General features: G+C 66.2%; 54 protein-coding genes and 2 pseudogenes. 30 read left to right on the top strand and 26 right to left on the bottom strand.

All coding sequences use genetic code 11. The features are described 5' to 3' along the window. Positions 1-22 precede the first annotated feature (22 nt). Positions 23-664, bottom strand: a complete 642-nt coding sequence (locus tag WAX14_RS19575; RefSeq protein WP_422629714.1) for a cyclase family protein — start codon at positions 662-664, stop codon at positions 23-25. Between the two features lie 112 nt (positions 665-776). On the opposite strand from WAX14_RS19575, the gene WAX14_RS19580 reads away from it, so the two are divergent. Then, positions 777-1940 (top strand): acyl-CoA dehydrogenase family protein, encoded by a 1164-nt coding sequence (locus WAX14_RS19580; RefSeq protein WP_422629715.1) that lies wholly within the window; start codon positions 777-779, stop codon positions 1938-1940. Between the two features lie 50 nt (positions 1941-1990). Beyond that, entirely contained in the window at positions 1991-3244 is a 1254-nt protein-coding gene (locus WAX14_RS19585) for an acyl-CoA dehydrogenase family protein (protein ID WP_422629716.1), read from the top strand. Here the strand turns inward: WAX14_RS19585 and WAX14_RS19590 are convergent, their stop codons facing one another. Further along, a complete protein-coding gene (locus WAX14_RS19590) occupies positions 3245-4684 on the bottom strand; it encodes an FUSC family protein (RefSeq protein ID WP_422629717.1) in 1440 nt (479 codons plus the stop codon). Positions 4685-4755: 71 nt separating this feature from the next. On the opposite strand from WAX14_RS19590, the gene WAX14_RS19595 reads away from it, so the two are divergent. Beyond that, the gene (locus WAX14_RS19595) at positions 4756-5271 is read left to right on the top strand and encodes a MarR family winged helix-turn-helix transcriptional regulator (RefSeq protein WP_422629718.1); all 516 of its coding nucleotides are present in this window, start codon (positions 4756-4758) and stop codon (positions 5269-5271) included. A gap of 10 nt (positions 5272-5281) precedes the next feature. Here the strand turns inward: WAX14_RS19595 and WAX14_RS19600 are convergent, their stop codons facing one another. Together WAX14_RS19600 and WAX14_RS19605 are read right to left on the bottom strand one after the other, a co-directional pair. Further along, entirely contained in the window at positions 5282-5746 is a 465-nt protein-coding gene (locus WAX14_RS19600; RefSeq protein WP_422629719.1) for a hypothetical protein, read from the bottom strand. 214 nt (positions 5747-5960) lie between these two features. Further along, entirely contained in the window at positions 5961-6293 is a 333-nt protein-coding gene (locus WAX14_RS19605; protein WP_422629776.1) for a DUF72 domain-containing protein, read from the bottom strand. 85 nt (positions 6294-6378) lie between these two features. On the opposite strand from WAX14_RS19605, the gene WAX14_RS19610 reads away from it, so the two are divergent. Further along, positions 6379-6966: an HdeD family acid-resistance protein gene (locus WAX14_RS19610; protein ID WP_422629720.1), complete on the top strand. Its 588-nt coding sequence runs from the start codon at positions 6379-6381 to the stop codon at positions 6964-6966. 107 nt (positions 6967-7073) lie between these two features. Further along, entirely contained in the window at positions 7074-7394 is a 321-nt protein-coding gene (locus tag WAX14_RS19615) for a GYD domain-containing protein (protein ID WP_422629721.1), read from the top strand. A gap of 47 nt (positions 7395-7441) precedes the next feature. Here the strand turns inward: WAX14_RS19615 and WAX14_RS19620 are convergent, their stop codons facing one another. The 3 genes from WAX14_RS19620 to WAX14_RS19630 form a co-directional block, all read right to left on the bottom strand. Next, complete coding sequence (locus WAX14_RS19620; RefSeq protein ID WP_422629722.1) at positions 7442-9268, bottom strand: flavin-containing monooxygenase; 1827 nt, start codon at positions 9266-9268, stop codon at positions 7442-7444. Between the two features lie 92 nt (positions 9269-9360). Beyond that, positions 9361-10710 (bottom strand): NtaA/DmoA family FMN-dependent monooxygenase, encoded by a 1350-nt coding sequence (locus tag WAX14_RS19625; RefSeq protein ID WP_422629723.1) that lies wholly within the window; start codon positions 10708-10710, stop codon positions 9361-9363. 40 nt (positions 10711-10750) lie between these two features. Beyond that, positions 10751-12394 (bottom strand): FAD-dependent oxidoreductase, encoded by a 1644-nt coding sequence (locus WAX14_RS19630; protein WP_422629724.1) that lies wholly within the window; start codon positions 12392-12394, stop codon positions 10751-10753. Positions 12395-12549: 155 nt separating this feature from the next. On the opposite strand from WAX14_RS19630, the gene WAX14_RS19635 reads away from it, so the two are divergent. Further along, positions 12550-14238, top strand: coding sequence for an FAD-dependent oxidoreductase (locus WAX14_RS19635; protein WP_422629725.1), 1689 nt, complete (start codon positions 12550-12552; stop codon positions 14236-14238). Next, positions 14235-15818, top strand: a complete 1584-nt coding sequence (locus WAX14_RS19640; RefSeq protein WP_422629726.1) for a class I adenylate-forming enzyme family protein — start codon at positions 14235-14237, stop codon at positions 15816-15818. The genes WAX14_RS19635 and WAX14_RS19640 overlap by 4 nt, the downstream gene beginning before the upstream one ends. Positions 15819-15858: 40 nt before the next feature. Here the strand turns inward: WAX14_RS19640 and WAX14_RS19645 are convergent, their stop codons facing one another. Beyond that, positions 15859-17646: an NAD(P)-binding domain-containing protein gene (locus tag WAX14_RS19645; RefSeq protein ID WP_422629727.1), complete on the bottom strand. Its 1788-nt coding sequence runs from the start codon at positions 17644-17646 to the stop codon at positions 15859-15861. Positions 17647-17849: 203 nt separating this feature from the next. Here WAX14_RS19645 and WAX14_RS19650 point away from each other — a divergent pair, with 203 nt between their 5' ends. Continuing rightward, positions 17850-19289, top strand: a complete 1440-nt coding sequence (locus tag WAX14_RS19650; protein ID WP_422629728.1) for an alpha/beta hydrolase — start codon at positions 17850-17852, stop codon at positions 19287-19289. Positions 19290-19342: 53 nt separating this feature from the next. Here the strand turns inward: WAX14_RS19650 and WAX14_RS19655 are convergent, their stop codons facing one another. Together WAX14_RS19655 and WAX14_RS19660 are read right to left on the bottom strand one after the other, a co-directional pair. Further along, positions 19343-20302, bottom strand: coding sequence for an enoyl-CoA hydratase/isomerase family protein (locus WAX14_RS19655; protein ID WP_422629729.1), 960 nt, complete (start codon positions 20300-20302; stop codon positions 19343-19345). 157 nt (positions 20303-20459) lie between these two features. Continuing rightward, positions 20460-22058: pseudogene (locus WAX14_RS19660) on the bottom strand (bifunctional 3-(3-hydroxy-phenyl)propionate/3-hydroxycinnamic acid hydroxylase); the annotation flags it as partial. 202 nt (positions 22059-22260) lie between these two features. Between WAX14_RS19660 and WAX14_RS19665 the strand changes: the two are divergent. Next, positions 22261-22962: an IclR family transcriptional regulator gene (locus WAX14_RS19665; protein WP_422629730.1), complete on the top strand. Its 702-nt coding sequence runs from the start codon at positions 22261-22263 to the stop codon at positions 22960-22962. Positions 22963-22965: 3 nt separating this feature from the next. Here the strand turns inward: WAX14_RS19665 and WAX14_RS19670 are convergent, their stop codons facing one another. The 3 genes and pseudogenes from WAX14_RS19670 to WAX14_RS19680 all read right to left on the bottom strand — a co-directional run. Then, the gene (locus WAX14_RS19670) at positions 22966-23829 is read right to left on the bottom strand and encodes an alpha/beta fold hydrolase (protein WP_422629731.1); all 864 of its coding nucleotides are present in this window, start codon (positions 23827-23829) and stop codon (positions 22966-22968) included. Then, positions 23826-24782, bottom strand: coding sequence for a 3-carboxyethylcatechol 2,3-dioxygenase (locus WAX14_RS19675; protein ID WP_422629732.1), 957 nt, complete (start codon positions 24780-24782; stop codon positions 23826-23828). Before WAX14_RS19675 ends, WAX14_RS19670 begins: the two co-directional genes overlap by 4 nt. 288 nt (positions 24783-25070) lie before the next feature. Continuing rightward, a pseudogene (locus tag WAX14_RS19680) lies at positions 25071-25305 on the bottom strand (DUF664 domain-containing protein); the annotation flags it as partial. A gap of 130 nt (positions 25306-25435) precedes the next feature. Here WAX14_RS19680 and WAX14_RS19685 point away from each other — a divergent pair. Together WAX14_RS19685 and WAX14_RS19690 are read left to right on the top strand one after the other, a co-directional pair. Next, complete coding sequence (locus tag WAX14_RS19685) at positions 25436-25885, top strand: alpha/beta fold hydrolase (protein ID WP_422629733.1); 450 nt, start codon at positions 25436-25438, stop codon at positions 25883-25885. Between the two features lie 99 nt (positions 25886-25984). Continuing rightward, positions 25985-26212, top strand: a complete 228-nt coding sequence (locus WAX14_RS19690) for a hypothetical protein (RefSeq protein WP_422629734.1) — start codon at positions 25985-25987, stop codon at positions 26210-26212. A gap of 59 nt (positions 26213-26271) precedes the next feature. On the opposite strand, the gene WAX14_RS19695 is transcribed toward WAX14_RS19690, so the two are convergent. The 3 genes from WAX14_RS19695 to WAX14_RS19705 form a co-directional block, all read right to left on the bottom strand. Beyond that, positions 26272-26454, bottom strand: a complete 183-nt coding sequence (locus WAX14_RS19695; protein WP_422629735.1) for a hypothetical protein — start codon at positions 26452-26454, stop codon at positions 26272-26274. 49 nt (positions 26455-26503) lie between these two features. Beyond that, positions 26504-26983, bottom strand: coding sequence for a TspO/MBR family protein (locus WAX14_RS19700; RefSeq protein ID WP_422629736.1), 480 nt, complete (start codon positions 26981-26983; stop codon positions 26504-26506). Positions 26984-27060: 77 nt separating this feature from the next. After that, complete coding sequence (locus WAX14_RS19705; RefSeq protein WP_422629737.1) at positions 27061-27525, bottom strand: hypothetical protein; 465 nt, start codon at positions 27523-27525, stop codon at positions 27061-27063. 82 nt (positions 27526-27607) lie between these two features. Here WAX14_RS19705 and WAX14_RS19710 point away from each other — a divergent pair, with 82 nt between their 5' ends. Then, the gene (locus WAX14_RS19710) at positions 27608-28078 is read left to right on the top strand and encodes a hypothetical protein (protein WP_422629738.1); all 471 of its coding nucleotides are present in this window, start codon (positions 27608-27610) and stop codon (positions 28076-28078) included. A gap of 105 nt (positions 28079-28183) precedes the next feature. Here WAX14_RS19710 and WAX14_RS19715 read toward each other — a convergent pair whose 3' ends face one another. Both WAX14_RS19715 and WAX14_RS19720 read right to left on the bottom strand, forming a co-directional pair. Beyond that, the gene (locus WAX14_RS19715) at positions 28184-29275 is read right to left on the bottom strand and encodes a DUF475 domain-containing protein (RefSeq protein ID WP_422629739.1); all 1092 of its coding nucleotides are present in this window, start codon (positions 29273-29275) and stop codon (positions 28184-28186) included. 112 nt (positions 29276-29387) lie between these two features. After that, on the bottom strand, positions 29388-29963 hold the full coding sequence (locus WAX14_RS19720; RefSeq protein ID WP_422629740.1) for a TerD family protein: 576 nt from the start codon (positions 29961-29963) through the stop codon (positions 29388-29390). 227 nt (positions 29964-30190) lie between these two features. On the opposite strand from WAX14_RS19720, the gene WAX14_RS19725 reads away from it, so the two are divergent. The 7 genes from WAX14_RS19725 to WAX14_RS19755 all read left to right on the top strand — a co-directional run bounded on the left by WAX14_RS19725 (position 30191) and on the right by WAX14_RS19755 (position 38665). Further along, positions 30191-31312, top strand: coding sequence for a hypothetical protein (locus WAX14_RS19725; protein WP_422629777.1), 1122 nt, complete (start codon positions 30191-30193; stop codon positions 31310-31312). Then, positions 31309-32499, top strand: coding sequence for an HpcH/HpaI aldolase/citrate lyase family protein (locus tag WAX14_RS19730; RefSeq protein WP_422629741.1), 1191 nt, complete (start codon positions 31309-31311; stop codon positions 32497-32499). Before WAX14_RS19725 ends, WAX14_RS19730 begins: the two co-directional genes overlap by 4 nt. Continuing rightward, positions 32496-33812 (top strand): phosphoribosyltransferase family protein, encoded by a 1317-nt coding sequence (locus WAX14_RS19735; RefSeq protein ID WP_422629742.1) that lies wholly within the window; start codon positions 32496-32498, stop codon positions 33810-33812. The genes WAX14_RS19730 and WAX14_RS19735 overlap by 4 nt, the downstream gene beginning before the upstream one ends. After that, entirely contained in the window at positions 33809-34915 is a 1107-nt protein-coding gene (locus WAX14_RS19740; protein ID WP_422629743.1) for a cysteine protease StiP family protein, read from the top strand. The genes WAX14_RS19735 and WAX14_RS19740 overlap by 4 nt, the downstream gene beginning before the upstream one ends. A 56-nt stretch (positions 34916-34971) precedes the next feature. Beyond that, positions 34972-35748: an HAD family hydrolase gene (locus WAX14_RS19745; RefSeq protein ID WP_422629778.1), complete on the top strand. Its 777-nt coding sequence runs from the start codon at positions 34972-34974 to the stop codon at positions 35746-35748. A 67-nt stretch (positions 35749-35815) separates the two neighbouring features. After that, positions 35816-37150 carry a TerD family protein gene (locus tag WAX14_RS19750; RefSeq protein WP_422629744.1) on the top strand — a complete coding sequence of 445 codons (1335 nt, stop codon included), beginning with the start codon at positions 35816-35818 and terminating at the stop codon, positions 37148-37150. A gap of 3 nt (positions 37151-37153) precedes the next feature. Then, a complete protein-coding gene (locus tag WAX14_RS19755; protein ID WP_422629745.1) occupies positions 37154-38665 on the top strand; it encodes a TerD family protein in 1512 nt (503 codons plus the stop codon). A gap of 19 nt (positions 38666-38684) precedes the next feature. On the opposite strand, the gene fabG is transcribed toward WAX14_RS19755, so the two are convergent. Then, complete coding sequence (gene fabG, locus WAX14_RS19760; protein WP_422629746.1) at positions 38685-39425, bottom strand: 3-oxoacyl-ACP reductase FabG; 741 nt, start codon at positions 39423-39425, stop codon at positions 38685-38687. A gap of 200 nt (positions 39426-39625) precedes the next feature. On the opposite strand from fabG, the gene WAX14_RS19765 reads away from it, so the two are divergent. Beyond that, entirely contained in the window at positions 39626-40822 is a 1197-nt protein-coding gene (locus WAX14_RS19765) for an acyl-CoA dehydrogenase family protein (protein WP_422629747.1), read from the top strand. Between the two features lie 87 nt (positions 40823-40909). Here the strand turns inward: WAX14_RS19765 and WAX14_RS19770 are convergent, their stop codons facing one another. Next, positions 40910-41734, bottom strand: coding sequence for a methyltransferase domain-containing protein (locus WAX14_RS19770; protein WP_422629748.1), 825 nt, complete (start codon positions 41732-41734; stop codon positions 40910-40912). A gap of 206 nt (positions 41735-41940) precedes the next feature. Between WAX14_RS19770 and WAX14_RS19775 the strand changes: the two genes are divergently transcribed. The 7 genes from WAX14_RS19775 (at position 41941) to WAX14_RS19805 (ending at position 45692) form a co-directional block, all read left to right on the top strand. After that, a complete protein-coding gene (locus WAX14_RS19775; RefSeq protein ID WP_422629749.1) occupies positions 41941-42561 on the top strand; it encodes an AIM24 family protein in 621 nt (206 codons plus the stop codon). Positions 42562-42567: 6 nt separating this feature from the next. Next, positions 42568-43260 carry an AIM24 family protein gene (locus tag WAX14_RS19780; RefSeq protein WP_422629750.1) on the top strand — a complete coding sequence of 231 codons (693 nt, stop codon included), beginning with the start codon at positions 42568-42570 and terminating at the stop codon, positions 43258-43260. Beyond that, positions 43257-44015: an AIM24 family protein gene (locus tag WAX14_RS19785; protein ID WP_422629751.1), complete on the top strand. Its 759-nt coding sequence runs from the start codon at positions 43257-43259 to the stop codon at positions 44013-44015. The genes WAX14_RS19780 and WAX14_RS19785 overlap by 4 nt, the downstream gene beginning before the upstream one ends. Before the next feature lie 113 nt (positions 44016-44128). Next, entirely contained in the window at positions 44129-44323 is a 195-nt protein-coding gene (locus WAX14_RS19790; RefSeq protein ID WP_422629752.1) for a (2Fe-2S)-binding protein, read from the top strand. Positions 44324-44371: 48 nt separating this feature from the next. Next, complete coding sequence (gene bfr, locus WAX14_RS19795) at positions 44372-44848, top strand: bacterioferritin (RefSeq protein WP_422629753.1); 477 nt, start codon at positions 44372-44374, stop codon at positions 44846-44848. A gap of 83 nt (positions 44849-44931) precedes the next feature. After that, entirely contained in the window at positions 44932-45393 is a 462-nt protein-coding gene (locus WAX14_RS19800) for a MarR family winged helix-turn-helix transcriptional regulator (protein WP_422629754.1), read from the top strand. An 8-nt stretch (positions 45394-45401) separates the two neighbouring features. After that, a complete protein-coding gene (locus WAX14_RS19805; RefSeq protein WP_422629755.1) occupies positions 45402-45692 on the top strand; it encodes a GNAT family N-acetyltransferase in 291 nt (96 codons plus the stop codon). A 27-nt stretch (positions 45693-45719) separates the two neighbouring features. Here WAX14_RS19805 and WAX14_RS19810 read toward each other — a convergent pair whose 3' ends face one another. The 3 genes from WAX14_RS19810 to WAX14_RS19820 all read right to left on the bottom strand — a co-directional run bounded on the left by WAX14_RS19810 (position 45720) and on the right by WAX14_RS19820 (position 48681). Then, positions 45720-46913, bottom strand: a complete 1194-nt coding sequence (locus WAX14_RS19810; protein WP_422629756.1) for an ROK family protein — start codon at positions 46911-46913, stop codon at positions 45720-45722. Positions 46914-47197: 284 nt separating this feature from the next. Then, positions 47198-47917 carry a 3-oxoacid CoA-transferase subunit B gene (locus tag WAX14_RS19815; protein ID WP_422629757.1) on the bottom strand — a complete coding sequence of 240 codons (720 nt, stop codon included), beginning with the start codon at positions 47915-47917 and terminating at the stop codon, positions 47198-47200. Continuing rightward, positions 47914-48681: a CoA transferase subunit A gene (locus tag WAX14_RS19820; RefSeq protein WP_422629758.1), complete on the bottom strand. Its 768-nt coding sequence runs from the start codon at positions 48679-48681 to the stop codon at positions 47914-47916. The genes WAX14_RS19815 and WAX14_RS19820 overlap by 4 nt, the downstream gene beginning before the upstream one ends. A 203-nt stretch (positions 48682-48884) precedes the next feature. On the opposite strand from WAX14_RS19820, the gene WAX14_RS19825 reads away from it, so the two are divergent. Further along, positions 48885-49658 carry an IclR family transcriptional regulator gene (locus WAX14_RS19825; RefSeq protein ID WP_422629759.1) on the top strand — a complete coding sequence of 258 codons (774 nt, stop codon included), beginning with the start codon at positions 48885-48887 and terminating at the stop codon, positions 49656-49658. Positions 49659-49731: 73 nt separating this feature from the next. Here WAX14_RS19825 and ahpF read toward each other — a convergent pair whose 3' ends face one another. Both ahpF and ahpC read right to left on the bottom strand, forming a co-directional pair. After that, positions 49732-51327 carry an alkyl hydroperoxide reductase subunit F gene (gene ahpF, locus WAX14_RS19830; protein ID WP_422629760.1) on the bottom strand — a complete coding sequence of 532 codons (1596 nt, stop codon included), beginning with the start codon at positions 51325-51327 and terminating at the stop codon, positions 49732-49734. Between the two features lie 142 nt (positions 51328-51469). Further along, positions 51470-52033, bottom strand: coding sequence for an alkyl hydroperoxide reductase subunit C (ahpC, locus tag WAX14_RS19835; protein WP_422629761.1), 564 nt, complete (start codon positions 52031-52033; stop codon positions 51470-51472). Positions 52034-52273: 240 nt separating this feature from the next. Here ahpC and WAX14_RS19840 point away from each other — a divergent pair, with 240 nt between their 5' ends. After that, positions 52274-53296 (top strand): AAA family ATPase, encoded by a 1023-nt coding sequence (locus tag WAX14_RS19840; RefSeq protein WP_422629762.1) that lies wholly within the window; start codon positions 52274-52276, stop codon positions 53294-53296. A gap of 41 nt (positions 53297-53337) precedes the next feature. Here WAX14_RS19840 and WAX14_RS19845 read toward each other — a convergent pair whose 3' ends face one another. Then, positions 53338-54273, bottom strand: a complete 936-nt coding sequence (locus WAX14_RS19845; protein WP_422629763.1) for a LysR family transcriptional regulator — start codon at positions 54271-54273, stop codon at positions 53338-53340. A gap of 236 nt (positions 54274-54509) precedes the next feature. Here WAX14_RS19845 and WAX14_RS19850 point away from each other — a divergent pair, with 236 nt between their 5' ends. Then, on the top strand, positions 54510-56618 hold the full coding sequence (locus tag WAX14_RS19850; protein WP_422629764.1) for an ATP-binding protein: 2109 nt from the start codon (positions 54510-54512) through the stop codon (positions 56616-56618). Positions 56619-56824: the final 206 nt, after the last annotated feature.

Here is a 56824-nt window from a genome sequence, read left to right on the forward strand (position 1 = left end):
GGGCCCAAAACGGCACACGGGGTCACAATTGCATGGCGACCGCCCGAACCGGTGCGCCGTCACCGTCACGCAGCCGGATCGGCAGAATGCTGATCAGTGGATTCGGGAAGTCGATCCGCTCGAGGCCGCACAGGTTCTCGCAGATGACGCCACCGGCATCGGCGACGAGCCAGTGTGCGGGAAACTCGGTTGCACCGGTCGCGTCGAGGCTCGGGGCGTCGATGCCGATGGTGCGGACACCCCGATCGAGAAGCAGGCGACACACGTCGGCGTCCGGATACGGGTGCTCGAAGTACCTGTCGGTGCCGTAGTACACGTCCCAGCCGGTGTGCAGCAGCACGATGTCGCCGGGCCCGCACACCACGTCGCCGAGCAGTTCGGTGACGATCCGGGCGCGGGCGGGAAGGCCGCGTACGTCGACGACGACACCGCGTCCGACGAACAGCGCCGGGTCCAGACTGTCGACGGGCGCGCCGTGCTCGCGCATGTGGCTCGGGGCGTCGACGTGGGTGCCGGTCTGGGATCCCAGGTCGATGCGCAGCAGGTTGTAGCCGTCGTCGCGCAGGGTCGCGTGTGGTGTGAGCGACGGGGTGGGATCACCCGGATACACCTGAGTGTCCGCCGAGACGACGTGACTGAGGTCGACGATTCGGCGTACGCGCATCGAGTGATCGTATCCGCGACGTCGTGGCCTACCAGCTCGCCGACACTCCTTCAAGAGTGTCATTTTCAATCCTTGCAAGTATTGTTCTCGAAATCGAGAGCACTATGTCGACATGCGACGGCAGGGGACGACGACAATGCTGTGGGAACCGACTCCCGACCAGGAGATTTTCCGAGACACCACCGCACGGTTCATCCACGACCAGGCACCACCGGCGGAACTGCGTCGATTACGCTCCGACCCGACTGGGTTCGATGCCGGATACTGGCACCGGGGCGCCGAACTCGGCTGGACGAGCCTGCTCGTCGCCGAGGACCACGGTGGCGGATCGCTCAGCGGTACCGGACTGATCGATCTCACATTCGTCGCCCACGAATTCGGCCGCCGCGCCGCACCGGGACCACTGGGGTCGAGCAATCTGGTGGCCGCGGCACTGAGCACCCACTACACCGAGGCACACGCCGCACCACTCGCCGCACTGCTCGCCGGCACGTCGACCGCAGCATGGTGCACCGACGAACCGCGGCCCGGCAGCAGTGCCGCCGGCCCCCCGGTCGACATCCGGATCGAAGGCAACGAGGTCGTCGTACACGGAACGAAGCGTCCCGTCGAAGCCACACCAGCCACAAATCTGCTGCTGGTGACCGGACGCACCGGCGACGGCCTGTCCCAGGTCCTCGTCCCGGCCGATACCCCGGGGGTCCGGGTGAGACCGCTGCGATCGATCGACGTGACCCGCCGCTACGCGGCCGTCGACTTCGACGACGTGCGACTGCCCGTGACGGCACTGGTCGGATCGGCAGGCGACGCGAGAGCCGACATCGAGCATGCCCGCCGCGTCGCGATCGTGATCGGCTGCGCCGAGTCGGTCGGCGCACTGCAGTCGGTGTTCGACCTGACCGTCGCATGGGCCTTCGACCGATACTCGTTCGGCCGATCGCTCGCCTCGTACCAGGCACTCAAACACCGGTTCGCGGACATGAAGACGTGGCTGGAGGCATTCCACGCCCTCGCCGACGACGCTGCGGCGGCGGTCGCCGCGGGATCACCTGATGATGATGAATTATCCAGCGCTGCACAAGCCTACATCGGCGATTACGGTGGTCTCCTGATTCAGGACTGCGTGCAACTGCACGGCGGTATCGGCGTCACCTACGAGCACGATCTACATCTGTTCATGCGGCGGGCCACCGCGAACCGATCGAGCTACGGCAGTCCCGCAGAACACCGACAGCTCGTCGCCGACATCGCCCTGCAACAGGAGGCCGCGCAGTGATCTCCCACCCCGTAACGACAGCGCCCGACAGGGACACAGCGACCGAGGCAATGGAATCGCTCGACCAGTTCCGTGATCGTGCCCGCACCTGGATCCACGCGAACCTGAGCCCCGCCGACCCTACCGCCCACATCGGCGTGCTGCGCGCCGAAGGCACCGACGAGGAGGAACTCGCCGCGGTCACGCGCGAACGCGAACTGCAGCGGATGCTGTTCGACGCCGGTCTCGCCGGGATCTGCTTCCCCCGCCGGTACGGTGGCCAAGGACTGACCCGCGCGCACCAACGGGTTCTCGACGAGGAACTGGCCGGGTTCGAATATCCGGCACGCCTCCAGTCACCGACATTCGTGCCCTGCGCGGCAGTACTTCTCGAATGCGGTACCGAGGAACAGAAGCAGCGGCACATCCCCACCATCCTCAGCGGCGAGGAAATTTGGATGCAGTTCCTGTCCGAGCCGAGCGGCGGTTCGGATGTCGCGAGTGCCGTAACCTCCGCCGTGCGGGACGGCGACGACTGGATACTGAACGGATCGAAGATCTGGACGACCGGGGCGTGGTGGTCGGATTGGGCACTGTGCCTGGCCCGCACCAACTCCGACGTCCCCAAGCATCGCGGTCTCACCGTGTTCATGCTGCCGCTGAAACGCGCGGGCATCGAGGTCCACCGCATCGAAATGCTCAGTGGCTCGAAGGAATTCTGTCAGGAGTACCTGACCGACGTGCGGGTACCGGACAGCGACCGTATCGGCGAGGTCGACGACGGCTGGAGCGTCGGCACCCGCTGGATGTTCCACGAACGGATGCAGTCGAGTTCGCAGTTCGCTACCCGCCCGCCCGGAAGTGCGCGCGGCGGGTCGCGGATGGCGGAACTGCTGGCGGTCGCGCGGGACTCCGGCCGGTTCGACGATCCGATCGCCCGCGACCTCATCGGGGAGGCACGCACCCTCGAACTGGCGAAGGAGGCGCTGCAACGGCGCATCGGCCGCGGCATCGCGACCGGCGCGATCTCCGATCAGGCTGCCGGCATCGTCCGATTGATGGCCGGGACGGTCGCGACCCGGCTCACCACGATCATGTACGAGTTCACCGGCATCTCCGGTGCCGCATGGGACGATGCCGACGGTGCCGTCGCCGAGGTCGGCCACGACTATCTGATGCAGCAGGTCTGGTGCATCGCCGGCGGAACCACCGAGATGGCCCGGAACACGATCAGCGAACGCGTGCTCGGAATGCCCCGTGAGCGCAGTCACGATCCGAACATCGCGTTTCGCGACATCCCGAAAGGCCGATCGTCGGACCGCTAGTCAGGACCGAAGGTGGTGCCGGTCGCCGCGTGCGATGGTGAGCGCGGCGACGACCACCCCGACGACGACACCGATGGCGGTGTCGCCGACGCGGCTGATCGCGATATCCGGCCCAATGGGCGCACCGAGCCCGGTGAGCAGCAACGCCATCGCGGTCACCGCGATCGACGTGAGCGCATAGTTTCTGGTCGCATACAGCTCCGCCGCGATTTGCAGCACGACGACAACCACCACCAGGGGCCAGTAGCCGAGCGCGGCGGCGAGCAGGGCGGCGGCGAGCACGGCACCGGCAACGTTTCCGAGCAACCGCTGGATCGCGCGCTGCACCGTATGCCCGTAAGTGGTGCCCTGCAGTGCGGCGGTCGCGCCCATCGTCGCCCACAACGGATGTTCCAACCCGACGGCCAACGCGATCCAGCCGGCCAGCAGCGACGCGAGCACCACCCGCCCGGCACAGGCGACGATCGCCCGGTCGCGCAGGTCCCGGAAACCGGTGCACACAAACCCGTCGACCGCGGCGACGCGCATGTTGTCGTTCGGGATCACACCGTCGTTCGGGATCACACCGCCCTGCGGAATCTGGATGTCACGGCGCACCCTGCGCAGTTCCGATTCGAAACGTGCGAAGTCGGCGCGGCGCGCGCGAACCGTATCGCGGGATCCGCTGTCGACGACCGTGGTGGCCGCGTCCACCAGCGCGACCAGTTCGCGGGTGTGTGCGTCGTGGCATCGGCGAGCGTCGAGAGCGATGACCTCGCGTGCTTTCGCGAGCGCCGCGCGGGCGGGCGCGATCGCTGCCTCGCCGTCGGTCTCGAGCGCCGATACCGCGGCCAGTGCACGCGCGACCGCGACACGAGCAGGTCCGTACGGGTGGTACACCGCCGGCGCCATCACGATCACCCAGCCGACTGCCGCGCCGGCCGCGGCGGAGGCCACGAGCACACCGATATCCGCAGTGGTGTCGGCGAAGCCTGCGGCGCCTGCCGCGGCGAAGACGAAGATGACCGCTCCGGGGCCGGTGATGCGGAACGCAGCGAGCAGCCAGAATGCGGTTCCGGCGGCGACGGCAAGTATTGCGGTTTGCGCCCACATCGACATTCCGGCAGCGCCGGTGGCGGCTCCGAGCGCGACATAGCCGACGACCCCGGCCCCTGCGCACGCGACCTTGCCCGCGAGCCGCCGGTACGGTTCGTGCCGCGCGAAGGCCGAGGACAGGGCTCCGAGCGCCGCGATTCCGGCGAGGTGCGGCTGGCCGAGGAGACCGCCGACAACGAGAGTGAGGAGCACGGCCAGTCCGACGCGCAAGGACGGTGCGATCACCGCGTCGGCGCGACGCACGTCGAGCGAGTTCCGCCAAGCGTCGGCGGACAGTGAATGTGCGAGGGCGCCGCCGGTGTGTCGCAGGCGGCGGTAGGTCGGGTCGGCGGTCGAGGCAAGCACCGACCCAGTCTAATACTTCATTAGTAAAATAGTTATGAAATGTTTGTGAAATGGATCGCTAGACTGGCTCCATGCCCGACGCACCCACCCCCGCCGACGACTTCGTCGATCGCGCGCGACACGCATGGGCCGAGTCCTACCCGGAGCTGACCACCCGGCCGATCGACATCATCGGGCGGGCAATCCGGATCGGCTCTCTCGCACTGAATCAACTCGATCACGAACTCACCGGAAGCGGGGTCACCCGAACGGAATTCGAAGTGCTGTGCGCACTGGCCCGCAGCCCCCATCCGCTGCGCGCCAGCGAAGTCACCTCGATCACCGGAATGTCCGGCGCCTCCACCACCAAGCACGCCGACCGACTCGTCGGGCTCGGACTGCTCGAACGCAAGCGGCTCGAACGCGACGGCCGCGTCGTCCTGCTCGACCTCACCGACGCCGGGCGCCGTGTCGTCGAAACCGAGCACCCGCGCCGCGTCATCCGGGAGATGCACATGCTCGACGGACTCTCCGACGACGAACTCGACACCCTCACCGCACTGTTGCGTCGGGTCGTGGCCAACGTCGAGCGGCAAACCCACCGCTGACGACAACCCCTCAGGGCATTTCGATGGTCTCCGAGCGTTCGATCTCACCGACCGCGCGACGCACATACGGTCCCGGATCGGCCGCGCGAGATGCGAGGAGATCGACGAGCACCACAAGGCCCGCGGTGAGATACTGCTCGGGCCGGACCGTCGGCACCTCCGGATCAGCCACCCCGAGCGTTCCGGTCAGCACCGCCACCAACACATGGGGCGCCACCGGCACCGCCCGGCCGCGGGCACAGCGTTCGATCACCGCCCGAACGTCGTCTCCGGCCAGCCCGTCCGGATGCAGTTCCTCGAGCAGTTCACGCACCATGCCCGCGTGTACCGCCGTGACCTGCTCGTACGGCAACTCGGTGAGAGCGGCCACCGCATCCGCGAACGCCGGTGCGTCGCCCGTCCGGGCGGCACTCAACGCGGAGTCGGTGGCCTGCGCGATCTCCCGAGCTGTCGCCGGCCAATGGGTGGGCCACACGGTGTTCTCCTCGTCGGTGCTGCATTGACGGCGCTACATCAGTGCTGCTTCGCCCGCCCAGGGCGACGCGCCCACCCAGTGTGCCGTGCATGCCCGACATGTTCACAGTCGTCGCTGCGTTTCGAGCGCATCCCGGGCGTGTATCCCTTGGCGTCGTTGTCGAAATACACGTAGACGTCGAGACGTCACCGAGCCACGCGCCGATCCGCTCGGCCTATCGGTCCAGCGCCGCGTCCGTATAGCCGCTGACGTACCACTCGGTGTCGCCGTGCATGCGCCCATATACGAAATCCGAGGTGACGTCCACGAGGAAGGGATACCGACCAGCGGTTACCGCGACGACGAGGGCGACATCGTGCTCACGGAACAGCGCGGACGTCGTGCGCGGCAATTGTGAGTAGAACCCGGCCATCTGCTCCGGCCCGAACGCCAGGGTCAGCGGTAGCTGTCGCAAGAGCGGACCGAGTTTGGGACTGAGCACGGGGACACCCGACGAGAAGAAGTTCGTGAGTGCGTCGCCGACGTCGACGAGACTCGCGAAGTGCACTCCCAAGAGCGCTCATTCGGTGCGCATGAACCCGACCGCGGGCCTACGCTGTGCCGGAAGCCAAGATCAAAAACCAGGAGTGCTCATGTCCGAGACCGCTGCCACCCCGAATGATCCGTTCCGTTCCCTCGTCAAACAGATCTGGTGGATCGTGCTGATCCGCGGCATCCTCGCGGTGCTGTTCGGCATCGTCGCGCTCATCTGGCCGGACATCACCGTGTGGGCCCTCGTCGTCGTCTTCGGCATCTACGCGATCGTCGACGGAATCGTGCTCGGCATCCACGCCGTCCGAGACCGCACGAGCCTGGACGGCTGGGGCTGGTGGCTCGCGACCGCGGTCATTTCGATCCTCGCCGGCATCGTGGCGCTGGTGTGGCCCGGCGCGACCGCGCTCGTACTGCTCTACATCATCGCCTTCTATGCGATCTTCTTCGGCATCGCCGGTGCTGTCGGTGCACTGCGGTTCCGGAAGGTCCCCGAGTCCGGCTGGATGTGGTCGTTCGTCGCCGGAATCCTCGCGATCGTGTTCGGCATCGTCCTGCTGATCTTCCCCGGCAGCGGCATCACCGGCCTGATCTGGCTCCTGGGTCTCTACGCGATTCTGTTCGGCATCCTGCTCATCGCCGTCGCATTCCAGGCCCGCAAGGTCGCGAAAGAAGCCGGCATCCTCTGATGCGTGGCCCTAGTCCATGTTCACAAAGGTTGATCGCAGCGAAACTGCCCCGCGGCACTGCGTCCCGACCGACCATGTAAGGACCCTGAACCGAGGAGAATCGTCCCATGCCGAAATTTCTGTGGCAGGTCACCTACACCAGCGACGGCGCGAAAGGATTGCTCGGCGAAGGCGGCACCGCACGCCGCGACGCGATCGTCGGCATGGTCGAGAGTGTCGGCGGCAGCGTCGAATCCGTGCATTTCGCACTGGGCGGGCACGATCTGTATGTGATCGGTGAGGTGCCCGACGACATCGCCGCCGCCACCCTGGAACTACGAACCATCGGTTCCGGCGCGGCCAGGTCGACGCCGATCGTGTTGCTCACGCCCGAACAGATCGACGAGGCCGTCCGCCGGGACACCAGTTACCGGGCTCCCGGCAACTGATCCCGCTGCAGCGGACCCCGCTACAACAGACCCCGCGGCGACCATACCTACCGAAGTGTGACGCCTTCCATGTTTCCTTCTTCCCGCCAACGGGCCAGCAGGTCGAAGAACTGCACCGGACCGCCACCGTAGTTGGCTGCCGCGAGTCCGTCGGGATTACCGATGTCACCCTCGTTGTCGAGATAGCTGGGGGTGCAGTCTGCGTAGAAGGCGCGGCCGGGGACGGAGAGTTCGGTCATGGTGGCGACCCAGCCGTCCTCCGCCCCGAGATCCGCCTCGATCGTGGTGGCTCCGCGCACCACACGCTGCTCGAGCAGATAGACCAGGTGGCGGGCTCGTTCCTCGGCGGTGTGTGTGTAGTTGTTCGCGATACCGGTCTGTGTGTATCCGAGGAAGAAGCAGTTCGGGAATCCGTGGGACTGCAGGCCGTGGAACGTGCGCGGTCCGCTCTTCCACTTGTCGCTGAGGTGAACACCGTCGCGGCCGATGATGTCGAATCCTGTGCGACGGGTGTAGCTGCTACTGACGTCGTAGCCCGTCGCGAAGATCAGCGCATCGACCTTGAACTCGCGGTCCCCGACGACAACTCCGTCGCGCGTCACACGTTGAACCCCGCGCCCCTTCGTATCTACCAGTTCGACGTTGTCCCGGTTGAAGGTGGGGAGGAACTCGTCGTGGAACCCGACCCGCTTGCAGAGACGTTTGAACCACGGTTTGAGGGCTTCTGCGGTGGCCGTGTCGGTCACGATGGAGTCGATCCGGGCGCGCACCCGTTCCATCGAGTTGAAATCGGCCTCGAACAGGTACTCAGTGATCTCCTCCGGGGTCATCGGCGCACCCCGACGCTCGAGCTCCTGCTGGACCGCCGTCCTGGTGACCTCGGCCGACACACGGGTCCAGCCGTCGTCCACGAGGTCGGTGTGATGCTCCACCCCAGCTGTGTAGCGGGTGAAGTTCTCCATCCGCTCACGCTGCCATCCGGGCTCGAGGCCGGCTGCCCAGTGCGGGTCCGTCGGCTTGTTGCCTCGTTCGTCGACGGCGTTCGGCGTCCGCTGGAAGACATAGAGTTTCTCGGCCCACCGACCGAGATGCGGCACCACCTGCAGACCGGTCGCGCCCGTGCCGATGATGCCGACGGACTTGTCCTGCAACCTCGTCAGCTCGCCGGTCTCGTCTCCCCCGGTGTAGCCGTAGTCCCACCGGCTGGTGTGGAAGGTGTGACCTTCGAATTCGTTGATGCCGGCGATGCCCGGCAGTTTGGGCCGCACGAGCGAACCCGGTGACACCACCACGATCCGTGCGCGGAGGCGGTCACCACGATCGGTTGTCACGATCCAACGCTCGGCCTCCTCGTCCCAGATCATCTCCTTGACGGTGGTGTGGAAGAGCGCGTCGCGCACCAGGTCGTACTTGTGCGCGATCGCCGACAGGTGTTCGCGGATCTCGGATCCGTAGGCGTACTTCTGGGTGGGAACGTAGTTCAGTTCCTCCAGGAGTGGCATGTAGATATACGACTCGATATCGCACTGCACCCCCGGATAGCGGTTCCAGTACCAGGTTCCGCCGACACCACCGGCCCGGTCGATCAGCCGGATGCCGTCGAGGCCGGCCTCACGCATCCGCGCTGCGGCGATCAGGCTGCCGAGGCCCGCGCCGATCATCAGGATTTCGACGTCGTCGTTCACCGGGTCGCGCTCGGCCCGCTCGATGTAGGGGTCGTCCTCGTAGTGCGAGAACTCTGCCGTGACCTCGATGTACTGCTCGACTCCGTCGCGCCGGAGTCGCTTGGCTCGCTCGTAGGCGTGCTTGGCGCGCACCCAGTCCGGATCGAAACCCTCAGGTTGCGGTCCCGGTGGCGTCAACGTCTCCGGCATGGTCGGTTCCTTTCGGAGTCTGAGCGTGTGTCCGCGCTACTCGCGGTGGTCGTCACGGATGGAATTCGAAATGTCGTCACTGCCTGCTGAAGTCACTGCCTGCCGGAGTTACTGCCTGCAGGAGTTACTGCCCGTCGGCGAAGCGTTCCCGCAACGGCCGCTCGTCGGGTGTGCCCCGGTGGATCCCCTGGTCGATCAGCCGCGGAATCACCTCGTCGATGAACTCCCCGGATCGACGCCGGACCGAACGGGAACATGAGGTTGAACCCGCCGACATTGCCGTCGGTGAACCACTGATCGAAGTCGTCGACGATGTCGTCGTAGGAGCCGACGAACTTGCGGTGCTGGGCTCCGCCCCGGCCGAGCGACTGTGCGGCGACATCACGAACGGTGGCGTCGGGATGCGCCTCGATCCAGTCGTACAGTCCGACGTAGTTCCCGAAGGTGCTCTTGATGGTGTTCTCGACGTCGGCCGGTTTCGGCAGTGATCCGAATGGGAATCGGTCGTCGACACTGTCGTACGGCACCTCCAACCCGAACTGTGCCAATGCTTTCGGCGCGACACTCTCCCACGGGACGTAGTCGTCCAGGGCGTGCATTTTCTCTTCGGCCTCTCGTGCGGTGCGCCCGATGTACGGGATGAGCCCGGGGACCGCCGGAACACTTCCGGCCGGACGGCCGGCGTCCGCGAGCGCTTTGTCCAGGTCCTCCCGGTATTCTGCTGCACGCTCCCGGGTGGTTGCGGCCGTGAACACCATGTCCGCATGCCGAGCCGCGACCTTGATACCCGGTCCTGATCCGCCGGCCTGAGCGACCAGTGGCCGTCCCTGCCGACTCGGCGCGACGTTCAACGGGCCGCGGACCTGGAAGGATTCGCCGTTGTGGTTGATCGGTGTGGCGTAGTAGCGCGTGACACCGTCCGGATCGCAACGCACCTCACGATTCGCCCACAAGGCTGCGGTCACGTCGAGAAATTCCGTGGCTCGACGGTATCTGGTCTCCCGATCGGGGTGACTGTCGCGACTGTAGTTCAGTGCGAGTGCGTCGCCGGCGGTGGTGACAGCGTTCAGTCCGGCGCGGCCGTTCGATGCCTGGTCGAGCGACGCGATGAGTCGGGCGAGGGTGTACGGGTCGTAGAAGGTCGTCGAGGCGGTGGCGATGAGACCGACATTGGTGGTCTCACGGGCCATCGCGCTCAGCGCGGTGATCGGCTCGGCCGGCCCCCCGTCGAAGGCCGGCGAGTTCGGCATGCCGGGTACGTCGCCGAGGAAGACCGCGGTGAAGAGTCCCTCGTCGCCGAGTCGCCCGTAGGCCATGAGCCTTTCGAACGGGTCGGTGAGCGCGGTGTCGGCGTGGTGCCGTTGTTCGTACGCGGGGGCTCCGAAATGAAGGTTGATGTCGTTGCCGACCAGGTTGAGGTGAAGATGCCGCCGGTTCGCCATGGACTGTCCTTCAGGTGAGTGGTGACACGAAAGTTCTTGTTCAGGAAGTTGTTTCCGATACCGGGAGGTGATCGGCGACCGCTGCCCGCCCCGCGTGCATCCCCCACACTCCCGCGACCGCGAGGGTGGCACCGGCACCGCCGTAGACCATCCCGCTCGGACTGGCCATGACATTGCCTGCGGCATACAGTCCCGCGATGACCGAACCGTCGACGTCGACAACCCGTCCCTCGGTGTCCGTGCGGGGCCCGCCCTTCGTGCCCAGCGCGGAACTGACGACCTCGACCGCGTAGAACGGTCCCGTCCGGAGCGGGCCGAGTGTTGCGTGGGGGGAATCGGAATCGCTCATCCGTCCGCCGGGGAAACGATCGAACGCACTGGCTCCCCGCGAGAAGTCCGGGTCCACGCCCTGCTCTGCATACTGGTTGAAACGTTCGACCGAAGCCATCACCGCGTCGACCGGCAATCCGAGGGCCGTGGCCAGGGCGTCCAGTGTGGGTGCGCGCTCGACCCAGTCGGGGACCGGCGCCCCCGGGTGGCCGCCGAACACACCGAACCGGTCGACCGTGGACCGGTCGAAGATCATGTACGCCGGAATGTTCGGATAGTCGAGTTTCGACTCGTCGAGATGGTGGAAGGCACCACCGAACGCGTTGTAGTTCGCCGCCTCGTTGGCGAAGCGCCGACCGTAGCGGTTGACCATGATCGATCCGGGGAGTGCACGCTCACGCGAGGACAGCAGTGCCGCCGGTACCCCGTCGCGCCGGGTACCCGGGCACGGCACCATCGGCGACCACCACGCTTCGCGCATGTTTCCGAGGCGAGCACCGACTCGCATGGCCATCCGCAGGCCGTCGCCGGTGTTGGTCGGCGCGCCGATGGGGCGTGTCAGCGGTCCACGCAGGAAGTCGCGGACCAGGTCCGGGTCGTACTCGAACCCTCCCGTCGCGAGCACCACCGCGCGAGCCCGGACCGTTCGCATCCCGTCGTCGGTCTCGGCCTCGACACCGACGACTCTGTGCCCGGCGGTGCACAGGCGCAACGCCCGGCACCGGGTCTCGATCCGGACCCCCTGTGCAAGACACGCTTTCAAGAGTCCACCGACCAGTGCGCGACCCAGCCCTTCTTCTCCGGCTTCCTCACGGGCGGCGAGGACCTCGGCGGCGACGACACCCGTCCCACCACCCAAGGGCATCTCGGTCAGCACGATGCGCTGGATGTCGCCGCCGATACGGTCGATCCACTGCTCGATGCCTGCGAAGGAGAAGAGGCCCGGTTCGAGAGTCCGGCCTCCTCCCGGCTTTCCACCGGGATGCTCGGGATGATAGTCGGGGTACCCCTCGACGAGTTGGAGACGCAGATCGGTGTGCTCGTGCAGGAAGTCGACGAACCGGGGGCCACCGGCGATCAGTGTCTCGGCCAATTCCGGGAGGATCATCCCGTTGGAGAGGCTCGCCAGGTAGGCCAAGCCGTCCTCGAGGGAGTCCTCGACGCCTTTCTCGGCCGCGATCGAGTTGCCCGGGATCCAGATCCCCGCGCCCGACAGTGCGGTCGTGCCGCCGATCAGGTCGGCCTTCTCCAGCAGTGCGACGTCGGCACCGTCGAGCGCCGCGGCGAGCGCGGCGGTGAGGCCGGCGAGTCCCGACCCGAGTACGACGACGTCGTGCGTGTCCTGAATCTGCACCCGACTCACAATCCCTTCGCCGCGGTCTCCCGCCTCTGCATCACCCGTAGCGCAACGTTGTATATAAAGAACAGACTTACTCTATTAGTGCACGACGGTTATGGTAATCAGCATCACACCAAGTCACAAGCGTTCGCCCGAACTGGAGGACCGGAATGCCCGAATCCGAAACGTACGACGTCATCGTCCTCGGCAGCGGCGCCGCCGGCCTCACCGCCGCGTTCACCGCAGCCCGCGAAGGCGCCCGCGTCGTCGTCCTCGAGAAACACCATCGGGTCGGCGGGACAAGCGCCTGGTCGGGAGGTCACGTCTGGATCCCGAACAACCCGTACATGCAGGACATCGGCGTGCCGGACAGCACCGAAGAGGCAATGGCCTATCTGATGTCGCTCGGGCGCGGCATTCTCGACGAACGCCTGGCACGCGCCTTCGTCGACGCCGGACCGAAGATGGTGCGCTGCCTCGGTGACGACGCCGGCGTCAGCTTCTTCGCCGTCCCCGGCCTCCCCGACTACCACCCGTCGAACCCCGGCGGCAAGCCCGAAGGTGGCCGGACCCTGGGGCAGGATCTGTTCCCCTTCCCCACCCTCGGCGACTGGCAGGACAAGGTCGAGGTGACCCCCTACTACTCTCCGTACCTGCGCATGGACGAAACCGCGATCGGCTGCGCGGTCCCCAAAGCCCCGACCGACGAAGAGAAGGCGCACCGCGAGACCGAAGATCTCCGCGGCATGGGCGGAGGACTGGTCGGCGCCCTCCTCGCCGCCTGTCTCCGCACGGGTGTCGAAGTCCGGGTGTCGACGCCCGCGCACGACCTCGTGGTCGAGAACGGCCGCGTGCGAGGCGTCGTCGTCGACACCACCGACGGACGTCGGACACTGCATGCGTCGCGAGCCGTCATCCTCGCCACCGGCGGATTCGAATGGAACGAGGAGTATCGCATCGCCTTCCTCCGCGGCCACGTGACGAAGCCCGCATCGATCCCCACCAACACCGGCGACGGCCTGCGCATGGCCATGCGTGCCGGGGCCGCACTCCAGAACATGCGCGAAGCCTGGTGGATTCCCATCACCGAACTCCCCGAGGGCATCAACGCGATGAACCTGGAGATGATCAACGGCGACCGCACGAGGCCACGCAGCATCATGGTGAACCGGACCGGTCGGCGCTTCGCGAACGAGGCCGTGAGCTACAACTCCATCGTGGGGGCCTTCCATCAGGAGGATGTCACCGCATTCCGGTATGCCAACCTGCCCGCGTGGCTGATCTTCGACCACACCTACCTGACCACCTACGGATCGACGGGTCGCCCCTACACGGGCACCACCCCGTCGTGGCTGGTAGAAGGCGCCACACTGCGCGATCTCGCCTTGACCCTCGGCATTCCGGGCGACGAGCTCGAGCGCACGGTCGAGCAGTGGAACCGCAATGTGGCCGCCGGAAAGGACCCGCACTTCGCGCGAGGCGAAAGCGCCCACGACCGGTGGTGGGGAGACCCGTACAAGAAGGGCAGCATCGAGGGCACCCTCGGCCCGATCACGGACGGGCCGTTCTACGCCATGGAACTGACGAGCGGCGTCATCGGCACGAAGGGCGGGCCGAAGGTCAACGAACACGCCCAAGTGATCGATCTGGACGGCCACGTCATCACCGGGCTGTACGCGGCCGGCAACGTTTCCTCCCCGACCGGCGCCTCCTACGGCGGACCCGGCGGCACCCTCGGCCCCGGCATGACGTTCGCCTGGATCGCCGGGCGGCACGCAATCGGTTCGGGCAGGGTCGGTTCGGGCAGGGTCGATACGGGCAGGGTCGATACGGGCAGGGTCGATACGGGCAGGGAGTGAGTGTGTACACCTCGATAGTCGACGCATGGAACGAGCGGGTCACCGCGGGTCCGAATCGCGCGGCGATCCGCTACTTCGACGGCACGATCGACGCCGCGACACTCGACGCGCACTCCGACGCACTGGCCGTCGAGTTGCAGGAACGGGGGGTGCGCCCGGGCGACCGGATCGGCATCTACTTGCAGAACATTCCGTACTACCCGCTGACACTGCTGGCGGTGTGGAAGGCCGGAGCGATCGCGGTGCCGCTCAACCCGATGTATCAGGGCGGCGAACTACGCCGGCTGGTCGAGGACTCGGGCACGACCGGGATCGTCGTCGCTCGCGGCACCGATACTGCGACGCGCGGCGCCCTGTCCGGGACGCAGGTGCGCTGGCTGATATCGGCATCTTCGCGGGATTTCCAATCCCGGAACGACTCTCGCATATTTCCCGGACCGGATCCGGCACCGTCCCCGGACGGCGACCTGGCCACCGTCCTGGTCGACCGGCGTGGCCGACGGCCGGCCCCGGTCACGCGAGACCATGACGACATCGCCTTCATCACCTACACCTCGGGCACGACGGGGCCCCCCAAAGGCGCCCTCAATACTCATCGCAATTTCCTGTGCTCCGTGGCGAGCTATGCGGAGTGGATCCGGCTGGCACCGGGCGACGTGTCCTACGCGATCGCTCCGATGTTCCACATCACCGGTCTCTCGCTCAATGCCGGAATCGCGCTGCTGGGCGATGCGACACTGAGTATGGGCGGACGGTTCGAGGCCTCGGTGGTGCTCGACCTGTTCCGTGAGCACGGGGTCACCACGACCGTGGGGTCCATCACCGCGTTCAATGCGTTCTTCGGTGTCCCCGGCGCGGGCCCCGACCATTTCGCGAGCGCCAAGTTCATCTACTCCGGTGGCGCACCGATCCCACCGGCGACGATCGCGGCCTTCCGCGCCCGCTTCGGCGTCTACCTGCACAACATCTGGGGCATGACCGAAACGACCGGCGGAGGTATCGCGGTGCCACCGGGTCGTGCTGCGCCCGTCCACGGGCCGAGCGGGACACTCTCGGTCGGGGTGGCCACGCGAGGTGTCGCAGTCGTCACCGTCGACGCCGAGGGACGGCAGCAGGCCCCGGGTGAGGAAGGCGAACTCGTCGTCACCGCACCGCAGGTGATTCCCGGCTACTGGCACAACGAAGAGGCAACGGAGAGAACACTTCCGGGGGGTCGTCTGCACACCGGCGATGTCGCTGTCATCGACGACGAAGGTTGGGTCTATCTCGTCGACCGCATCAAGGATCAGATCAACACCTCGGGCTACAAGGTGTGGCCCCGGGAGGTGGAGGACGTGTTGTGCGAACACCCGTCGGTCCTCGAGGCTGCGGTGGTCGGTGTCCCCGACGACTACCGCGGTGAAGCGGTGGTCGCGTATGTCTCACTGCGAGAGGGTGAAACAGCCGATCCGGTCGAACTGACCTTGTTCGCGGGCGAGCGCCTCGCAGCATACAAGCGGCCCCGCGAGGTGTACGTGCTCGACGCACTCCCGAAGACCGCGACCGGCAAGATCCAGCGAGGCGTGCTGCGCGACCGGTAGTCCGGGCACGCCGCGCGGTGCGCGGCGTGCCCCGCAGGGATCACGACGCCGGGTCCACCGGTTCGATGCCTTCCTCGATCGCCTTGATCAACAGTGCCGTGAAGCGGGAATAGAAGCGCGCCATGCGGATGAAGCCGGTCCCGAACCACAGTCCCGGCTGGGCCGAACGACGCCAGGTGTTCGCGTACTCGCCGTCGGCCGCACGCCCGTAGGCCTTGTCGATCTTCGCTGCCGCCGAACCGAGAACCGGCCCGATGTGACCCCAGAACTGGTGGTAGCCGGTCGCGAAGACGATCAGCTCGACGTCGTGCATCTGCGACCCGTCGGTGAACACGACGGTTGTGCCGTCCTTGATCGTCGCGACCTCGACACCCTGCTTCAGGTGGACCCGACCGTCCGCGATCAGTTGGGATGCGCCGATGTCGATCTGATAGCTGTCCTTGCCGGACATGTGCGCACCGATGATGCCCGTGCCGTCCGGACCCCAGTTGAGCTTGAATCCCTGGGATTCCAATGCACCGAGGAGTTCACTGTCGGCTTCCTTCGCGAGCTGTACGAGGTCCTTGTTGAGTTCGTCGACCCGTTCACTGGGCAGCGCGTAGGTCATCTGGTCCGCGAGGTCCGGTGACAGGGTCATATCCTCGGTGAACAGTGTCGACCAGTACTTGTGGTAGGTGGGGTAGGTCACGACGTAGGTCGACGTGCGCTGCACCATCGTGACGTCGGCGTCGTGTTCCCAGAGATCGTGTGCAAGTTCGTGGCCGCTGACCCCGGACCCGATGACGAGCGTCTTCTTGCCTGCGTAGCGAGCACCGTCCTGAAACTCGTCGGAATGCACTGCGACGCCGCGGTATTCCTGGAGTCCTACGATCTCGGGAATGCGCGGCGCACCGAACATGCCTCCCGCCACGATGAAGTGGCGCGGGTGCAGCTCGCGGATCGAGCCGTCGCCCGACTGCACGCGGACCGTCCACCGTTCCGTGGTCTCGTCGTAGTGGCCGTTCAGGAAGGTCGTGCTGGTCCACACATTGAGGTCGAGAGTGGTGGCGTACGCCTCGAGCCAGTTCGCGAATTTGTCCTTCGGGGTGTGCGCCGGCCACGTGGCGGGCAGGGGAAGATACGGCAGGTGGTCGCCGTAGACGGTGCTGTGCAGTGCAAGAGACGCATAGCGTTTGCGCCAGGTGTCGCCGATGCGCGCCTCGCGGTCGATCACCAGCGTGTCGACATCGAGTGCACCCAGCCGCGCCGCGAGAGCCAGGCCGTTGTGCCCGGCTCCGAGCACGAGGACTGCGGGGTCGCGGTTGTCGAACGAGATTTCCTCGTTCCGATCGTCGGCCCAGCGGGTGCGGCCCGGGACGACGCCGTAGACCTTGCCTTCCGGGCGGCGGTGACGAGTCCGCTCGGGAAACGACTGAAGCGATTCGACCTGGGTCTGCAGGGTGAGGGCGACGAATCGAGAGCCGTCGCGCACGAGCCGGGCGAACCCACGGTTGATCCGGTCGCTGGTCGTGAAGTCGAAGAATCCCATGATGTCGCCGGCGGAGACGAAGGGTTCCTGTTCGGAGCTCACCGCGAATCCCGATGCGCTCCATTCCTTGGCCAGTTCCGTCAATCGCCCGGCCGACTGCTCGCCGCCGACAGCGTGGTGGAAGCCCCACGGGAAGGCCATGAAGTCGCGCCAGGTGGCCGAGGGATGGAGGCAGGCTTCCAAATCAACCGCCGAGCCCCTACCGAGCGCGTCGGCGAACTCCGCGAGCCAAGCCGCGAAAACCTCCGTCGCGCTGGGAACTTCGATTTCACCGGCCGAGCTGTGCCACGCTTCCGTCATGGGTTTCCGGCTCCTTCTTCGTTTCACACACCCGAGATACGTTGTAATTAAAGAACGATTCGATTCTATATGCACACATTCTGTCGGGAGGGTGCAGCGTCGTCAAGGCTTCGCCTCGACGTCTTGTGAGGCACCACCCCGTCGGCTACGGTTTCTGTGTATTTTTCGAATCGTATAGTTCGTTATTTGATACGGAGGTCGGGGTGGCGGACCGCGATTACCACGACGTGGGGGCCGGACTGAGCGTCCGCAGCTTCGTGCCGCACCGATCGACGCCGTCCCCGGCGAACACCGGGTACCTGGCGCTCGTCCTCGACGACGGTCCCGCCGCAGCCGATCACACGCACACCTATCGGAAGCTCGCCGACGCGGGACTGGTGATCGTCGAGGTCCCCACCCGGTCCGGCAGCGCGCTCGACGACGGCGATCGCGCCCTGCAATGGGCTCGATCGGTGGCGACCGACCTGTTCGGCGCCGATCCGAGCCGCATCGCGGTCCTCGGCGCACCGGGGTCCGAACTCCTCGCCACCGAGCTCGCCGAACGGGTTCGGGTCCGGAAGGAACCCCCCGTTCTCGCCGCGCCGTTACGGCCCGCCGCTGAAGCCGCCCGGACGGCCGCAGGCCTGTGCCATTCGCTCGGGGCACTTCCCACCGTCCGTGGACCGGCCGAACCTGCCATCGCGGTCCACCGCCGGGTCGAGCCGGTAACGCTCGCGGGGCTCGACCTGCTGACCCGATGGGACACCACCAGCATCGAGACCATCCGCGCCAGCTATTCCCGGGTCACCCCACCTCCTATCCCGACGACCGAGCACGTCACCCGAGTCGACGACGTCGTCCCCGGTACGAACGGGCGGCCCGATGTACCCGTCCGGTGGTACCGGCCGCGCGAAGCCACCGGGCAACTCCCGACGGTGCTGTACTTCCACGGCGGCGCCTACATCATGGGCTCGCTCGCCGAGAACGACGATCGGCTCGATCGGATGGCTGCCGAACTCGGATGCGCGATCGTATCCGTCGACTATCGTCTGGCACCCGAGAATCCCTATCCGGCCGGACTCGACGATGCCGAAACCGTCTGGCGTCACCTCCTCGACAACGCCGACGCTCTCGGAGTGGACCCGGAAAGGCTGGTCGTCGGCGGTGCGAGCGCCGGCGCCGGGCTCGCCACCGCGCTGTGCATCCGCCTCGCCCAGGTCGGCCTGCCGCAACCCGCACTCCAACTGCTGGTCTATCCCATGCTCGACGATCGTGAACACGGATCGGTTCGGGCGCTCGAGGGTGGCGCCGGCCATTGGGGCCTGTGGCAGCTCGAGGCCGAGCGTCACGCCTGGCGGGCCTACCTCGGCGGACTCGGGGATACGACACCGCCGGCCACGGCCACACCCGGACGGGCGACACCCGGCGAGTTACGCAGCGTAGCTCCAGCATTCATCGGTATCGGCGACGTGGACGCGCTGCTCGATTCCAATCTCCGCTACGCCGCACAGTTGTCCCGCGCCGGGGTTCCGGTCGAACTCCACGTCTATCCCGGGGTGATCCACGGCGGATTCGTCGCGCGCCCCCGCACGCGACAGACCCGGCGATTCCTCGACGACGTCCACGCGGTGCTGCGCAGGACGTTCGACGTGGCCGAAAGCTGACGGACAGACCCGACAGCGTCCAAGCGGGCCGAGGCCGCTTCCGGGCAGCCCGACTACGGCCGCTTCCGAGCGGCCTTGCTGAGTCGAAACTCGGGGGGGAAGTTCTCGTCGTTGGCCTTGACCGATGCGGTCAACCCCGCCTCCATCATCGCGGAATTCAGATGGAACTCGTGCTCGTCCGGGCGGACCAACCGCCCCATCGACTCGACCATGCCGGTGAGCAGACTTCCCAGGTACTCTCCCTGATGCTGCTTCATCATCTGGAAGAACATCTTCTGGATGACCACCGTGTCCGTCGGACGGTTGCGCGCGCACGCCTGGGCGTACGTCTGCACCTCGGCCTCGAGACGGTCGCGGGTCACGACCTTGTTGAGGAAACCGCACTCGTACATTTCGTCGGCGGTGAACGGCCGCCCGGTGAACACCATCTCCTGGAAACGCCGGATCCCCATCGTCATCGCCCAGGTCCACATGCGCGGTCCCCAGCCCACATAGCGGAACGCCGCGTGCCCGAACAGCGCGTCGTCGGAGGCGATCACGAGGTCGGCGTCGGCGGCCTGGTAGAAGTGCCACCCGTAGCAGTAGCCTTTGACCTCGACGATGCTGATCTTGCTGAACTCCTGCAGGCTCCGGCAACCGGACCGGGCATTGGCGAACCACGGTCCGTAGTTGCCCATGTTGCGATACGAATCCTTGGGTGGATAGACGACATCGGGGTCGTCGATCTCGAATTCCTTGAGCCGTTCGGCGGAGTCCCCGCTCTCGACGCCCTCCATGAAGTCCGGCAGATCGACTCCACTCCCGAAATCGTCCCCCTCGCCCCGCACCACCAGCACCTTCACGTCGTCGTCGATGTTCGCTCGATGCAGGAGGTCGGCATATCGCAGGCGTGCCTCGACCGTCGGCGCATTCAGCCGGTCCGGTCGATCGAACGTGATCGTCGCGATCTTCGTCGCCGGGTCCTTCTCGTAGCGGACGATGTCCTCTGCTGACGGAGGTTCGCTCTTCGACATCCTCGTGCTCCTCTGTTGATCCGGTGACTGTTGATCCGGTGACGCGTCCTATCGGTCGGCCGCGAAGATCAGCATCCGGCAGATCTCGTGTGAGTTCCAGCCGTTGTCAGCCTGCGGTCACGTCGACGACGTCGCGCACCAGGTGCTTCTCCATACCCAGAACGCCCAGCAGTTGCGCCGACAGCAGACCGGCGTCCTGGGCGATGCCTGCCGCGGCCACGAAGCGGTCCGGGCGCAGGAACAGGACGGATTCGCTGTGGACGTCGAACCACGCCTTCAACTGCCCCCGGTCGCCCACCACGGTCACATCGTCGCCGTACGAGGTCTGCCCGATCTGGGCTGCCGGTACAACGGCGACGAGTCGAGCGCCGATCGCGCGCCACGCCTCCACGCTGGGCTTGTCGAGAACCGCGGTGGGGTCGTTGTTCCAGCAGAGCACCGCGAACCAATTCCCGAGCGCCTCGTCGAGCAGGCACCGACCGTTCTCGGTGACCACCTCGGGCTGGACGAACATCCGTCCTACCGGCGAGGTCTTGCCGGGGCGGGCGACAACCGCCCCGGTCTCGTACCGTGGCATCGGCTTGAACCGCATTTCCAGGATGTATCGCTTCAGCACGGGGAGCGCCGATGCCGACCGAAGCACCCTGTCGCGAAGCCAGGCGAGGCGCGTGTTCCGCACCGAGATCACCCGTCCGACCGTGGTGGACAGGTCGATCATCGCTCGCGCGTGGCCGCGGCGCTCCTCGTCGTAGGTTGTCAGCAGGTCGGGTTCGGCCTGCCCGGAGCACACCGCCGCGAGCTTCCAGCCGAGGTTCACCGCGTCGCGTACGCCACTGTTGTATCCCTGCCCCTGCCAGACCGGCATCAGATGCGCTGCGTCGCCCGCGATGAAGATGCGTCCGCGACCGAACTCGCCCGCGATCCTCGAGTGGTGGGTGTAGATGCGATACGCGATGATCTCGGCGTCCTCCGGACGCGGGACGTGCCTGCCTAGAAGCTTCCGTACGAATCCGAGATCGTCGACCTCGGTGTCGGATTCGTTGTCCATGAGCATGAATTCGAAGCGCCGGATACCGTGGGCGATCGAGATGGAGGCGTACGGCCGTTCCGGGTCGGCGCCCACGTAGCTGTTCGGTGAGCCGAGTGGGTCGTGCGCGAGATCCACGACGAGCCAGCGCGTGGCCGAGGTGACTCCGTCGAACGACGTGCCGATGATCCGGCGGGTGCGACTGCGACCACCGTCGCATCCGACCACGTATCGCGCGCGCACCTGGCGCGGGCGACCGTCCGCGAGGAGTTCAACCACGACACCGTCATCCACTTCCCGCACGTCCTGCATCGGAGTGGACCAGCACACCTCGACGGTGGGGAAACGCCGGAGTCCTTTCAGGAGTTCCGCATCCACGAGCGGCTGGACGAATCCGTTGCGCCGGGGCCAGCCGAACTGCGCTTCACTCGGTGCCATCTCCGCGAGGAGCTCGCCCTTGCCGTTGACAAACCGCAGGATCTGATTCGGAATAAGGTGCCGTTCAACATGTTCGGACAATCCGATGCCCTGGAAGGCACGCATGGACTCGTCGTCCAGGCCTACACCACGCGGATAGTCGATGAGCACATCGCGTTCCTCTGCGACGAGAACCCGCAACCCGCGGCCCCCCAGGATGTTCGCCAGGGTGAGTCCTACAGGACCCGCCCCCACCACGAGGACGTCGACGGCGTCCGGCGCCGCGGCGGATCGTTCTTGACCGGCGGTCACGTCGCCCCCTGGACTGTTTGTAGTAATTATCGAACATGTTGCTTCTATATACACACAGACAATGGCGAAGAGCTGATGCCGTGTCAACACCGAAGTCACATTTCGTGTATATAATGAGCTGCATGTCGCTCTATTCGCACACGAGTCGGTTTGCCTGCCCGCACCGGGCGTGCGGCAGCGTCACACCCGGGCTTGATCCGGCATGACAACTCCGGATGCACGCCCCCGGCCCCAACCCCAGGTCGGAAGCCAAACCCTGGCTCGCGGACTCACCGCGCTGCTCGCCGTGGTGGACTCGCCGACCGGCATGACCGTGCAGCGGCTGGCCGAAGAACTCGGAGTCCACCGTTCGATCGCATACCGAATCCTGCAGACACTACGCGATTTCGGGTTCGTGACACCCGGCTCGGACGGCGTATACCGCCCCGGATCACGCCTGGCGTCCCTCTCGACAGCCTATCTACCGGCGCTCCGCGAGATCGCCACACCGGTGATGCGACGTCTCGCCGACCAGGTCGGCTGCACCGTTCACCTGTTCGTGGCCGAGCAAGACGAGGCCGTCTCCATCGAGGTCGTCGAACCCGTCACCGTCCCCCAGCACATCTCCTTCCGCGCCGGGATGCGCACGCTGCTGGATCGCGGAGCGGCCGGCTACGCACTCCTGGCCGCCGGTCCGGCGCTGCCCGCCGAACCCGATGCCGTCACCGAAGCGCGCCGGCAGGGCTACGCCACGAGCTCGAGCGAAGTCGAAACCGGCGTGTACGCGGTCGCGGCTCCGATCGCGAACTCGCATCCCACCGCGTGCCTCACTCTCATGAGCCACCGGGAGGATCAATTGGCCGCGGCGGCACCAGAGGTCGTGCGGGCGGCCGCGGACATCGCCCGAGCGATACTCGACGCCTGAAGATCACGCGACAACCGGTCGGTCGGCGTCGCACAGGAACCCGATCACGGCTTTGTCGCAGGTCTCCTGCTGTTCCCACTGAGGCCAGTGCCCCGCGCCGTCGATGAAGAGGAACTGCCCGTTCGGCAACTTGTCGGCCATCTCCATACCGGCCGCCGCGGGTCCGGACGGGTCGTCGCTGGTCCAGATCACGAGCACGGGCACCGTCACCGCCGCCAGATCGGCGTCGGTCACCATGTTGCGTCGGCGCACCTCGGGGTCCTGCAGGCACAGGACGTGCCGCATCGACTCCGCGAATCCCGGCTGCGAATAGATCGCTCGGCGACACCCGACGAGTTCGTCTGTGACACTGACGGGATCGGCCATGAGCCACTCGAGACGCGTCCGGATGCGCTCGGGTGTCGGTTCGTCGGCGGCGGCCTGACTCAACTCCCGGATCCGCGCCATCACCTCGGGGGCTACCATCGTGCCCCCGGGTGTGTTGAGCACGATCCGATACAGCCTATCGGGCTGTGCAACAGCGAACTTCAGCGCCACCCAGCCACCGAGCGACTCGCCGGACAGGTGCGCTCGCTCGATGCCGAGATCATCGAGCAATGCGGCGAGGTGGTCGACGTAGGCATCGATCTCGAGGTCGCGGGTGGCCGGAGTCGTATAGCCCTGTCCGGGAAAGTCGTACGCGATGACGGAGAAGTACTCGGCAAGCGCCGGTATGTTGCGTGAGAATGCCTCCAGGTGACCTCCGGTGCCGTGCATGAGCACCAGCGCAGGACCGGATCCCGCCCGCAGCACCCGGGTCCGCCATCCGCCGATCTCCCGGTACTCGACCGTGTGGGCCACCGAACCGAGGTCGTCCCATATCGTCATCGCGAAACACCTTCCTTCTGCGTTGCGGTGGTGACGGCGAACCCGGCGAACCACTCCTTGATAGGCCGGTAGTACCGACTGGTCATCTCGTACGAACCCTGCGCGGACAGGGCAGCGTACGCCGCGATCCAGGTACGGATCTCGTGGGCGGAACGGCCACCCTCCCCGACGAACCAGTCGTTCGACTTCTCGTCGAACGCAGCGATATCGCCCGTCTCGAACATGTCGAGCACCAGGGCATCCCACTCCGGGTTGAGGTCGTGGAACTCTGCGGATCCCGCAGCAAACGCACCGGCGGCAGCAACGGTACGAGTTTCCCGCTCGCGGCGCTGCTCCGCACTCGGGTTGCGCCCGTGCGTGATCCGCGCGGCAACCTCCGGAGTCGAGCCCGCCAGTCGAGGGATGGGCGGATCGTGGGAGAGGCCGCCGGACCCGACGACGAGTACGCGTTTCCCGGATTCCACCAGGACTCGCCCTACCGCCTCCCCCAGCCGACGGGCTCGACTCACCGGGCCGAGCGGTTCCGCGACGCAGTTGACGAAAACCGGGACCAGAGGCGGGATCTTGTCCACGGAATCGAACAGGAAGAGCAGCGGCTGAACGAATCCGTGGTCGACCCGCATCGCCTCGGACAGCGCAACGTCGATACCCGAGTCGAGTGCGTGCCGCGCGATGGCGTACGCGGCGTCGCGGTCCACCGCGAGCGGCCCGCTCGGCAGTCCGTAGTCACCCACGGATGTCGCTGCCGCACCGACGCAGAACGACGGCATCAGGTCGTACAGGAATCCGTTGTAGTGGTCGGGACCGAAGACGACCACGAGTTCGGGATCGAAGGCTTCCACGAAGGCCTTGGCCCCGGCGAGTTGTTCGTCCACCTCGTTCACGATGTCTGCCGTCGGATCGTTCAAGCCGATCAGCGGCGAGTGCGACGAGGCGCACAAGGCAAGCGGCATGGTAGCTCCGTCCGTCGGCCGGCCTGGGCAGCCACAGGCTGGGTTCGCCTGTCGCTGACAGTCGTCGCGGCCACGCCCTGTGCCGGCAACACCTCGACGATTGTTCTATATATACACAGTGCGCTTCTGTATATACACGCGTGACAGTAGCATTCGATACCCGGACCCACAACGGGGACGCCTCGCCGAGGGCGCCGGATCGCGCACCCACTTTCGAGCGAATGTATCGCCCGATCCGATGAAGGAGACGAACGGTACATTCGCTCGGAAATGGTTGGGTACGAACAGTTACTCGAAGGCCATGCCGGCGTCGGCGCCGCGCTGCATAGTGGTGTTCGCGCCGTCCAGCGACTCCCGGATGATGTCCGCATGGCCGCTGTGGTGGGCGGTCTCACGAATGATGTACAGCAAGATCTTTCGCGCGCTCCACCATTCCCGCTCGGGCGCCGCACGGCGCGGTGGGCAACGGCACCTGCAGATCGAGGTCGAGCGACCCGACGAACGTCTCGGTATCCCGCGCGACGACATCGTCGACGGTATGAGCAATTGCGGACAGATTCGGTCCTCGATAATCAATGCGATGAGAACCGCCGTTCGTGCTGGTCTGTATCCGCATGGACACCACACACACAGTTTCCGTTCCAGGTGGACGCTTGCACTGCGAGGTCCGTGGCACCGGACCACTCGTCATTCTCACCGGTGCCCCGATGGGCGCCGCGGATCTCGCACCGCTCGCCGACGCACTCGCCGACTCCCACACCGTCGTCACCCATGATCCGCGGGGCATCGGCCGCAGCGTCCTCGACGACCCCACCACCGATTCCACGCCGGACCTGCGCGCCACCGACCTGATTCGTCTGCTCGATACCCTCGATGTGAAATCCGCCGACATATTCGGAACCAGCGGTGGTGCCGTCACCGGACTCGCGCTCGTGGCTCGATACCCGGACAGAGTGCGCACGCTGGTCGCCCACGAACCGCCACTGCTCGAACTACTACCCGACGCCGCCGCACGCCGCGCCGCTGTGGACGCGGTGATCGACACCTTCCACCGCGCCGGCATCGACGCGGCGTGGGGAGCGTTCATGTCCACCGCCGGATAGGACACCACCGGGCCGGACGACGACGAAAACACCGAACGTGAACCCGGTGAACCGTCGGCGCAAGACCTCGCCGACGGTGCCCGATTCTTCGCTCACGAATTGCGGGCGACCACCCGTTATCTTCCCGATCTCGCCGCCTTGTCGGAAGCGTCGGAGCGCATCGTCATCGGAATCGGCGCCGAGTCCGGCAACCTGATCACATCGGCGACAGCAACCGCGCTCGCCGACGCTATCGCCGTCTCACCCGTCGAGTTCCCGGGGGAACACACCGGATTCGTCGACCGGACCGAGAAGTTCGCCAACCGCCTTCACGGGTTTCTCACCTGACTTCTTCTCCTGCAGCGAAACTTCTGCCCGGCAGCGAACCCGGCGGGCAGCGAAACCGGTCAAGCGGCGAAACCGACCGCACCGATCACCGGGATGATCGTCATGAACACGATCGCGACGACGAACAGGGTGATCGTGACCTTCTTGTCCCACTTGCTCCTGGTACCGGCAGCCGCGGCCAGGAAGAATACGAATCCGATGCAAATGGACGCGATGCCGATCATCACGGGGGTTTCGAGCATGGCCCCATCATCGCGTACGCCTGACCGTGCCCGCCGGGCGCCCGGCCCGTCACCGGTTGAGTTGTGCGATCCGGCCGCTGAGCGCCGTCGCGAAAGCTGTCCATAGTGCGTACGGCGACATTGCCACCCCCGCGGCGGGAACGGCAACGGCGGTGCGTCGCACGAGATCGGCACTGCTCGCGGTGAGCAGTGCCGCCACCACCGTCGCGGAAACAAGTCGCCCGGCCCGGAAGAACACCCAGGACCATGAGGCATTGAGGGCGAGATTCGCACCGAGCGCAACGATGTAGTTCCGTCGCGCGCCGAGGTCACGCTGTTCGGTCAACTCGTCGACAGCCGCTGCGGCGACTACCGCGATGTCGGCGTACAGCACGGTCCAGACGACCGGGAAGGTCGCCGGGGAAGGCTGAAACGAAGGCTTACGCAGTGTGCGGTACCAGTGGGAATCCGCCTCGCGAGAAGCCACGGAACCGACGAACGCAGTCATCGTTGTAGCAGCCACAGTTCCCAGGACCGTCTTCGGCTTCATCGACACAGCGACCTCCCGTTCGACATGCTCTTCTCGCCCGAATACCCCGCACACCCACCGGCTGAAACTCGACAGGATCAGGGAGTCGGTTGGCGCCCGCGCAGTGACCTGGTGATGGGCGCCTTCAGCCGGTCAGGACGAATGATGGTTCCCACCACCCGGTTCGCCGTGCCGACGCCAGGGTGGAAGCGGCGCAGACGCGGCGCGATAGTATCCCGGGCCGGGGCGCCGAACGAGCGCTCGACGCAACCAGGGGGCAGTTCCAGCATGTTCGTATCGACACGTCTTCGCACGGCCGGCGCGGTGATCGCAGCCTCGGCAGTACTGTTCGGCGCAGGATGCTCCAGTGATGGAAATTCCACGTCGACCGACAGCGCTTCTGCCGGCAGTATTTCGGCCGACGCCGATTCGTCGGCACAGTCCGCTCTCGATACCGTCCGCGCCGCGTACGAGACCACGGCGAACCAAGAGGTGCAGCGCGGTCGGATCGAGGCACAGGGCAGCATCGTCACCACAACGATCGACACGTCGCGCGATGTCATCCTGGGGCAGATACCGAATTCGCCGCACGGGCCGATGCAGGTGCTGTTCGAGGGCGATGACCTCTTTGCACAGTTCACGGATGTGCCGGAGGCCAGCGCTTCCATCCTCGAGGCCGACGTCTGGTATCGCGTCGATGTCGCCTCGGACCAGACCGGCCAGATGTTCCTCATCCGGGACCTGGTCCGGAATCGGCAGCAGAGCAGCGCGCTCCTGGCCGAATTCACCACCGGCGCGGAAGAGCAAGGTACCGAGGTCGTCGAGGCCGCCGACGCCACCCGGTTCACTGCCACACTGGATGTCGCGGCCTACGCCGATGCGCTCCTCGAGACGTTCGCCGATTCGCTGCCCACCGGCCCCGGCACCCCGAGCGCCGACGACATGCGCCGAATCATGATCGAGCAGACGCCTACGTCCCTCGAATTGTGGATCGACGACAACGGCCGCATCGTGCGCGAAGTCTTCGCCGGAAACGATACGACGACCTCGTACGACATCGACTTCGTCGTTCCCGAGTTCGACCGCGCGAACGCGCCACTGGCCCCGATCTCCTGACACCCAGCCCTCGGTCGACCCCGCAAAGCAGGTGAGGGGAACCATCATTCGGACAAGCCGAATGATGGTTCCCCTCACCGGGTGACGCGGTAGATCAGGTGCAGATCAGGACGAAACGAGTGCTTCCCGAGCCTTCTCCTTGCGGTTGCGGTAGATGCTCGACGCGAATGCCGCTCCGATCAGGGTGATGCCGACCAGGCCGGTGATCACCTCGGGAACGTGCGTACCGATCGAGTACAGCAGGATCAGCGCGAGCGCACCGATCGCCCAATGCGCGCCGTGCTCGAGGTACACGTACTCCGACAGCGTGCCCTTGCGCACCAGGAAGATCGTGATCGAACGGACGAACATCGCGCCGATGAAGCCGAGACCGAGAGCGATGATGATCGGATCGGACGTGATCGCGAACGCGCCGATGACACCGTCGAACGAGAACGACGCATCGAGAACCTCGAGGTAGAGGAACAGGAAGAAGCCTGCCTTGCCGGTGGCCTTCGCCAGACCCGACGGACCGCCGCTGGTTTCCTCACCTTCCTCGGGCATGTGGAACATCTCGCCGAGACCGTTGACCGCGATGTAGGTGATCATGCCGAGCACACCGGCGATCATCACCGTCGACACCTTGTCGTCGGGTGCGATGACCGTGGCAGTGACGAGCAGCAGCGCCGCCGCGACGACGACCTCGAGTTGGTCGAGCTTGCCTGCCTTCCCGAGTGGGCGTTCGATCCACCGCAACCAGTGGATGTCGCGTTCCTCGAAGATGAAGTGCAGGAACAGCATCAGCAGGAACATGCCACCGAACGCCGCGATCTGCGGATGTGCGTCGGTGATGAGTGTTTCGTAGCTGGGGCTACCGTCCGGGAAGTAGGCGGCACCGTCGGCGGGCGGATTCAACGCGAGGTTCAGCGCGTCGACCGGTCCGAGACCGGATGCGACCCAGACGATCAGGAGCGGGAACACCAGGCGCATACCGAACACGGCGATGAGGATGCCGACGGTGAGGAAGATCTTCTGCCAGAACTCGCTCATCCGCTGCAGCACGGTCGCATTGATGACCGCGTTGTCGAACGAGAGCGACACCTCGAGGATGCCGAGGATGACGCAGAGGAACAGTGCCTGGGGGCCGCCGTAGAGGAAGGCGACCACCAGTGAGACGACGGTGACGGCAAACGACGCCCCGAATATTCGCAGTATCACGACTGCGGCCTTTCTTATCGATAGTCAGGTCGATGCAGCGAGGTACTGCAAACAGGAGACAAGAATCCGGTCCCGGCGGATATGACCGGGACCGGATCGGGTTGACGACGAATCAGACGTTGACGCCGTAGTCGCGGGCGATGCCCGCCAGGCCGGACGCGTAGCCCTGGCCGACCGCGCGGAACTTCCACTCGGCACCGTTGCGGTAGAGCTCGCCGAACACCATGGCGGTCTCGGTGGAGGCGTCCTCGGAGAGGTCGTAGCGGGCCAGCTCGTTGCCGTTGGCGCGGTCGACGACGCGAATGTAGGCGTTGCGGACCTGACCGAACGACTGGCTGCGGGTCTCGGCATCGTAGATCGACACCGGGAAGAAGATGCTCTCGATATTCGCGGGGACTGCCGCGAGGTCGACGTTGATGACCTCGTCGTCGCCGTCGCCCTCGCCGGTGCGGTTGTCGCCGGCGTGCTCGATCGAGCCGTCCGGCGTCTTCATGTTGTTGAAGAACACGAAGTGCTGGTCGGAGATGGCCTTCTTGTCGGCGCCCGTCGCGATCGCGCTGGCGTCGAGGTCGAAATCGGTGCCGGTGGTCGTGCGGACATCCCAGCCGAGGCCGACGGCCACGGCGGTGAGATTCGGCGCTTCCTTGGTGAGGGAAACATTGCCGCCCTTGGTCAAGCTGACACCCATTCGGGGTCCTTTCGTAAGTCGGCGCGTCCGAACGGACCCGCCCGATTTGCGCGTGTCCTTCCCACACTAATGGGATATCCGCTACCGCGCTTCTGCCCGCCGTCCCTGCATCGGCGATGCCCACACCGCCGGCCAGTACCATTCGGATCGTGGCGAGCAGATTCACGCGCCGGCTTTTCGGTGGCGGACCGATCGAGGATCCCGCGGCTCTCCGCGCCCACGACACGATGGTGGCGGCCTTCCTCGACATGGACCGACGGCAGTCGATCGCGGAGGCCGCGGTCACCGCCTCGCGTGAGCTGGAGCCGGAGCGGAACGTGGATCGCACGTGGACACCGATCCGCGAAGCGTGCTACCGAGCCGCCGAGACCTACCTGCAACTTGCCCGCACCGAACCCGATCAACCGCTGGCGACTGCCGCCGCGTACGAGCATGCGACAACCATGATCGGCTCCGCAACGAGAACGTTGGATGAATTCTACGGATACAACCGTGCCCATTTCGAGCACGCGATGTCGGTTGCCGCTGCCGTTCCGCACATCGCACAACGTGCACGGGCCGACGCACACTCCGCCACCCGGAACCTGCACGCACCCGACAACGCCGCCTTCGCCGGCTATCGGTCGGTGCAGACCGCGGCAGACGCACTCGATACCGCACTGAGCGCACTCGACGCGGCGGTCGGGACGGTCGCGATGCGGGAAAGCGCGGCGCGGGTCGGACAAGCGGCAGCGGAACTACAGGCCGCGCTCGAACTGGCACCGGCACAATCCGACCGGGCGCGCAACACTGTGTCGTCCGTCACAACTAGGATCGCAGCGGCCCACACCCGATCAGCGGGTCTCACCCCGGCCTACTCGGCGCTGCTCCGCGAATTCAACGCGGCGAGTTCCGCGGATCTTGCCGGCAACGATCGGCAGGCCACCGAGCTTCTCGCGCACGCCGAGGACAGCCTGACCGCGGCACGCAGCGAGTTGTCGGCCGGCCGGCCCGAGCATGCGCTCGACCACGCCGCCGCCGCGCGGTCGCACATCACCGTCGCCGAGCGCAACATCGACGCTGTCACCGACCGACTCGCGACTCTGCGTGCGGTGCGGGAGAATCCCGCTGCGAAGGTCGATGCCGTCCGCTTCCGGCTACGTGACGCACAGCACCTCGCGGTGCAACGTGGGATGACCGCACAATGGGGGTCGGTACTCGACGCGCAACTCGCCCGGATCGACAGAGCCGTCGATTCACTGACGGGTGTTCACCCGGACTACTGGGCGTTTGTGTGCGACCTCGACGCGGTGACGGACTTCATCACCGGAGTGGTGCAACGAATGAGAGGACGGACGGACGGCCCATGACTCGGGGGACCTTCACGGAAGTGCGCGGCACACGCCACTTCCGTCACCTGGATCCGGCGACGCAGAGCGCATTGTTCCTCCACCACCCACAACCGTTCGACGACAGCGACGACCGTGAACGCCTTGCGGTGGCGCTCGGGGCGACCCTGTACGTGCCGGCGACCCGCCGCGATCTGGCCGCGACCGTCACACGCCGCGCAGCCGAGGGCGTGACGTCGATGGTTCTCGACCTCGAGGACGCGGTCGCCGACGACGAGGTCGAGGAAGGGCTGCGCAACACCGTCGACACCCTCGACCGTCTGGCCGGGACCGAGGCCGCGAACATGCTGCTGTTCGTGCGGGTCCGCACGCCCGACGGCGTCGAGCGCATCGCGGCCGACCTCGGCGACGGCGTCGGCGCCCTCACCGGGTTCGTGCTGCCCAAGTTCGGCGCGGACACCGGCCGCGCGTTCCTCGACGCGGTCTCCGCGGCATCGGCGCGACTGGGCAAGCGGCTGTACGCGATGCCGGTACTCGAGTCCAGCGACCTCGTGCACCGGCAGACCCGCGACCACGAATTACAGTCCGTCTCCGCTCTGCTTGCCGAACACCGGCAGCAGGTGCTGGCCGTGCGGATCGGCGCGACCGACATGTGCGGCACATTCGGGATCCGCCGCGACCGGGACCTCACCATCTACGACGTGCGGGTCGTCGTCGACGTCATCGCCGATGTCGTCAATTATCTGGGTCGGACAGACGGCACCGGTTTCGTCATCACCGGGCCGGTGTGGGAGTACTTCGCCGACCACGAACGCATGTTCCGGCCGATGCTGCGGGCCACTCCGTTCGAGGAACACGACGCCGTGCTGTTCCGCCAGCAACTCGTCAGCCGCGACCTCGACGGGCTGCTCCGCGAGATCACCCTGGACCGCGCGAACGGCATCCACGGCAAGACCGTGATCCATCCGTCGCACGTGGCGGCGGTGCACGCGCTGTCTGCGGTGACCCACGAGGAATACCACGACGCCGTCGACATTCTCGGCGGCGACACCGGAGGGGTCCGTCCGTCCGACTATCGGAACAAGATGAACGAACGCCGCCCGCACCGCACCTGGGCGCAGCAGACGGTTCTGCGTGCGTCGGTGTTCGGTGTCACCAACAAGGGAGTCACGTTCGTGGACCTGCTCACCGCCCTGGTGCACAAATGAGCACGGCCGCACCGACCGGCATCGTCGAAACCCTTCAGATACCCTGGGCTACAGAGAAATTCGGCCTGACGCTGCATCACCACGACTCGACCACCGGACACCGGGTTACGGATCTGGTCCGACCCGGACTGCGCCGCAACCCGCGGCGCGCACACCTGCTGGTGTCCACCGTGCTGGGCAAGCACATTCCGACCGATCCCGCGGTCGTGCTCGACGCAGGAAACCGGCTCGGCGACCGGGTGGCCGAACTGCTCGGCGAGGATGCCCCGGTAGCGGTCGTCCTCGGCTTCGCCGAGACCGCGACCGGCCTGGGCCATTGTGTGGCCACACGCATCGGCGCGGCCTACTATCTGCACTCCACTCGCCGCGACGTTCCGGGCGCCGACACGTTCGCCGGATTCGAGGAGGGCCACTCGCACGCCACCTCCCATCTACTCCAGCCGACGTCGCCGGACCTGTTCGCGAACACCGCACCGCTCGTGCTCGTCGACGACGAAATCTCCACTGGAGCAACCGCACTCGATGCCATCCGCGCGCTCCACCGGAACCATCCGCGCTCCCGGTACGTGATCGCCTCGCTCGTCGACATGCGCGCCGAGGAGAATCACCGCGCGGCCGCACAGACTGCCGCCGATCTCGGCGCACGGATCGAGCACGTGTCGCTCGCGACCGGCCGGGCGGTGATCCCCGAGGGCACCACCGCGCGCGTGACGGCGCTTTCCGACCCCGAGCTGAATCCGCGCGCGGCACAACGGGGTACCGCACGGTTCGTTACTCTTCCTTGGCCTGCAACGGTTCCCGATGGCGGGAGGCACGGATTCCGCGGCGCCGACACCGCAGGTTTCGACGCCGCGATCACGGCAGCTGCCGCAGCCCTCACCGCCGCACTCGAGCCCGGCCACCCGGCCATCGTGATCGGACACGAGGAACTGATGTACCTGCCACTCCGGCTCGCGGACACGCTCGCCGCGCACGGCGTCGCCACCCGGTTCCAGACCACCACCCGGTCACCCGGCTACGTCCTCGACGTACCCGGCTATCCGCTGCGACGCGGATTTGCTTTCCTCGCACCGGAATACGTCTCCGAGACACATGAAGAAGAGGCACCGCGCTATCTGTACAACGCGCAGTGGCCCGGTGCCGACCACAAGCCCACGCTCGTACTCGTGATCGACAGCCCCGCCGACACCGATCGACTTCGCGCGGACGGCGGGCTCGTCGATGTACTCACCGCAGCGGGCGAAGATGTCGTCGTCGCCACGGTTTCCGCGACCGACCCGGTCGCACTTCGCACCAGCAGGGAGGCACCGTGACGGCACCGTTGACAGGACCCGAGTTCGGATCGTACGTCGCCGACGACGTGACCTGGCTGCTCAAGGACCTCTCGCACGTCGACCTCGAAGCCGACGTCACCGAACGGGAATTGCGCATTCAAGCGGGTCTGGCGCACTACGCGGAGTCGCTGCCGGTGGAGTACCGGCCCGACGCGGAGTATCGCGAACTGTTCGACAAGGTGCTCGCCGAGACCGCGGGGAGGCTGGCACGCGCCGTCGGAGCCGTGACCGAACTCCTTCTCGCAGAACGCGGCCCGAACCTGACACTGGTGTCGCTGGCCCGTGCCGGCACCCCGGTCGGTGTCCTGATCCGGCGGTGGGCACAGCTCCATCACGGATTGTCGTTGCCGCACTATGCGATCTCGATCGTGCGCGGCCGCGGCATCGACGCCGCCGCGCTCGACCACATCACCGCACGGCACGATCCGGCATCGGTGGTCTTCGTCGACGGGTGGACCGGCAAAGGCGCGATCGCACGCGAACTGTCGGCTGCGCTTGCCGAGTACGCGGCGGCGGGCGGCCCGACCTTGTCCGACGATCTCGCGGTTCTGGCCGATCCCGGCCGGTGTGTGCGCACGTACGGCACCCGCGACGACTTCCTCATCGCATCTGCCTGCCTGAATTCCACTGTGTCCGGTTTGGTCTCGCGGACAGTCCTCAACGACACCCTGATCGGTCCCGGCGAGTTCCACGGCGCGAAGTTCTACTCCGAACTCGCCGACGAGGACGTGTCCGCAACACTGATCGACGCAGTGTGCGCCGAATTCGGCGACCGAGACAGCGCGCTCGCCGACGCCCGGCGTGTCATGGACTCCGATCGCACACCGACCTGGACGGGTTGGGCATCGGTGGAGCAGATCCGGGCGCGGTACGGGATCTCGACCGTCAACTTCGTCAAGCCGGGCGTGGGCGAAACGACACGGGTGTTGCTGCGGCGGGTGCCGTGGAAGGTGCTCGTCCGGGAGGCCGACGCCCCCGAGCACGCCCACATCCGGATGCTCGCCGCCGCGCGCGGTGTCCCGGTCGAGGTGGTTCCCGACCTCGCCTATTCGTGCATGGGATTGATCAAGGACCTGCCGTGACCACCGCACTGATCGCCTCGGATCTCGATCGCACACTCATCTATTCGCGCGCGGCGATGACGCCGACTCAGCTCGACCGCACCGACCTGCTGTGCGTCGAATATTTCGACGGTGCGCCACTGTCGTATCTGTCGGACGCGGCCGCACATCGGTTGCGGGAGCTGAGCGCGGCGGTACGTGTGGTTCCGACGACCACCCGCACCCCCGAACAGTTCGGGCGTATCGCGCTGCCGGGTGGACCGTGGCGGTATGCGATCACCAGCAACGGTGGCGCGATCCTTGTCGACGGCGCACCGGATCCCGTGTGGCGCAGTGCGCTCGAAGACACGCTCCGTACCGATGGTGCCGGGCTCGACGAGGTGCTCACCGCGCTGCGGGCCCGTATCTCACCGGACTGGGTGAGCAAGCTGCGGATCGCCGACGACCTGTTCTGCTATCTCGTTGTCGACGTCGACGCCCAGCCTGCCGAGTTCCTCGCCGAATGGGACGCGTGGTGCCGTGCCCGTGGCTGGGGAGCGTCCCAGCAGGGCCGGAAGATCTACACGGTCCCCGACTGCGTGTGCAAGAGCCACGCGGTCGCCGAGGTGCACCGGCGGCTCGTCGCGGACGGGGATCTCGACGAAAATTCCCCGGTGTTCGCGGCCGGCGACGGTGCCCTCGACGCGCGGATGCTCGAAGCGGCGGATGCCGGGATCCGTCCGCGTCACGGCGAACTCGAGGCACTCGGTTGGCAGCATCCGACCGTTGTGGTCACCGACACCGCCGGGGTGTCGGCGGGCGAGGAAATTCTCGCCTGGTTTGCCGAGTTCGCCCGCATTCCGGCCGGTTCGTAGAGTGGACCGAGATCGACCGATGCTTCCATCGCCCGCCAGTGTCGCCTATCAGTGAGGACGATTGACCTTGACCACTCCGCTCGCCAAGGGCCAGAACGGCCCGATCACCGCCTCCGACGTGGTCGTCTCGCTCGAGCTGACCACACCGGCCGATTTGTCCGCTCTGCTCGTCAAGGCCGACGGCAAGGTCCGGTCGGACGCCGACTTCGTGTTCTTCAATCAGCCCACCGGCCCGGGTGTGCGTCTGGTTCCCGGCGCGCCGGGGCAGGCTGCGTCGCTTGCGGTGTCGCTCGGTGACGTCCCCACGGAGATCGAGCAGGTCCGGGCCGTGATCACCCTCGACGACCCGTCGAGTACGTTCGGGCGTTTCGCACCGCCCGCCGCGCGGATCAGTGACGCGGCGGGCGCGGTGCTGTACGAGTACCGCATCGAGGGGTTGAGCAGCGAGTCCATCGTCATCGCGCTCGAGTTGTACCGGCGTCAGGGCACGTGGAAGGTCCGGGCCGTCGGGCAGGGATACGCCGGGGGGTTCGCCGCGCTGGTCACCGACCACGGTGTTTCGGTCGACGACGCACCCGCCGCACCTGCACCTGCACCACAGCCCACCGCGCCCGCTGCGCCCCAGCAGCCTGTCCAGTCCCAGCAGCAGTACGCCCCGCCCGTCCCTCCGCAGCCGGCCGCACCCCAGCAGTACAGCCAGCCCCAGCAGTACGGCCAGCCCGCGCAGCCCCAGTACGGTCAGCCCCAGCCCCAGTACGGTCAGCCCCAGCCCCAGCCCCAGGCGCCTGCGGCGCCCCCGGCCGAAGTCAGTCTCACCAAGAACCGCCCGGTCAGTCTCGTCAAGGGACAGCGGGTGACCTTGCGTAAGGACGAGGGGGTTGCCCTCACGTTCCTGAAGATGGGTCTCGGGTGGGACCCGGTCGAGAAGCGTGGACTGTTCGGCAACCGCTCGGCGGACGTCGATCTGGACGCCTCGGCGGTCCTGTTCGCCGACCACAACATCGTCGACGTCGCGTACTACGGCCAGCTGACATCGAAGGACGGCTCGATTCAGCACCAGGGTGACAATCTCACCGGCGAAGGCGCCGGTGACGACGAGGTCGTACTCATCGACCTGACACGTGTGCCGCCGCACGTCAACACGATCATGCTCATCGTCACCTCCTACAAGGGTCACACGTTCGAGCAGGTCAAGAACGCGTTCTGCCGGCTCGTCGACGGGACGAACAACGCAGAGTTGGCCCGCTACACGCTGCAGGGCGGTATGCCGTTCACCGGCATGGTGATGTCGAAGCTGTACCGGCAGGGACAGGAATGGAAACTGCAAGCCGTCGGCGAGGGCGTCCAGGCCAAGCACCCGGGTGAGGCCGCGCCGCAACTCGGCCGGTTCCTGGCAACGTAGCCGATGACCGTCCAGTTCCGGGCAGGGCAGAATGCTCCGCTCGCAGCGCCGTCTGTCCGGTTCACGGCGACCGCGTCGGTACCGGTGGATCTGTGCGCGCTGGTCGTCGACTCGGGACTGAGAGTGACATCGTCTCAGGACGTCGTGTTCTACAACCAGAAACACACTGCCGGTGTCCGACTCGACGGCGATGCGCTCGTCGTCGAGCCGGCCCGGCTGCGGCCGGACGCGGAGAAGGTGCTGTGCGTGCTCGGAGCCGACCGGGCGACCTCGGCCGAGACCACACTCACCGATGCGGCGGGAATGCCGTTGGCGACGTTCCGCATCGAACCGGTCGCGGGTGAGACGGCGCTGCTGTGCTGGGAGATCTACCGGCGCGGCGGTGATTGGAAGATCCGGGCACTGGGGCAAGGCTATTCGGGTGGTCTGGCCGAGTTGTTCACCGTGCACGGTGTCGATGTGGATGATCCCGAGCCGGCACCGCAGGTGCAGCAGTCGCCGGAACACGAGGCGCTGCCGATCGAATCCGACGTGTCGTGTGCCCGCATGTGGCAAATTTTCGAGGACGCATCCCGATCAACCGCCGCGTTCGTCTCGGCCCACGAGTATGCGCAACACCGCTTGGACATGGAATTGTCTGCGGCCGTGGCCGATCCGTCTTCCCGCACCGGTAGCGGTGCCGACCAGGCCCGCGCCTTGGCACATCGGCGCTGCGACGAACTCGTCGCTGCGGCGCAGTCCCGGTACGATGCCGACTCCGCGCTCTTGACCACCGAACTCGGTGCGCTCGACGGGTCGTTGCCTGCGGCACTCGCACCGTGGAATGCCCCCACGTGGAACCAGCACGGCGGCGTATCCGACGGAGTCAGGCTCGGCGAGCTCACCGCACCGGACCGGGGGCCGCTGCGGGTGCCGTTCTGCGTGCCACTGCCCCTGAGCCGGCCGTTGTGGGTGAACGGTGACGCCGATGTTGCCGCGCCGGTGGCGTCGGCGCTCGCGTTGAGACTGCTCGCATCCCGACCCGGGTCGCTGCTCGATGTCGTCGACCCGGCGGGTGCGCTGAGACAACTGTGCGAACTCGCCGCTCCGGTTCTCGCGGGTCCACCCGTCCTCGATGTGTCCGGTGTCGCCGCGAAGTTGAAGGGACTTGCCGAAGCGGCGGAACTGGATTCGCTGGCGGTGTCGGCGGGTGTCGATGCGCACCGGCACGAACCTCGCGTGTTGATCATCTCCGGGATACCGCACGGATACGGTAGCGACGATCTGATGCACCTCGTCCGGATCGTGCAACTCGCGTCCGCCCAGAGCATGTCGGTGGTCATCACGGGTATGGACGATCCGCACGTCGACAGCCCGGCATATCGTATCCTCGCCGACGCATCCCAGCACATCCCCGCGGACAAGGGCCAGTTCGCCGATCCGTGGACTCGAACGGAATGGCAGTTCGTCCCGGACTCCGGGCCATCCGACCCGGAACGGATCCGGGCGGTGGTGCGGTCGATGGAGCGCCGCTGACCGGTTCGGCCCGGTGCGATCACATGAAGCGGCCGCCGGTGACCTCGAGGACGGCACCTGTCATGTAGGAAGACATGTCGGACGCCAAAAACAGTGCCACGGAAGCGATCTCGTCGACCTCACCCGGCCGGCCCATCGGGATCTCGCTCATCTTCTGATCCCACGCCTTCTGTGGCATCGCCTCGGTCATCGCGGACCGGATCAGCCCCGGCTGGATCGCGTTGATGCGAACACCGTGATGCGCCATCTCCTTCGCAGCAGCCTTCGTCAAGCCCACGATGCCGGCTTTCGCGGCCGAATAGTTGGTCTGGCCGACCAAACCGACCTTGCCGGACAGCGACGAGATATTCACGATCGCACCGCGCTTGGCTTCACGCATGATCGCCGACGCCTTGCGGGTGCCGTTCCAGGTGCCCTTCAGGTGCACCGAGATCACCAGATCGAAATCCTCTTCGGTCATCGTCCGCATCGTCGCGTCGCGGGTGATACCGGCATTGTTGACGACGACGTCGAGCGCACCGAATCCATCGACCGCCTCGGCGAGCAACGTGTCCCAATCCGCGGATTCGACGACATTCGCCTTCACCGCACGCGCGACGTCACGACTGCCGAGTTTCTCGGCCGCAGCGGTCGCGGCGTCGAGGTCGAGGTCGCCGATGACGACCTTGGCGCCTTGCGCGACGAACGACCGGGCGATCGCGAAACCGATGCCCTGAGCGCCACCGGTGATCACGGCGGTACGGTTCTCCAGCAAAGACATGCGAATCCTTTCGGCATGCGACCTTCCGGATTGTGCACAGGGAAGGCACACGAGCGGTGGGTGCGGGTGCTCCGCACGAGTTGACGACCCGAATATAGCGGCGGAACGACTCCGGCGGCCCCGCCGGCATCATCAGCGTCTATGTGGATTTTTCTCATTCGTATTGGACACAACGAGCGCGACGATCGAGGCTGGAACCCATGATCACTTCGTCGAGAGCCAACACACCCACGCCGGCCACCGAGGTCGACGACGACGATTTCCGGAAGATCCTCGCCCAGACACGCGCGTTCGTGCGTACCGTGGTGGTCCCGCGCGAACAGGAGATCGCAGATGCCGATGCGATCCCGGACGACATCCGCGGCGCCGCCAAGGAGATGGGACTGTTCGGATACGCGATCCCCCAGGCGTGGGGCGGCCTCGGACTGAATCTGCAGCAGGACGTCGAACTGGCGATGGAACTCGGTTACACGACGCTGGCGTTGCGTTCGATGTTCGGCACGAACAACGGCATCGCCGGGCAGGTACTCGTCAACTTCGGAACCGATGAACAGAAGTCGCAGTGGCTCGAAGGAATCGCTGCCGGCGAGATCGTCGCATCGTTCGCGCTCACCGAGCCCGGGGCAGGTTCCAACCCGGCGGGCCTGCGCACCAGGGCGGTGCGCGACGGCGACGACTGGGTGATCAACGGCGAGAAACGCTTCATCACCAACGCTCCCCTGGCAGACCTGTTCGTCGTCTTCGCCCGCACCAGACCCGCGGACGAGAACGGCACCGGTATTGCGGTTTTTCTCGTACCCGCCGACACCGAGGGCGTGCACGTCGGCACCAAAGACGCGAAGATGGGCCAGGAAGGTGCCTGGACCGCGGATGTCGCATTCACCGATGTGCGGGCGTCCGCCGCTGCCCTGGTCGGAGGCAGCGAGGACGTCGGATACACAGCGGCGATGGTGTCGCTCGCGCGTGGTCGCGTGCACATCGCCGCGCTGGCGGTCGGTCAGGCCCAGCGCGCGCTCGACGAGTCGGTCTCCTACGCGGCCACCGCCACCCAGGGCGGCGACCCGATCGGTAACTTCCAGCTGGTACAGGCGATGATCGCCGATCAGCAGACCGGCGTGATGGCCGGTCGCGCGCTCGTGCGCGATGCGGCGAAGGCGTGGGTGGAGGAAACCGATCGTCGTATCGCGCCGTCGGCCGCGAAGCTGTTCTGCACCGAAATGGTGGGCAAGGTCGCCGACCTCGCGGTGCAGATCCACGGCGGTCCCGGCTACATGCGCGGCGTTCCGGTCGAGCGCATCTACCGTGACGTCCGCCTGCTGCGCCTGTACGAGGGCACCAGCGAGATCCAGCGTCTGATCATCGGCGGCGGACTCGTCAAGCAGGCTCAGCGCGGCTGAATTCTGCTCTGCCAGAACGACTGCACTACCCGGAGTCTTCCATCCGAACGGAAGACACCGGGCGGTGTCGCGGCGTGCGCGGGACGGTCAGGCGGCCGTCTTGCGGGCGACGACCTCGATCGCGACGAGGTGGTCGCGGTACTTGGTGAACACCGATCGCATCTGCAGCACACGGGCGCGGGCATCCGAGTCGCGCAGCACGTTCGAGACGAATTTCAGTGTGCCGAGCACACCTTCGTCCGCGAGGATGCGCGTCGGGTCCAGAAGTTTCATCGGGGCGAAACCGACTGTGTCGACCTCGAATCCGGCTGCGACGAACAGATCCTTCCATTCCTGCGCGGTCAACGGACGCGCGTTGACCTTGATGGAGCGGGCGAGCGCCTGACGGATCTCGGTCTTGACCTCGTCGGCAACGTTGTCCGGTTCGATCGCGAGTTCGTGGATGACGTAGCGGCCACCCTGACGCAGGACACGGTGGGCCTCGGCGGCAATCTCCGCCTTGTGCTTGTCGGTCTGCATCGTCAGCATCGCCTCACCGATCACGACGTCGACCGATGCGTCGTCGAGGCCGGTTTTCGCGGCGTCACCGGACACGACGATCCCGTTTCCGTCGATCGCGCGGCGGGTCAGATCCGCGGCGCTCGGATCGGATTCGACGCCTGTGTAGCTGCGGGGGCCTGCGGCGACGATCTCCTGCGCGGTACGGCCGAGACCGGGAGCGAGTTCGACGACGTCGGCGCCGGCGATCTTCGCGTCGGCGAGCATCCGCTCGGTGAGTTCCCTGCCGCCGGGCCGCAGCACCCGCTTGCCCAGTCGCGCGAGCAGCCAGTGCCCCGGCACATGCGCGGCATCACGCTCGGCGAGCGGAAGCTCGCCCGATCCGGATCCTGCGGTGCTCGTGTCGTCACTCATTTCGCCTCACTAAGGTTAGGCTCACTTTAGTCGAGAAGTGTACGGCAAGCGCCCCCGCGATCCGAGCGAATGTATCGCCCGTCTCATCCAATCGACCGGGCGATACATTCGCTCGAACCACCGGGGCGGGTGGCGGGGTGACCGGACAGGGCGAGTGGCGGATCCGACCGGGCGGATGCGGCCGACACCCGCTATCGTTTCGCGCCATGCGACTGCTCGAGAAATCGAAACGGGTCATCGAGGCTCAGTTGAGCAATACGAGCATCCGGGCACTGTCGGGATCGATGGTTGCCTACGAGGGACAGGTGAGCTTCAAGTCGGCCGGGTTCGGTGGAGGCGAGGGTGTGCTCGCGGGTCTTCGACAGCGGGCGACCGGCGAGGGCCTGTCTTTGATGGAGGCCGGCGGCACCGGCGTCGTCTACCTCGCGCACCGGGGCCGGAACGTGACCGTACTGGAACTGAACAACGAGACGCTGCAGGTCGAATCCGAGCAGTTGCTGGCTCTCAACGGAAACCTCACCACCAACGTCACCTTCGCCGGGGTTCGAGGCGGCATGAGCGGCCAGGGCTTGTTCACCACGACGGTGACGGGCAGCGGTCAGGTCGCACTGCTGTCTTCCGGCGGGCCGCTGATCCACCTGGAGGTCTCACCCCAGTACCCCCTGGTCGTCGACCCGGACGCCTTCGTCTGCGCGAAGGGGCAGCTGACGCAGTCGTTCGTCACCGACGTCTCGTGGCGGTCCGCCATCGGCCAAGGCAGCGGCGAGGCGTTCTCACTGAAGTGGGACGGCATGGGTGTCGTGTCCATCCAGCCCGCGGAACGGTAGGACACCATGTCGTTCACCAAGGTCAACAACAAGGTCGTTCGCGTAGACCTGAACCAGTCCGGTCCGATCGTCGCCCGCCGCGGAGCAATGCTCTTCTACACGGGTGCAGTACATTTCGCTCCTCACAACTCTCCCGGTGGCGGTATGGCAGGCGGAATCGCATCGATGGCCGGTCGCATGATGCAGGGCGAGCACGAAGCCACGATGGTCGCGCAAGGAAACGGCGTGGTGCACTACGGGTTCCGCGGGCTCGAAACGCACATCGTCGACATGTCCGCCGGCGGGGAACTGCGGGCCGAGGCGTCGCGGTTGCTCGCACACACGTCGGGCCTGCAGAGCGCGATCGTGCAGACCTCGGCCGCACCTGCTGCCGCGGGTGGTGGTGGCGGCCTGTTCGGCGCGTTGCGCGGTGCTGCCACCGGAATGGTCACGGGTACAGGGATGTTCACCACCCAGTTGGCCGGGTACGGGGCCGCTGTCCTTCTCGCGCACGGCGGGGTCATCGAACTCCAGGTCGGCGGACCTGCACCGGTGTTCGTCGATCCGCAGGCGTTCGTCGCAGCGCTCGGCCCGGTACGAACCGAGTTGAAGTCGGCGATGAGCTGGCGCAACGCCGGTCGCTCCGGCGGCGAAAGCATGCAACTCGAGTGCACCGGGCAGGGCATCGTCTACGTGCAGGCATCGGAGGAGAAGCTGTGAGCGTGGTTCTGAATCCGACGCACCTGGTCGGCAACGACAACGTCCCCGGCAACAGCTACGCCTACTGCATCGACCTGCAGGGTCCGTGGTTCCTGTCGAAGGGCGCGATGATCGCCTACTACGGACAGATCCAGTTCACCGCGCTCACCCACGGCCTGCAGGGTCAGCTTCTGCACATGGTCGCCCGGCAGTTCTCGGCGCCGTTGCACTTGGGCGACTATGTGGTCGCGGAGGGCTACGGGAAGCTGATCCTCGGCGACCGCGGCTACGACATCAACTCCTACGACCTCGACGACGGCAACCTGACCATCAGAGCCGCCAACCTCCTGGCGTTCGAGCCGGGACTGTCGCTGAACCAGTCGATCGTGCCGGGCTTCCTCACCTTGATCGGTACCGGAAAGTTCCTGGCGTCGTCGAACGGCCCGGTGATCTTCGCGGAACCACCGCTGCGGGTGGATCCGGAGGCGCTGGTGGGCTGGGCCGACTGCCCGTCCCCAAGTCACCACTTCGACGCGTCCTGGGTCACCGGGTATGTCGCGGCGGGTGCACGCATGTTCGGCGTGCAATCCGGCGAGGAACGGCAGTTCGACTTCACCGGGGCGGGAACGGTGCTGATCCAGTCGAGCGAGAAGATCATCGACGACAGTTCCGTGGTCCGGATGATCGAAGGGCAGTTGCCGGGGCTCACCGGCAGTGGCCTCCAGCGCATCAATCATGCCGTGTCGTCGCAACTGCAACAGCAACAACAGGTCTGAGCAGGTCGAGCACGGCGGCACCGTTGCGATGTGATGACGATCACAGGATAGCCAGTCCTAAGTACGCTAAGGTTTGGACAACCTAAGAAGTTCGCTCCAGATTGGTCGTCCGCATGTACGTCTGCAGCTGCCACGCTCTCACCCACAATCACATCGAGGCTGAGATCGCTGCTGGCGCTCGCTGCACCCGCGACATCAGCGCGGCGTGCCGGGCCGGAACCGACTGCGGCGGGTGCGTACGCAATATCTCCGCGATCCTGCGAGCTTCACGCCAGAGTGAGACGATCGAACTCGAGACCGCCGTGTAGCCAGCCCCTACCCGGCGGTGAACTCGATGGTTCACCCTGGGAGGTGCCATGAAGGGCGACAAGAAGGTCCTGGAGTTCCTCAACGAGCAGTTGACGGCCGAACTCACCGCAATCAATCAGTATTTCCTGCACTCGAAAATGCAGGACAATCTCGGCTGGGCGAAACTCGCCGCACACACCCGCGCCGAATCGTTCGAAGAAATGCGTCACGCCGAGACGCTGACCGACCGCATCCTGTTCCTCGACGGTCTCCCCAACTACCAGCGGCTCGGTTCGATCCGTATCGGCCAGTCCGCGAAGGAGATGTTCGAGGCGGATATGCAGGTCGAGATCGAGGCCCGCGACCGTCTGCGGAAGGGATCGGAGTACATGCGATCGGTCAGCGACATCACCTCGGCGAACATCTTCGAAGCCATCCTCGCGGAGGAGGAAGAACACATCGACTATCTGGAAACGCAACTCGGGTTGCTCGAACAGTTGGGTGAGCCTTTGTACATCGCCCAACACGTCTCCCCGCCGGAGTAGCCGGCCGAGGAGACCGACCGGAGAGACCAACCGGGGGCCGCCACAATCGTTGACCGAGCAACGACACCGCGTATCCTGACCGCATGGATTCACCACGGTGGCTCGACGACACCGAGCAGCATGCCTGGCGCGCGTATCTCGACGCCACCCGTCTGCTCATGGCGGCCCTCGACCGGCAACTCAGCCGTGATTCGGACATCTCGCTCACCGACTTCGAGTTGCTCGTCGCGCTGTCCGAAGCCCCCGGCCACCGCATGCGCATGAGCGCTCTCGCCGACGTCGTCGTCACGACGCGCAGCGGTGCAACGCGTGCGATCGCTCGCCTCGTCGCGGCAGGCTGGGTCCGCCGGGTCGAATGCCCCGAGGACAAGCGCGGCACACTCGCCGAATTGACCGAGGACGGCAACACCAAGCTCGCCGAGGCCAGCCCCGGGCACGTCGCCGCGGTCCGTTCGAGTATGTTCGACCTGCTCAGCGAGGAAGACGTCGCGCGGTTCGGCGAATCCTTCACCGCGATGCGAACGCATCTACTCGGAAACGGCTAGAGGACATGATGAGCGACTCCCCCGTGAACATCGTCCACAACGTGGACCTGCAGCGATACGAACTCCGTTCCGGTGACACCGTGATCGGCTATACCCAGTACCACCCGGACGGCGACGTCCAGCTCGTGTTCGACCACACCGAGGTCGACGGTGCCTACTCGGGCCGCGGCCTGTCCGGCAAGCTCGTGCACTTCGCACTCGACGACGTACGCGAACGCGGCAAGCGGATCGTTCCCATCTGCCCGTTCGTCCACTCCTACATCGAGAAGCACCCCGAGTACCAGGACATCACCGACTGACCGCCCTGGGTCCCCCGCTCCGGTGGCTCAGCGGCGGGCGAGGTCGGCGACCATCCTGTCGACGACCCGCACGCTGAGCACCTGATCCAGCGTCATGGACGCGCAGCCGATCATGCCGGATCGGTCACCATGCGCCCACGGCAGGATCCGCAGTGTCCGGGTAGATGTAGCAATTGCGTTTCCGTACAACGTTTCCCGAAGTCCGGCGACAAAGACGTCGTACGCTCCCGCCATATCGCCACCGACGACCAGAGCCTCCGGGTCGAGGAGATTGACAGCCCCCGCGACAACCTCACCGATACGACGGCCACTGTCTCGGATCAGCCTGCGCGCGTCGGCGTCCCCCGAACCGGCGAGTTCGACGACGTCGCGGATGTGCGTGACATCGCGGCCCAGAGCCTCGAGTTCACGGACCAGGGCCCAGCCGCCTGCCACCGCCTCGACGCAGCCGATGTTGCCGCACCGGCAGACAACTCCCTGCGCTGCAGCGATTTTCGTGTGCCCGATCTCGCCGACGGCGCCCACTGCACCCCGCTGCAGTACGCCCCCGGAGACGATTCCGGCGCGCAGACCGGTGGACGCCTTGATGAGCAGCATGTCCCGGAATCGACGACGGTCACCGAATTGTTCGGCCAGAACCATCGCATTCGCATCATTGTCGACGAAGACCGGGACGTCGCCGAGTGCCGCGAAGTACGGCGTCAACGGAGCCTCGTCCCATCCGGCCATCGTCGGTGAGTTCACACTGCAGCCACGCTCGACGTCGACGGTGCCGGGAACGGCGATCCCGATTCCGACGGTCCTCGGGCAATCCGTCCCCAGCGTGTCGCGCAACGCGCCCAGACGTGCGGCGACGTACGGCATCAGATCGTCCGGGTCGTTGCCGATCGCCCGGTCCAGATCGTCGGTGCACACCAGGCGCCCGGCCAGGTCACAGACGGCAAGCTGGGTGCGACTGCGGCCGATCGCGGCGACCAGAACGATCCCCGCATCGGCACCGAACGTCAGGGTCGCCGGTGGCCGCCCGCCCGTGGAGGGGCCTTCCTCGCATTCGACGACCAGCCCGAGAGCCTGCAAGGACAAGACCCGCGACGCCACCGCGGTGCGCGACAGCCCGGTGAGCTGACCGATCTCGCTGCGAGTGGTCACGGTGCCCGCGCGCACCAGCGCGAACACATCACCAGCGGTCGCGGGGGTGAGCGATCGGGTCGTCCGGGTCATGCGTCAACCGTAAGCGCGATCGCTCTCCGGTGGAGAACGGCACCGAGGGTGCGGTCCGTCCGCAGACAGACCGCTGACCGAAGCTTTCCAGCACAAGAAGGTCCGGCGGGGCGTCGATCGTCACCGACTGTGCGGCATTGCTGGTGATACGCACCAGACGATCCGGCTCGCTCCCGTCGTCGACCGCGGTGAACGACAGCTCCGACGGACCGCCGCGCTGGATGATGCAGGTTCCCGGTTCCCACGCCGGGACGATCCGCCTGCCACCCAGGCGACAGGAAGCGTCAGATGCGTGTAGACACTTCGACTGCGATCTCGAGTGGCGTACCGGTCGCGGCGATCACGTCGTCGATGGTGGCACCGGGGGCGAGTTCACGCAGCAGGAGCGCGCCGCCGTCCGCGACGTCGATGACGGCCAGATCGGTGATGATGCGGTCGACGACGCCCTGCCCGGTCAGCGGCAGGGTGCAGGTATCGACGATCTTCGGGTTGCCGTCCCGGTCGGTGTGCTCCATGACCACGATGACCCGGCTCGCCCCGTGCACGAGATCCATCGCTCCGCCCATGCCCTTGACCATCTTGCCGGGAACCATCCAGTTGGCGAGGTCGCCGGTGCGGGAAACCTGCATCCCCCCGAGCACCGCGGTGTCGATGTGGCCGCCGCGAATCATGCCGAAGGAGGTCGCCGAGTCGAAGAATGCCGCACCGGGATTGACGGTGACGGTTTCCTTGCCTGCGTTGATCAGGTCGGGGTCGATCTTGTCCTCGGTCGGATACGGACCCGTGCCGAGGATGCCGTTCTCCGAGTGCAAAGTGACATGCACGTCCGGCGGCAGATAGCCGGGGATGAGGGTGGGCAGCCCGATGCCGAGGTTGACGTACTGACCGTCGACCATCTCGGCGGCGGCACGGGCCGCCATCTCGTTGCGGCTCCAGCCCGTCTTCCCTGGGGCTTTGCCTGCGGTCGCCGCCTTACCCCCGGTCGTCGCCTTGTCTCCGGTCACTGTGCCGCTCCTTCCGATGCCGTCACGGTGCGCTTCTCGATGCGCTTGCTCTGCGGGCCGGTGTGGACGATCCGCTTGACGAAGATGCCGGGCAGGTGCACCTGCGCGGGGTCGATTTCGCCGGGCTCGACCAGTTCCTCGACCTGGGCGATCGTGATCTTTCCTGCCATCGCGGCCAGCGGGTTGAAGTTCATCGCGGTCTTGTCGAAGACGAGATTGCCCGCGGTGTCGCCCTTGACGGCGTGCACAAGCGCGAAGTCGGCGGAGATTCCGAGTTCCATCACGTACCGCTTGTCGCCGAAGACACGAGTTTCCTTCGGCGGCGACGCAACAGCAACCGAACCATCGGACGCGTAGCGCCACGGCAGGCCGCCGTCCGAGACCGGGGTGCCGACACCGGCGGGAGTGAAGAAGGCCGGGATGCCCGCGCCGCCGGCGCGCATCCGCTCGGCAAGGGTGCCCTGCGGGGTGAGCTCGACCTCGAGTTCACCTGCGAGGTACTGGCGCGCGAACTCTTTGTTCTCGCCGACATAGGACGCGACGACACGGCGGACGCGGTGTTCGTTCAGCAGCAGACCGAGGCCGTGGTCGTCGACGCCGCAGTTGTTGGAATACACCTCCAGTTCGCCGACGCCGGATTCGACGATCGCGCGAATCAAGACGTCGGGGATGCCGCACAGACCGAAACCGCCGACGGCGAGCGTCGCACCGTCGGACACGTCCGCGACGGCCGCCGCGGCCGTATCGAATACTTTTGTTGCCATTCCAAGACCTCTCTCGGGAACCTCGGCCGTCCTGCCGGCCCGGTCGGATGCGTTCACTGAATGGACGAGGACATATCCAACCCTATTCACTACAGAGGGAGTGGACATACATTTCAAGGGCAACGGTTCGACCGTGCCGAGATTGCTCGCTCGCCGGAACCGCCATCAGCACCGCGTTCACTGAGTGAACGTATGCTGCGCCGGTGGACAGTGAACAGAGACCACAGGTGATCAGCCGGGTGAGCGCGCTCCTGCGGGCCGTCGCCGGGTTCGAACCGCACGGATCATCGACGACAGAACTGGCTCGTGCAACCGAGTTGGCCCGACCCACTGCACACCGATTGCTCACGTCGCTGGCCGACGAGGGTCTCGTCGACCGTGACCCGAAATCGGGACGATGGTCGCTCGGACCGGAGTTGTACCTGCTGGGATCCCTCGCGGCCGAACGCTACGACATCACGGACCTGGCCGGCGAGATCCTGCGTGGGCTGGCGAGGGAGACCGGCGAGACCGCGCACCTGTCGGCCCGCCGCGGTGACGGCACGGTGTGTCTGGCGAGCGAGGAAGGCAGTTTCCCGTTGCGCTCACACGTGCTGCACGTAGGCAGACGGCTGCCGTTGGGCGTCGCCTCCGCGGGTCTGGTGATCCTGTCCCACCTGTCCGACCACGACGTCGACGAGTACCTGTCACGGACCGACCTGACCGCCGAGTGGGGGAAGGCACACAACCGTGCCTCCGTCGAGCACCGTATCGCCGAGACGCGACTTGCCGGGTATTCGACCAATCCGGCGCTGCTCGTCGAGGGAAGCTGGGGCATGGGCGCGGCCGTGTTCGATCACCGGGACTCACCGGCGTGGGCATTGAGCGTCACCGGGGTGGAAAACCGGTTCCGAGCAGTTCGCCGCCCGGAGCTCGGCGAACTGCTGCTGCGCGAAGCGCATCGGCTCACGCAACTGTTACGCGGGCATCGACACTGACCGGGCTCCCGAGACCGAGCAGTGGCCGCCACCCGGAAGGGCAGCGGCCACCGTGATGTCGAACCGTTCGCCGTCAGACGCTCGCGCCGACCGCCTCGCCGGACTCGGCCGGAGAACTCGTGCGAATCAGATGGTCGAACGCGCTGAGCGCGGCGGTCGCACCCGCACCGGCCGCGACGACGATCTGCTTGAACGGGACGGTCGTGCAATCGCCTGCGGCGAACACCCCGGGCACGGAGGTGCGGCCGTTGGCGTCGACGACGATTTCGCCGCGCGGGCTGAGATCCACAGTGCCGGACAGCCAGTCGGTATTGGGCAACAGACCGATCTGCACGAACACACCGTCGAGGTCGACGGCGCGCGACTCGTCCGTGGTGCGGTCGGTGTAGGCCAGACCCGTGACCTTGGAACCGTCGCCGAGCACCTCGGTGGTCAGCGCGCTGACGACGATGTCGACGTTGGGCAGGCTCCGGAGCTTGCGCTGCAGGACCTCGTCGGCGCGGAGCACCGAATCGAACTCGATGAGGGTCACGTGCGCGACCACACCGGCCAGGTCGATGGCGGCCTCGACGCCGGAGTTGCCGCCACCGATCACCGCGACGCGCTTGCCCTTGAACAGCGGGCCGTCGCAGTGCGGGCAGTACGTGACGCCCTTGTTGCGGTACTCGTTCTCGCCGGGAACGTTCATCGACCGCCAGCGGGCACCGGTCGCGAGGACGACGCTGCGCGAGAGCAGCCGGGCGCCATTCTCGAGTTCGATCTCGACGAGTCCACCGGCGGTCGCGGCGGGCGTCAGCTTCGCGGCGTTCTGCACGTTCATGATGTCCACGTCGTACTGGCGCACGTGGTTCTCGAGCTCGGCGGCAAACTTCGGTCCCTCGGTGTAGGGAACCGACGAAAAATTCTCGATGGCCATCGTGTCGAGCACCTGGCCGCCGAACCGCTCGGACACGACACCGGTACGAATTCCCTTGCGAGACGCGTAGATCGCAGCGGTCGCTCCGGCCGGGCCACCACCGACGACGAGAACGTCGAAGGGGTCCTTCTCGGAGATCGCCGCGGCGGTGCGCGCGGCGGATCCAGTGTCGAGTTTGCCGACGATCTGCTCGAGGTTCATGCGGCCGGAGCCGAATTCCTCACCGTTGAGGAACACGGTGGGCACTGCCATGACCTGGCGGGCGTCCACCTCGTCCTGGAACAGGGAGCCTTCGATCGCGGTGTGCTTGATACGCGGATTGAGCACGCACATCAGGTTCAGGGCCTGCACGACGTCGGGGCAGTTCTGGCACGACAGCGAGAAGTAGGTCTCGAAGTGCAGGTCACCGTCGAGATTGCGCACCTGCTCGAGTAGTTCGGCTGCCTCCTTCGAGGGGTGCCCGCCGACCTGGAGCAGCGCCAGCACGAGCGAGGTGAATTCGTGCCCGAGCGGGATGCCGGCGAACTGCACCTCGATGTCGGAACCGGCGCGCCGGATCACGAAGGACGGGCGGCGACGGTCGTCGCCGGTGCGGACGTGGGTGACGAGGTCGGACATGCCGGCGATCTGGTCGAGGAGATCGGCGAGTTCCGTGGACTTCGGACGGTCGTCGAGGGAGGACTCCAGCTCGATCGGGTGCGTGACCTTCTCGAGGAGGGAGGCGAGTTGGGCGGCGAGTGAGGCATCGAGCATGAGGATCAACTCCAGTGGTGGGAGAACTGTGGCCGGGTAGGACGGGGAGTCGGCGAACTTCTCAGCTCGAGCCGTGAGGGATCCGGACGGTGTCCGATGGCGCGGCGAATCCCGCGCCACCGGAACGGATTCCGTCGACGAATCAGATTTTGCCGACGAGCTCCAGCGACGGCGCGAGGGTGTCGTCGCCCTCTTCCCACTTCGCCGGGCAGACCTCGCCCGGGTGATTGCGGACGTACTGGGCGGCCTTGACCTTGCGGACGAGCTCGGCGGCGTTGCGGCCGATGCCCTCGGCGGTGACCTCGGTGAACTGGATGACGCCGTCCGGGTCGACCAGGAAGGTGCCGCGGTCGGCGAGGCCCTGGTTCTCGCGGAGGACCTCGAAGTCGGTGCTGATCTGCAGGGTGGGGTCGCCGATCATCGCGTACTTGATCTTGCCGATGGTGTCGGACGAGCTGTGCCACGCCTTGTGCGTGAAGTGCGTGTCGGTCGAGACGGAGAACACCTCGACACCCAGACCCTGCAGTTCTTCGTAGTGATCCGCGAGGTCGCCGAGCTCGGTCGGGCACACGAACGTGAAGTCGGCGGGGTAGAAGAAGAAGATCGCCCACTTACCCTTGATGTCCTCGTCGGACACGGTGACGAAGGCACCGTCCTTGAAGGATTCAGCGGTGAAGGGCTTGATCTGCTTGTTGATCAGCGACATGTAGCGCCTCATTCGTTCTCGATGGGTTTGACAGTTATCGACGTTAACGCTCCTCGATTGATTGTGCCAATCGATTGTTCCTAGATATTAAATACAGAAAACCTATTAAACTGATGTTTGCGCAGGTAGAGCTCTTGCCCGACACTTCCGATGTGACGGACTACACAGCCGTGTGTCCTTGTGGCCCCTCCCGGAGCCCAAAAGGCACACGGGCGGCGGAGCCGCACCTAGGCTCGCGGCATGCACGCACCGGCAGCGGCCGTCGGTTCCCCGGACGACCTGATCCGAAAACTCGACAGCACCGGCTATCTCGCCGACGACGGACTCGCGACTTCGGCATACCTCGCGCTACGCATGGGCCGGCCCCTGTTCTGCGAGGGTGAGCCCGGCACCGGCAAGACATCCCTCGCCATCGCGCTCGCCGAAGCCCTCGGACTACCGCTGATCCGACTGCAATGCCACGAAGGCATCGACGCGGCGCAAGCCCTCTACGATTGGGACTTCCCACGCCAACTCCTGCACCTGCGCACCCTCGAGGCAGCCTCGGCCGGTGTCCTCGACGCGGACGCCGCCGAACGCTCGCTCTACACCGAACGGTTCCTGCTCACCCGGCCGCTGCTGCGCGCGCTCACCGACTCCCCGTGCGTGCTGCTCGTCGACGAGATAGACCGCGCCGACGACGAATTCGAGGCATTCCTCCTGCAACTCCTCGACGAGAACGCCGTCACCATCCCCGAACTCGGCGAAATCCGCGCGACCGTCCCCCCGCTTGTAGTGCTCACATCCAACCGCACCAGGGAAGTCCACGACGCCCTCAAACGCCGCTGCCTGTACCTGTGGGTCGATCACCCGGACCTCGAACGTGAGATCGCGATTCTGCGTCGGCGCATTCCCGGAATCGACGAAACCCTGGCCCGACAGGTCGCCCGTGCCGTGCATACCCTGCGCAGACAGGAACTGCTCAAACCACCGGGGGTCGCCGAAACCCTCGACTGGGCACGGGCACTGATCGAACTCGACCGCACCGTGCTGGAACCTTCTACCGCAACCAAATTCGGTCAGGTCACCACTCCCGACGCGACTGCGTCCGCGCCCACAGCTGCCGAACCTGTGGTGGCGGCCGCACCGGAGGCGGAACCACTCGATCTCATGGCGTACGCGCGGGGCTCTGCTATCCAACGCGTCGCCCCGGTCGTCGGCGCGGCAGCGGTACTGATCCTGGCGTTCGTGCTGCTGCGACGTCTGCTCGGTTCGCGCCACTGACATCTCACCGGATCGGCGCGCACCGCTCACGATCCGGACGGTCAGCCGACCCGAGCGACGAGGTCGGACATCTCGTTGATCTGCTCGCGCAGCCAGGCGTGCGAGGGATCGGACTCGTACACCTCGTGCCACACCGCGTAGTGCTGCACGGTCGCCAGCGGAAACGTCGGTTCGAGGATACGGATGTCGGCGCCGCCGGCAAGTCGTGACGCCATCCGCTCCGGAATCAAGGTGACCAGGTGGGTTTCCTCCAGGGCGTAGGGCATCACCGCAATGTTCGCGGTGGTCGCTCCGACCCGGGCGTACACACCCGCGCGCACCAGGGATCGGTCGAGGTAGCTGACACCATCGTGCGGTGCGTACGACAGCATCGGGTAGCGAACCAGAACATCCGGGGTGAGTGTCGTTCCCTGATAGGGGTGTCCGGTCCAGACTGCGCCGACGAATCTGTCGGTGAGCACGAGCGTCCGGCCGCACTGATCGAACTGTGGCCCTTCCATCAGATGGTCGGGCAGGACCGCCAGGTCCGCGTCGTGGCGGTGGAACGCGGCGAGATTACGCCCGGTGAGAGGGCGCAGATCGAACTGCACCGATGTTGCCCGATAGCGGTCCGATCTCATCAGCACCCGCAGCAACTCGATCTCGGCGTAGTCGCTCGTCAACACAGTGAACACCCGCGCGTCGCGGACCGGATCGAAGTCCGGTGACCTGAGAATCGACCGTTCGACGGTCGCCAGCACATTGCGCAGCGGCTCGATCATCGCCAACGCGCGGGGGGTCGGGCGGAGCGAGCGACCGTCTTTGACGAGGATCGGGTCGTCGAGTTGTCGCCGAAGTCGCGCGAGCGCAGTACTCGTCGCCGGTTGCGACATGTGCAGGCGCTGCGCGGCGCGGGTGACGTTGCATTCGACGAGCAGCGCGTCGAGGACGACGAGAAGGTTGAGGTCGACTCGCCGCAAGTCCACTCTGCCCCCCATGCGTCCGCTGTGAAATTCCATCGAACCCTACCCTGTGTCTAGTCGGATTCGACACATATGTCCAGGGAATATGTGGTATTCGAATCCGCCTGCCGTCTTGTGTGCAGCGTGCGCCGTTCCTACTCTGTCCTCCTGTACCTATCTCCCAAATCTGTTTCGACATCGATATTTGCGTGTATCCAGCCAATTTCGGTCAGCGCGACGGTGCCCGAATCTCGAAAGGAGCCGGCACTGTCATGAGCCGCTCGATGCGACCATCCCGTTCCTACTCACCCCGGAACTGGCGGCTGTGGCACAAGGTGACGGTGGTGCTCTGCCTTCCGGTGCTCGCGGCGAGCCTGTTCGGCGCATCCCGGATCAATCGACTGCTGGAGGAATCCGGCCACTACTCGGCGCAGGCCGATCAGGTCGCCGTCCTGCCCGCACTGACGGAGTACGGAACCGCGGTCGCGGGTGCCGCCGCCGCGACGATCCTGTCCCTGCCCACCGAGAACGCCGCCCAGATCGCCGACGCCGCCGACGATTCGCTCATCGAATTGCTCCGCGACGGCGAGCTCGATCCCGAGATCGCAGCGACCCTGGCCCGGGTCCTCGAGGACGGCAAACAGCTGCTCGCCAGTGCCTCGTCACGGCAACTACCCCCGCTTGCCGCCAACGAACGTGCCCGCGAGTTCATCTCCCGGATGACGCACGCCTATCGGACGATCATCAATTCGTCCGCCAACCCGACGGTGCTGGCCGAGGGCAACATCCTGCTGGACAGCTGGTCGATTCAATGGGTGCTGCTCGATCAGCTCGTGGCGTTCTCGGCGCTGCGCGAGCAACCCGCATCGGCACTGCTCATGTGGAACACCGCGATGGGCACCGAGGTGGCGGAGCTGCGTGTGCTCGCCGACACGGTTCCCGACCGGGCACCGGTGGATGCCCTGATCGCCGAGGTCGAGAACCGGCGCGCGTTGACCGCGAATCTCGACAGCACGACCGCCGACGTCGACACGCTGCGCAGTTCCATGTTCACCGCACTGATGTCGTACAACCAGTTCGTCGACGCCTCGGCCGAGAAGATCGTCGTCACCCTCGACGACCTCGCCGCCCGGACCCGCGCCGAATCGTGGCGGGACGGTATCGCCGTCGCCACTGTTCTCAGCCTCGCGATCGTTCTGGCCGTCGCCATGTCGATCTCCCTCGTTCGTCCGCTGCGCCGCCTGCGCGATGACACCCTGCGCGCCGCCGAGCACGATCTGCCCGGTGCACTCACCGAGATCCGCGACGGAGCCGACATCGATGCCGTGACATTGCCGCCTGTAGGGGTGCACACGCGGGAAGAGGTCGGTCAAGTGGCCCGTGCCGTCGACACCATGAAGTTCGAAGCCCTGCGTCTCGCCGGCGAGCAATCGAGGCTGCGGCGGCAGGTCAACGAGATGCTCGAAACCCTGGCCCGCCGAAACAAGACGCTCGTCGAACAGCAGCTTTCTCTGATCGACTCCCTCGAGTTGGACGAGAAGGATCCCGCCCGGTTGCAGAGCCTGTTCGCACTCGACCATCTGGCCGCGCGCATGCGTCGCACCGGCGATTCCCTGCTCGTGCTCGCCGGAACCCGCCAGCGTCTCGGACGACTGCCCGACACCCCGCTGAGCGATGTGCTGCGCGGAGCCACCTCGCAGGTGGAGAACTACGAGCGGGTGCACATCGGATCGGTGCCGCCCGGCAATCTCGTGGGCAGCGCTGTCGTGGACGTCGTCCATCTCGTCGCCGAACTGCTCGACAACGCACTGCGCGCGTCGCCCCCCAACTCCGCGGTCAAGTTCGGGTTTTCCGGCGCGGTGGACGGGGGGATGCTCCTCGAAATCGCCGATCAGGGCATCGGGATCCCCGCCGAAGATCTCGCGGACATCAACGTCAGACTGGCCTCCGGAAACGACAGCCCCACCGACGCGACCCGGCACATGGGCTTGTTTGTGGTGGGCCGACTCGCCGCACGACACGGAATCACGGTCCGCCTGCGCCCGACTTTCACTTCGGGAACGAACGGCGGGATCACCGCCAGTGTGTACATTCCGACGAAGCTTCTCACCGGGGCAGGCCGTGTCGTCGATCCGTATCATGTCGAGCCGCGGAGACTGACCAGCGGAGAATACGAATCCGTCCCGTATGCGGGTGCAGTCGAGCCGTATCACGGGGTTGCCTCCGACGTCGACGCACCGGGGCTGCGTGCATCCCAGCCGTCCATGACCTCCCAGGAGCGGCAGTCGGTCGATGCCGCGCCGGGCGCACATCATCGCGGTCCGTCCGAACCGTGGCCGACGTACGACCTCGATGCCCAGCGGCGGGGGCCACGCGATTGACTGCGAGATGTTCGTCACGGGTACTACCAGTCGGCGTCGGCACCCACGGTGTCGGGCGATGATCGAAAGACCCCACGGAACAGGGACTTCGGACCCGAACCGATAGTCCCCGAAAACGGCGCTGCCGGCCGTTCGTCCACGATCGTGTTGTTCGCCGTCCCCGGCGGCGCGTCCTAGAGTCGCTGTCCGGGACGGCGCTCCCTCGG

Origin of the sequence: Rhodococcus sp. (in: high G+C Gram-positive bacteria) (assembly GCF_049299235.1) — a bacterium.
Lineage (GTDB): Bacteria > Actinomycetota > Actinomycetes > Mycobacteriales > Mycobacteriaceae > Rhodococcus.

Bases quoted from the DNA above. Each gene is read 5' to 3' on its own strand.
- WAX14_RS19625 (WP_422629723.1), bottom strand. From the start codon at position 10,710: ATGGCGAACCGGCGGCATCTTCACCTCAACCTGGTCGGCAACGACATC.
- WAX14_RS19580 (WP_422629715.1), top strand. From the start codon at position 777: ATGCGACGGCAGGGGACGACGACAATGCTGTGGGAACCGACTCCCGAC.
- WAX14_RS19725 (WP_422629777.1), top strand. From the start codon at position 30,191: ATGGTGGCGGCCTTCCTCGACATGGACCGACGGCAGTCGATCGCGGAG.
- WAX14_RS19850 (WP_422629764.1), top strand. From the start codon at position 54,510: ATGAGCCGCTCGATGCGACCATCCCGTTCCTACTCACCCCGGAACTGG.
- WAX14_RS19670 (WP_422629731.1), bottom strand. From the start codon at position 23,829: ATGACGATATGGGACGACCTCGGTTCGGTGGCCCACACGGTCGAGTAC.
- WAX14_RS19730 (WP_422629741.1), top strand. From the start codon at position 31,309: ATGACTCGGGGGACCTTCACGGAAGTGCGCGGCACACGCCACTTCCGT.
- WAX14_RS19805 (WP_422629755.1), top strand. From the start codon at position 45,402: ATGAGCGACTCCCCCGTGAACATCGTCCACAACGTGGACCTGCAGCGA.
- WAX14_RS19635 (WP_422629725.1), top strand. From the start codon at position 12,550: ATGCCCGAATCCGAAACGTACGACGTCATCGTCCTCGGCAGCGGCGCC.
- WAX14_RS19645 (WP_422629727.1), bottom strand. From the start codon at position 17,646: ATGACGGAAGCGTGGCACAGCTCGGCCGGTGAAATCGAAGTTCCCAGC.
- WAX14_RS19775 (WP_422629749.1), top strand. From the start codon at position 41,941: ATGCGACTGCTCGAGAAATCGAAACGGGTCATCGAGGCTCAGTTGAGC.
- WAX14_RS19745 (WP_422629778.1), top strand. From the start codon at position 34,972: ATGACGCCGACTCAGCTCGACCGCACCGACCTGCTGTGCGTCGAATAT.
- WAX14_RS19820 (WP_422629758.1), bottom strand. From the start codon at position 48,681: ATGGCAACAAAAGTATTCGATACGGCCGCGGCGGCCGTCGCGGACGTG.
- WAX14_RS19810 (WP_422629756.1), bottom strand. From the start codon at position 46,913: ATGACCCGGACGACCCGATCGCTCACCCCCGCGACCGCTGGTGATGTG.
- WAX14_RS19800 (WP_422629754.1), top strand. From the start codon at position 44,932: ATGGATTCACCACGGTGGCTCGACGACACCGAGCAGCATGCCTGGCGC.
- WAX14_RS19665 (WP_422629730.1), top strand. From the start codon at position 22,261: ATGACAACTCCGGATGCACGCCCCCGGCCCCAACCCCAGGTCGGAAGC.
- WAX14_RS19695 (WP_422629735.1), bottom strand. From the start codon at position 26,454: ATGCTCGAAACCCCCGTGATGATCGGCATCGCGTCCATTTGCATCGGA.
- WAX14_RS19770 (WP_422629748.1), bottom strand. From the start codon at position 41,734: ATGAGTGACGACACGAGCACCGCAGGATCCGGATCGGGCGAGCTTCCG.
- fabG (WP_422629746.1), bottom strand. From the start codon at position 39,425: ATGTCTTTGCTGGAGAACCGTACCGCCGTGATCACCGGTGGCGCTCAG.
- WAX14_RS19620 (WP_422629722.1), bottom strand. From the start codon at position 9,268: ATGCCGGAGACGTTGACGCCACCGGGACCGCAACCTGAGGGTTTCGAT.
- WAX14_RS19780 (WP_422629750.1), top strand. From the start codon at position 42,568: ATGTCGTTCACCAAGGTCAACAACAAGGTCGTTCGCGTAGACCTGAAC.
- WAX14_RS19705 (WP_422629737.1), bottom strand. From the start codon at position 27,525: ATGACATCGCGCGACGTGTCGATCGTTGTGGTGACGATGCTGCCCTGT.
- WAX14_RS19755 (WP_422629745.1), top strand. From the start codon at position 37,154: ATGACCGTCCAGTTCCGGGCAGGGCAGAATGCTCCGCTCGCAGCGCCG.
- WAX14_RS19575 (WP_422629714.1), bottom strand. From the start codon at position 664: ATGCGCGTACGCCGAATCGTCGACCTCAGTCACGTCGTCTCGGCGGAC.
- WAX14_RS19700 (WP_422629736.1), bottom strand. From the start codon at position 26,983: ATGAAGCCGAAGACGGTCCTGGGAACTGTGGCTGCTACAACGATGACT.
- WAX14_RS19840 (WP_422629762.1), top strand. From the start codon at position 52,274: ATGCACGCACCGGCAGCGGCCGTCGGTTCCCCGGACGACCTGATCCGA.
- WAX14_RS19610 (WP_422629720.1), top strand. From the start codon at position 6,379: ATGTCCGAGACCGCTGCCACCCCGAATGATCCGTTCCGTTCCCTCGTC.
- ahpF (WP_422629760.1), bottom strand. From the start codon at position 51,327: ATGCTCGATGCCTCACTCGCCGCCCAACTCGCCTCCCTCCTCGAGAAG.
- WAX14_RS19585 (WP_422629716.1), top strand. From the start codon at position 1,991: ATGGAATCGCTCGACCAGTTCCGTGATCGTGCCCGCACCTGGATCCAC.
- WAX14_RS19675 (WP_422629732.1), bottom strand. From the start codon at position 24,782: ATGCCGCTTGCCTTGTGCGCCTCGTCGCACTCGCCGCTGATCGGCTTG.
- ahpC (WP_422629761.1), bottom strand. From the start codon at position 52,033: ATGTCGCTGATCAACAAGCAGATCAAGCCCTTCACCGCTGAATCCTTC.
- WAX14_RS19735 (WP_422629742.1), top strand. From the start codon at position 32,496: ATGAGCACGGCCGCACCGACCGGCATCGTCGAAACCCTTCAGATACCC.
- WAX14_RS19595 (WP_422629718.1), top strand. From the start codon at position 4,756: ATGCCCGACGCACCCACCCCCGCCGACGACTTCGTCGATCGCGCGCGA.
- WAX14_RS19765 (WP_422629747.1), top strand. From the start codon at position 39,626: ATGATCACTTCGTCGAGAGCCAACACACCCACGCCGGCCACCGAGGTC.
- WAX14_RS19655 (WP_422629729.1), bottom strand. From the start codon at position 20,302: ATGTCGAAGAGCGAACCTCCGTCAGCAGAGGACATCGTCCGCTACGAG.
- WAX14_RS19790 (WP_422629752.1), top strand. From the start codon at position 44,129: ATGTACGTCTGCAGCTGCCACGCTCTCACCCACAATCACATCGAGGCT.
- WAX14_RS19720 (WP_422629740.1), bottom strand. From the start codon at position 29,963: ATGGGTGTCAGCTTGACCAAGGGCGGCAATGTTTCCCTCACCAAGGAA.
- bfr (WP_422629753.1), top strand. From the start codon at position 44,372: ATGAAGGGCGACAAGAAGGTCCTGGAGTTCCTCAACGAGCAGTTGACG.
- WAX14_RS19615 (WP_422629721.1), top strand. From the start codon at position 7,074: ATGCCGAAATTTCTGTGGCAGGTCACCTACACCAGCGACGGCGCGAAA.
- WAX14_RS19845 (WP_422629763.1), bottom strand. From the start codon at position 54,273: ATGGGGGGCAGAGTGGACTTGCGGCGAGTCGACCTCAACCTTCTCGTC.